Origin of the sequence: Achromobacter deleyi (genome assembly GCF_902859705.1) — a bacterium.
GTDB classification, from domain to species: Bacteria; Pseudomonadota; Gammaproteobacteria; order Burkholderiales; family Burkholderiaceae_B; genus Achromobacter; species Achromobacter deleyi.
Genome location: NZ_CADIJO010000030.1, coordinates 1 through 56,349 on the forward strand (window position 1 = coordinate 1; position 56,349 = coordinate 56,349).

Genomic DNA, 56,349 nt, shown 5'->3' on the forward strand with positions numbered 1-56,349 from the left:
CTGGCCCGTGCCGCCGGGGGCGCCACCGCCGCCGGTGCCGCCGGCTCCGCCCGCGCCGCCGCTGCCACCCACTCCCGTGGTCAGGCTGACGTCGCCGCCGCCGCCACCCGTGCCGCCGATGCTGTTGGCTTCATCGGCAAGGGTGCCGTCCGAGCCATTGGGGTTGGTGGCGGTGCCGCCTGTGCCGCCGACGCAGGTGCCGGTCGCCACCGAGCAGGCGCCATTGCCGCCTGCGGCGCGCGCGGGGCCTGCGGGCCACGCAAACAGCACCGACGCGCCAATGGCCATGGCCAGGGCGGTGTGCAAGAAGGGGGGAGGGGAAATGATCGCGGCGCTGCCTCGGTCAGGGGCGTCTGCCGGTTGCCGGGCCGGGGCCGACAAAGAAGAAAAGGGGGCGTGCGCGCTGCGGTTTCTATTCATTCTGCTACTTCTCCAGGATGGACTTGATCGCTATCTTTCGCTTGCGGGAAAAATCCTACCCGCAGGTAGCGTGTCTGTCCAACAGCTGGATGTCAGCAAAGGCGCGGTTGTGGTTACTTATTCGCGCGAGCCCCCAACATCAAGCCCGATGGCCCGCCCGAAAGCCGTGCGTGCGCGCCTGCCACGCGGCCAGCAGCGCCAGGGCGGCCACCGCGGCGACTGTCCAGGCGAACGACCCCGCACCCGCCGTATCCAGCAATATCCCGCCCAGCACGCCGCCGCAGGCAATCGCCAGGTTGAAGATGGTGACCAGCATCGACTGGGCCACATCCGAGTGCTCGCCAGCGGTATCGGCGATGGCGGTCTGCAGCAGGGTGGGCGCGCCGCCGAAGCTCAGGCCCCACAACGCCACGCCGATCAGCACCGCCACGGGCTGGTCGCCGGCCAATCCCAGCAGGCACGCGGTCAGGGCGAACAGCGCCAGGGACGCCAGCGTCATGGCGCGCAGCCGGCGATCCACCTGCAGGCCGATCAGCCACAGCCCCGCGACGGCGCTGGCGCCGAACACCAGCAGCACCGCATCCACCTGCACTGGCTGGCCGTGGTGGGCCAGGTAGGGCGCGATATACGTATAGAGCACGTTGTGTGCCAGGATCCAGGTGAACAGCACGAACAGAATGGGGCGAATGCCGGGCATGAGAAAGGTGCGCGCGATGGACTGGCGCCGGCGCGCGGCCTGGCCGGCGAAATCAGGCACGGCCGCGCGTACCCACACCACCAGCGCCAGCGACACGCCGGCCATGATCCAGAACACGCCGCGCCAGTCCATCAGGCTGCCCAGCCAGGCGCCCGCGGGCACGCCCAGGCAAAGCGCCAGGGGCTGACCGGCGCCCACCACGGCAAGCGCCCGGCCCTGTTGGCGGGGCGGCACCAGGCGGCGGGCATAGCCGGCCAACAGGCCCCACAGGAGGCCCGCGGCCATGCCGCCGATGAAGCGGGCGGCCAGCGTCAACACGTAGTGGCTGGACAGCGCAGTGACGACGTTGAAGAGGCACAGGCAGGCCAGCGCCAGCAGCAGCAAGGGCCGGCGGTTCCAGCTGCGGGTGGCGGCAATGATGGGAATGGCCGTCAGCACCGAGCCGGCGGCAAACAGGGTGACCAGTTGCCCGGCAAGGGATTCCGAGACACCCAGGCCCTGGCCGATCTGCGGCAGCAGGCCGGCGGGCACGGTCTCGGTCATGATGGTGATGAAGCCGGCCAGCGCCATGGCCAGCAGTTTGCCCAGCGGCAGGCTTTCAGGGGTGTCGGGCAGGCTGGCGCCGGCGGGCAGCGCGGAGGAGGAAGAGGGGGGTGTCATGGTTCGCGGGGATTGAAACACAGGGTTAAATTGGAACGATCATTCCAATATGGGGTAAAAAAATGCGGGCGCCACAGGGCGACCGCGGGGGTTGAGAACGGGCCCTACAGCGCGCCCAGCGCCACCGCCACGACGTCCGCCAGCCACTGGCGGCGTTCGCGGGCGTTGTTGCCCTTGCTGACCACGCGCAGGCCCTGGATGGTGGTGACGATGAAGCGGGCCAGCGCGCGCGGCGACTTGCCGGCATCGATCTCGCCGGTGGCTTGCGCGTCGGCCAGGATTTTCTCCAGCGCTTTTTCCAGGCGCTGGAAATTGCGCCGCACCAGTTCGGCCACGGCTTCGTCCTGGCCGGCCATTTCCAGCGAGGCGTTGGCTACCAGGCAGCCGCGCCGGGTGGCTTCGCGCAGTTCGTCGTCGGCAATGAAATCGAGCAGGCGGCCGATGCGTTCGCGCGCCGTGCCGGGCCGGGCCAGCAGTTCGAGGTTGGCGATCGTCAGGTCGTGATAGCGGCGCAGGGCGGCCTCGTACAGGCCTTGCTTGCTGCCGAAAGCGTTGTACAGGCTGCCGCGGCCCAGACCGGTGCCGTCGACCAGATCCTGCACCGACGTGGCGGCGTAGCCGCGTTGCCAGAACACCTGCATGGCGGCGTCGGCGACGTCGTCGGGTTCGAAATCCTTGGTGCGCATGGCGGCCTTTGTGGAATGTTCGTTCAAATAAGAATACGGGCAGCAAGACGCCGGGTCAAGCGAGACCCTGTGCCGGGCAGGGGCTTGCCGGTGCGGCCATGGCCTCGGTGTTTTCCCTGAATTTGCCGCTTTTCTGCGTATCAGTACTAACCACTAGGTGCGCCCGCCGCCCGTGGGGAGGCCCCGCAGGCAAGCGCCATCGTATAACCCTGGGGAATAGGATATGTAGATATAGGACTTTGACGCCATGGGCTTGCCGCTTCTAGTCTGCCAGCACGCTGTACCTCTGACTGCAGACCACGACAAGCCGCCACCGTGCGGCGCACAAGGGAAGTCATGAAACGTCCTGCCTCTTTCGTCTTCGCCGCCGCGATGTTCGCGGCCTGTAGCGCCGGCCTGACCGCGCCCGCCCATGCCCAGGATCGCCCGCTGCTGCGCATCAGTTCGGGCGCCGCCGACAACGCCTCGCTGGACCCGCACCGCGCCACGTCCACGGCCGACAAGGGCGTGGCCGCGCAGATGTTCGACGCGCTGGTGCGCTTTCCGGCCGGCAGCGCCGACCCCAAGGCGCTGGAACCTGACCTGGCCGAACGCTGGGAAGCCTCGCCGGACAGCAAGACCTGGACGTTCCACCTGCGCCACGGCGTGCAGTTTCACGCCGGCTATGGCGAACTGAAGGCCGACGACGTGGTGTATTCGATCCAGCGCGCCGCCGACCCCAACCGCTCCAGCTTCGCCGCCACGTTCGCGCTGATCGACAAAGTCGAGGCGCTGGACGACTACACCGTGCGCTTCACGTTGAAGTATCCGGACGCCGCGTTCCTGGGCCGCGTGTCGAACTATCACGGCGGCAATATCGTCAGCAAGAAAGCCGCCGAAAAGCTGGGCGACAAGTTCGGCGCCTCGCCCGTGGGCACCGGGCCGTTCGCCTTTGGCGAACACGTCACGCAGCAATACGTGAAGCTGGTCGCCAATGATGCGTACTTTCGCGGCAAGCCCAAACTGGGCGGCATCATGTACCGCATGATCCCGTCGGACAGCGCGCGCGAACTGGCCTTCACGTCCAACGAGATCGACATCATGCAGGGCAAGCGCGAACAGCGCTGGGTCGAACGCTCGGCCAAGCGCGGCATGCAGGTCGACATCTTCGAACCCGCGGAATTTCGCACGCTGCACATCAACCGCAACATCAAGCCGCTGGACAACCTGAAGGTGCGCCAGGCCATTGCCGCCGCCATCAACGTCGACGAGATCGTGCGCTACGCCGGCAAGGACGTGGCCGAGAAGGGCTGCTCGGTGGTGCCCAACGGCTACCTGGGCCAGGACTGCGGCGCGGGCGGCTATGCCTACGACCCGGACCGCGCCCGCAAGCTGCTGGCCGAGGCGGGCTTTCCGAACGGCATCGAGATCAAGTCGATCGTGTCGAACATCTCGGCGCAGCAGCCCATCATGGAAATCGTGCAGGCGCAGCTGGCCAAGGCCGGCATCAAGCTCAACATGGAAGTGGTGGATCACGCCACCTACCAGGCCAAGAGCCGCCAGGACCTGAGCGGCCTGGTGTTCTACGGCGCGGCGCGCTTTCCCAACGCCGACACCTACCTGACCGAGTTCTACGACTCGGCCGCCGCCATCGGCGCGCCGGCCGCGATGTCGAATTTCTCGCACTGCTCGGTGGCCGATGACGCCATCCGCCAGGCCCGTGTCGAACCCGACGCCGCGCGCCAGCTGGCGCTGTGGAAAGAGGCCCAGGCCAAGATTCACGACGACGTTTGTGCGGTGCCGCTGTTCGGGCTCAAGCAGGTCTGGGTGCACAGCGACCGGGTGAACTACGGCTATGCGCTGAAGGGCGCGCTGAACCTGCAGCCACCCATCACCGAGCTGACCACGGTGAAGGCGCCCTGATTGACGGCGCCCGGTGATGCGGCCCGGCCGCGCCACCGGGCGCAATCACGGCCCCGATCACTGGCCCTTCAACACTTCCCGGGAAACCTGCGCGGCCACGTCGCGGGCCGCCTGGACAAAGGTCTCGACCAACGCCGCGTTGCGCGATGCCTGCGCGCGGCACAGCTGGAAATGGAAATTCAATTCCGGATCGAACCGCCGCAGCACCAGGCGGCTTTGGAACCCTTCGGCGAACAGCGGATGAATCAACGACACTCCCAGGCCCGCGGCGACGAACTCGCACACCGTCGGCGCCGTGCTGGTATCGAGCACCACGTTCAGTCGGGCGTCCGACGCGGAAAAGGCCTGCAGGACCAGCGCCTGCGTCTGGCTGTCGGCGCCGAACGAGACGAACGGCAGGCCGTCCAGGTCGCGCGGCCGGATCACGCGCTTGCGCGTCAGCTCGTGGTTGACGGGCAGGGCGCACACCAGCGGAAAGCGGAACAGCGCCTCGCGTTCGATATACGGGTTGTCGACCCGGCTGCCCACCAGCGCCACGTCGATGTGGCGAGTCGCCAGCCAGTCGGCCAGGAACAGCGACCCGCGGATCTGGATCGACACCCGCACGTCGGGATGGCTTTCCAGGAACCGCATGGTGGCGCGGCGGATGAACGAGCCCGCCAGGGCCGGCAGCACGCCCACGGTCAACGTGCGCTGCTCGTCGCGGCGGATCGAATCCACCGCTTGCTCCACCTGCCGCAGGCCGCTGAAGACGCGGTCGATCTCCTGGTACAGGCGCATGCCTTGGGCGGTCAGCGCCAGCTTGCCGCGCACGCGATCGAACAGCGCCAGCCCGGTGTCGGCTTCCAGGTGCGACAGCAGCTTGCTCACCGCGGGCTGCGACACGCCCAGCACGACGGCGGCCTGGCTGACGGTGCCGTGTTCCACCACCGCCTTGAAGGCTTCGATCTGCCGCAGGTTCAGGGTCTCTTTCATGCCATAACCTTGCAGGGCTATCGCCCGGTTTCCAGCCGCGAAGGTTATAGCGTGGCTGGCGGCCGCGCAAGGATGGCCCGAGCAGACGCCACGCCCTTCACAAGGAACCCGCACCATGGCGCATGACTACGACGTGATCGTGGCTGGCGCCGGCATGGTCGGCGCGGCGGTGGCCTACGGCCTGGCCTGCGAGGGGCAGCGCGTGCTGCTGCTGGACGGCGCCGATACCGACTACCGCGCCGCCAAGGCCAACTTCGGCCTGGTCTGGCTGCAAGGCAAGGGCCACGGCTATCCCGCCTACCAGCGGCTGTCGCGCCAGGCCGTACACGCCTGGCCGGAATTCGCCCGCCAGCTGCAAGACGACAGCGGCATCGCGCTGGACTACGAGCAGCGCGGCGGCCTGCATTTCTGCATGAGCGACGATGACCTGGCCCATCGCGCCGCCCGCCTGGACGCCTGGCGCGGGCAGGCGCCGGAACTGCCGCCCTGTACCCGCATACTGGACCGCGCCGAGTTGCGGCGCCGCTTTCCCACGCTGCAACTGGGCGACGCGGTGGCCGGCGCCAGCCTGGGCGAGCAGGACGGCCACGTCAATCCGCTGCGCCTGCTGGCCGCGCTGCAAGCCGCGTTCCTGCGGCGCGGCGGCCAATTGCGCAACCGCCACGCGGTCACCGCCATCACCCATGCTGCCGGCGGCGGCGTGCAGGTCAGCGCCGCCGCCTTGCAGGCCCGCGCGCCGCGCCTGGTCATTGCTGCCGGCCTCGGTTCCGCCGCGCTGGGCGCGATGGTCGGGCTGGACGTGCCGCTGCGGCCGCAACGCGGCCAGATCCTGGTCACCGAACGCCTGGCGCCCTTGCTGCCGGTGCCCGCCAGCGGCATGCGCCAGACCGGCGAGGGCACTGTCATGGTGGGCCTGACGCAGGAAGAAGTCGGCTACGACCTGGGCACGACGTCGGCGGCCGCCGCGCGCATGAGCCGCAACGCCCTGCGCATCCTGCCGGGCCTGGCCGCCGCGCGGCTGGTGCGGCACTGGTCGTGCCTGCGGATCATGACGCCCGACGGCGGCCCGGTCTACGCGCAATCTCCCACCCACGATGGCGTGTCCATCGCGCTTTGCCATTCCGGCGTGACGCTGGCCTCGTTCCACGCCGGGCCGTACGCCCGTGCGCTGGCCGGCGGCGCGCCCCTTGAAACCCTGGATGCCTTTCACCATGAGCGCTTCAATGTTCAGAAAGTTGCCTGAGTCCGGCGCGCCCGCGCTGACGCTCACCATCGACGGCGAACCGGTCGCCGCTTCCCCTGGCGAGACCGTGGCCGCGGTGCTGCTGCGCCAGGAATCTCCCGCCAGCCGCACCACCCCCGTGCACGAAAGCCCGCGCGCCCCGTTCTGCATGATGGGCGTGTGCTTTGACTGCCTGGCCGTCGTCGACGGCGTGGCGTCCACCCAGACCTGCCTGGTCACCGTGCGTGAAGGCATGCAGGTGCAGCGCCAGTTCGGCAAGCGGAGCGTGCTGCCATGAAACGCGAATTCGATGTGGTGGTGATCGGCGCCGGCCCCGCGGGCATGAGCGCGGCCATCGGCCTGCGCGGCCAGGGCCTGTCGGTGCTGGTGGTGGACGAACAGCCCGCGCCGGGCGGCCAGATCTGGCGCGCCGTGGAAGCCGTGGCGGCCACGCCTACCGGCCGGCTGCTGGGCGATGAATACCGGGCCGGCGCAAGCCTGGCCGAGCGCTTTCGCCGCTGCGGCGCGTTCTACGAACCCGATACCCAGGTCTGGCAGATCGAGCCCGACTGGCACGTCTACATGACCTGCAAGGGCCGCGCCGAAGTGGTGCGGGCGACGCGCGTGGTGCTGGCGCTGGGCGCCCAGGAACGGCCTGCGCCGTTCCCCGGCTGGACCCTGCCCGGCGTGCTGACCGTGGGCGCCGCGCAGATCTTGCTCAAGACCTCGCGCCAGGTGCCGGCCGGCCCCGTCTGGGTGGCGGGCAGCGGCCCCTTGCCGCTCTTGTACATGGCGCAGCTGCTGCGTGCCGGCGGCCAGATCGCCGGCTGGCTGGACACCTCGCCGCCCGGCGGCTGGCGCCGCGCGCTGCCGTGGGCGGGCGACGCGCTGGCGGCGTGGGGCGACGTGCGCAAGGGCCTGGCCTGGCTGCGCGAGATCCGCGCGGCCGGCGTCAAGCGCGTGCGCGGGGTGACCACGCTGCGCGCGCTGGGCGAGAGGCAACTGCGCGAAATCGAATACGCCACGGCCGACGGCTGCACGGTGCGGGCGCCGGCCAGCGTGCTGCTGTCCCATGAAGGCGTGGTGCCGTCCATCCACATGACCCGCGCGCTCGAATGCACGCACAGCTGGAACTCTCAGCAGGCCTGCCTGGCACCGGACCTGGACGAATGGGGCCAGGCCAGCCGGCCCGGCATCTTTGTCGCGGGCGACGGCGCGGGCATCGGCGGCGCGCAGGCCGCCTGCGTGCGGGGCGAATTGGCGGCGCTGGGCATCGCGTTGCTCGCCGGCAAGCTGACGCCGCAGGCCGCGGCCGCTGCGGCGGCGCCCCTGCGCAGCAAGTTGGCCGGGCTGCTGCGGCTGCGTCCCATGCTGGACGCGCTGTATCCGCCCCGCGCCGGCATCTTCGCGCCGCCCGACGACACCATCGTCTGCCGCTGCGAGGAACTGACGGCGGGCGACATCCGCCGCGCCGCCGCCATCGGCCAGCCCGGTCCCAACCAGATCAAGTCCTACACCCGCGCCGGCATGGGCCCGTGCCAGGGCCGCCAGTGCGGCTACACCATCGCCCATATCGTGGCGGCCGAGCAGAAGCGGCCGGTGGCCGAGGTGGGCTTTTACCGCATACGCCCGCCGCTCAAGCCCCTGACGCTGGGCGAATTGGCGTCGCTGGACATCGAGGAAGAACAGGCATGAGCGCACGGCATTGCGATCTGATCGTGATCGGCGGCGGCCTGCATGGCCTGTCGGCGGCGCTGCACGTGGCGCGCGAAGGCAAACGCGTCATCGTCATCGAAAAACACTGGGTCGGCCGCCATGCGTCCGGCGCCACGGCCGCCGGGGTGCGCACGCTGAACCGCGACCTGGGCGAACTGGACCTGTCGCTGGAAGCTATGGACATGTGGCACGCCATGGCGTCGCTGGTGGGCGATGACTGCGGCTTTCACGCCAACGGCCAGATCTGCGTGGCCGAAACGCCCGCGGCGCTGGCCAAGCTGGAGGCGCGCGTGGCCGGCCTGCGCGCTGCCGGCTATACCCACGAAGAAATCATCGGCCCCGACGAGCTGCGGCGCCTGTTGCCCGAGCTGAGCCCGCACTGCCTGGGCGCGTCGATCGCGCGGCGCGACGGCGCGGCGGACCCGCACCGGGCGCTGCGGGCGTTCAGGCGCAGCGCCGAGGCGGCCGGGGTGACCATCATCGAACATTGCGGCGTGACCGGCCTGGAGCAGAAGGGCCAGGATTGGCAGGTGCAGACCGAGGCCGGCGTCTACACCGCGCCCTGCGTCATCAACGCCGCAGGCGCCTGGTCGGCGCGCGTCGCCGCAATGGCCGGCGACCAGATCCCGCTGTCAGCCAAGTCGTCGATGATGATGGTCAGCGAGCGGTTGCGGCCCTTCATCAAGCCGGTGGTGGCCATCATGGGCCGCTCGCTGTCGTTCAAGCAGTCCGACCAGGGCACCCTGGTCATCGGCGGCGGCCTGCAAGGCATTCCCGACCTGGACCGTGAGACGTCCACCGCGCGCATGCGCGTGCTGGCCAAGGGCGCGCACGCCGCCACCGACCTGTTCCCGGCGGTGCGCGACATCCGCATCGTGCGGGTCTGGGCGGGCCTGGAAGCCAAGACGGAAGACATGCTGCCCGTGGTGGGTGCGTCGCCCAACGCGCCCGGCGTGCTGCACGCCTTCGGCTTTTCGGGCCACGGTTTCGAACTGGTGCCGGTGGTGGGCGCCGCGCTGGCCGACCTGGCGCTGCGCGGGCAGACCGCCCGCGCCATCGGCAACCTGCAGGCGGCGCGCTTGATGCAGCCGCCCGCGAAGGAGCAAGCATCATGATGCGTTACGCCATCAAGCGGCTGCTGCTGGCCATCCCCACGCTGCTGGCGATGCTGACCGCGGTCTTCATCCTGGTGCGGCTGGTGCCGGGCGACCCGGCCGCCGTCATGCTGGGCGACCAGGCCAGCGCCGAGGCCCTGGCCGCGCTGCGCCTGCGGCTGGGCCTGGACCTGCCCACCTATGTGCAATACGGCCGCTTTCTGGGCGACATGCTGACGGGCAACTTCGGCGTGTCCATGGCCAGCGGCCGCACCGTGCTGCAAGAGGTGGCGCTGGTGCTGCCCTGGACTTTGCAGCTGACCGCCGCCGCCATCCTGATCGGCGTGGTCTTCGGCCTGCCGCTGGGCATCTGGGCCGCGCTGCGCCGCAACGCCTGGCCCGACTACCTGGGCCGCCTGCTGTCCCTGACGGGCCTGTCGTTTCCCGCTTTCGTCTCGGCCATCCTGATGCTGCTGGTGTTCGCCATCCAGCTGCGCTGGTTTCCGGTGATCGGCAGCGGCGGCTCGGGCGACTGGGTTTCGCAATTGCGCAACCTGGTGCTGCCGGCCTTCAACCTGGGGCTGATCATGATGGCGTACGTCATGCGCGTGACGCGCTCGTCGATGCTGGGCGTGATGGGCGAAGACTACGTCCGCACCGCTCGCGCCAAGGGCGTGCGGCCGGCGCGCCTGATCGTGCGCCACGGCCTGCGCAACGCGCTGATTCCCATCGTCACCGTGGTGGGCCTGTACTTCGGCACGCTGATCGGCAACTCGGTGCTGACCGAGATCGTGTTCAACCGCCCCGGCCTGGGCAAGCTGATCCTGGGCGCCCTGAACAGCCGCGACTACACGCTGCTGCAAGGGCTGATGGTGGTGTTCGCGTCCTGCGTGATTGTCGTCAACCTCTTGACCGACCTGGTGTACGGGCTGGTCGATCCCCGGGTGAAATACCAATGAGCGCCGTCGCCGCCGCATCCCCCGCCCGCCCCAACGCCTTGTGGCAGGCTCTGTCCCGCAACCGCCTGTCCTGGGTGGGCATCGGCCTGTTGCTGATCATCGTGCTGGCCGCCGTGCTGGCGCCCTGGCTGGCGCCGCACGACCCGTTGCAGCAGAACATCGCCTACCGCCTTGAACCGCCGTCGGCCGAATTCTGGCTGGGCACCGACAGCTATGGCCGCGACGTGCTGTCGCGCCTGATCTACGGTGCTCGCGTGTCGCTGCTGGTGGGCTTCGTGGCCATCCTGATCGCCATGTGCATCGGCTCGGCGCTGGGCATCCTGGCCGGCTACGTCGGCGGGCTGGTGGACCAGCTCATCATGGGTCTGGTCGACGTGCTGCTGTCTTTTCCCACGCTGCTGCTGGGCCTGATGGTGGCCGCGATGCTGGGCGCCAGCCTGGAAAACCTGATCATCGCCATCGCCATTACCGAGATCGCGCCCTTCGTGCGGGTGGCGCGGGCGCCCACCATCGCGCTCAAGCAGCGCGACTTCGTCGAGGCGGGCAGGGCGCTGGGCTACGGCCCGCTGCGCCTGATGGGCGTGCACATCCTGCCCAACATGGTGTCCGACGTGGTGGTGCTGGGCTCGCTGTGGATGGCATCGGCCATCCGTACCGAAGCCTCGCTCAGCTTCATCGGCCTGGGCGTGCCGCCACCGGCGGCCACCTGGGGCAGCATGATCCGCGAAGGCTTCGAGAACATCCTGGACGCCTGGTGGCTGACCGTGTTTCCCAGCGTCGCCATTCTCTTGACCGTGCTGGCGCTCAATCTGCTGGGCGACGCCCTGCGCGACGCCATTGACCCCAAGCTGCGTTCGGAGCGCTCATGACTGCAGAAGCCCCCGTTTTGGAACTGCGCGCGCTGCGCACGGAATTCCGTGCCGGCGGCGCCTGGCACGCGGCGGTGCGCGACGTGTCGCTGCAAGTGGGCCGCAACGAAACGCTGGCCGTGGTGGGCGAATCCGGCAGCGGCAAGAGCGTGACCGCGCTGTCGGTGCTGCGCCTCTTGCCCGGGGCCGGCGCCCGCCATGGCGGCGGCCAGGTGCTGCTGGACGGCCAGGACCTGACCGCCCTGTCCGAAAAGCAGATGAGCCGGCTGCGCGGCGAGGCCATCGCCATGATCTTCCAGGAACCGATGACGTCCCTGAACCCCACCATGACGGTGGGCGACCAGATCGCCGAGGCCATCCGGCTGCACCGCAAACTGTCGTGGAAAGAGGCGCGGCGGCTGGCGCTGGAGGTGCTGGAAGAGGTCAAGATTCCCGCCGCCGCGCGGCGCTTTGACGACTATCCGCACCAGTTCTCGGGCGGCATGCGCCAGCGCGTCATGATCGCGATGGCGCTGGCCTGCAAGCCGCGGGTGCTGCTGGCCGACGAACCCACTACGGCGCTGGACGTCACCATCCAGGCACAGATCCTGAACCTGCTGTCGGAACTGAAGGCGGCGCACGGCATGGCCGTGCTGTTCATCACCCACAACCTGGGCGTAGTGGCGCAGATCGCCGATCGCGTTGCGGTCATGTACGCGGGCGAAGTGGTCGAGACGGCCGACGTGCAGACGCTGTTTGCGCGGCCCACCCATCCCTACACCGAAGCGCTGTTGCGCGCCATGCCGCGCGTGGATGCCGACAGCCAGGTGCTGGAATCGATTCCGGGCGGCGTGCCGGCCATCACGGCGATGCCGGCCGGCTGCGCCTTCGCGCCGCGCTGCCGCCTCAAAGAGGCGCGCTGCGAGGCTCGAAGGCCGGATCTGACCGGCATCGGCCCGGGCCACCAGGTGCGCTGCGTGGTGCGCGCCGAACCGTACAAGGACAAGGCATGAGCGAGCTGTTGCAGGTGCGCAATCTGGTCAAGCGTTTCGAAAGCGGCGGCGGCTGGCTGGGCGGGCCGCGCCAGACCGTCCGGGCCGTCAACGACGTGTCGTTCAGCGTCGCGCGCGGCCAGTCGCTGGGGCTGGTGGGCGAATCGGGCTGCGGCAAGTCCACCGTGGCGCGCACGCTCTTGCGCCTGATCGAACCCGACGAAGGCAGCATCGTGTTCGACGGCCACGACATCCGCCAGGCCAGCGCATCGGCGCTGCGGGCGCTGCGCCAGCGCATCCAGATCGTGTTCCAGGACCCCTATGCGTCGCTCAACCCGCGCCGCACGGTGCGCCAGGCGCTGTCCGAACCCCTGCGCGTGCATCGCCGCGGCACGGCCGCGCAGATCGACGCCAAGGTCGAACAGACGATCCAGGAAGTGGGGCTGCCGCTGTCCGCGCTGGACCGCTATCCGCACGAATTTTCCGGCGGCCAGCGCCAGCGCATCGGCATCGCCCGCGCGCTGGTGCTGGACCCGGAACTGATCGTGGCCGATGAACCCGTGTCGGCGCTGGACGTGTCGGTGCAGGCGCAGATATTGCAATTGCTCGAGCGCCTGAAGCGCGACCGCGGCCTGTCGTTCGTGTTCGTCTCGCACGACCTGGGCGTGGTGCGGCATTTCTGCGATACGGTCTGCGTCATGTACCTGGGCCGCATCATCGAACGCGGTCCCACCGCGCAGGTGCTGGACCAGCCGCGGCATCCGTACAGCCGGGTGTTGCGCGATTCGTCGCCCGTGCCCGATCCGCAGGCGCGCATCCGGCTGGCCAAGATCGAAGGCGAGATTCCCGCGCCCACCCATCTGCCGCCGGGCTGCACCTTTCATCCGCGCTGCGCGCGGGCCCAGGCGGACTGCAAGCAGCGGGTGCCGGCGCTGGCGCAGGACGGCGATCGCGCCGCCGCCTGTTTCCATCCCTTGGCGCCGGGAGATACGGTGGTGTAGGGCAGGGCGCGTGCCGGCCCCCGCGTGGCGCAGCCCCGCGTCACGGGCGGCCGGCCAATGCAAGGGCAATCAGGCCGCGGCCGGCGCCAGCCGCGCTTCAAACGCCGCTGCGTCGTCCAGCAACCAGAACACGCGGCCCCGGTTGGTCTCGTAGGCAAAATCGCGCAGCGACTTGCTGGCGGCCAGGTGCGCCGAGATATCGCCCACCACCGCGCAATGCAGGCGGTAGTTGACGAACTTCTGGATCAGTTCGCCCGCGATGCGGGTTTCGAGGCGGAAGAAATCGGGATGCACGCGGGCGGCCGGCAGCTCCAGCCACTCGGCCTCGTGTTCCCACGCGGCGCTGATCAGGTCGTTGGTGTCCTGGCCCGTGGCCAGGATGGGGCCGGTGTCGCTGAAGACCAGGGTGCGCAGGCCGCCGATGTGGCGCACGGTGGGGGATGACGTAGGGGCGTTCATGTCCGCTAGAATAACGCCCGTCCACCGGAGTCTGCCAACATGATCCTCGCCGCCTGAACACATCGCCCGCTGCCGCGCCTGACTGCCGGCCGCTGCCCGCATCACGTTCATGGAGGCCTCATGCCTGCTCACACTTCGTTCGACCTCATCGCCCACAACCAGGCCGCCTGGGACCAGCTCGCCGCGCAAGACTGCGAATGGTCGCGGCCGGTCACCGCCGACCTCATTGCCGCCGCCCGCCAAGGTGACTGGTCCGTGCATCTCACGCCCGGCCCCTTGCCGGCCGGCTGGCTGGACCACGTCGCCGGCCTGTCCATCCTGTGCCTGGCGTCTGCCGGCGGCCAGCAGGCGCCGGTGCTGGCCGCGGCCGGGGCCCAGGTCACGGTGTTCGACCTGTCCGAACGCCAGCTGGAACAGGATCGTGCCGTGGCCCGGCGCGACGGCCTCTCGCTGACCGCCGTGCAAGGCGACATGCGCGACCTGTCGGCCTTTGCCGACCAGTCCTTCGATGTGGTGTTCCACCCGATTTCCAACCTGTACGTGCCCGACGTGCGGCCCGTGTGGCGCGAGTGCTTCCGCGTCTTGCGGCCGGGCGGCAGCCTCTTGTCCAGCTTCTACAACCCGGTGGTTTTCGTTGGCGACCGCGATCCGGCGCTGGCCGGGCAGGGCCTGATCCGGCCGTTGCACGCGCTGCCGTACGCCGATGTCGACGCCCTGGACCCGGCCGCGCTCACCGCCAAGCGCGCCCGCGGCGAAGCGCTGGTGTTCGGCCATACGCTGCAGGACCAGATCGGCGGCCAGCTCGATGCCGGCTTCGTCCTGGCCGGCTTTCACGAAGACCGCCAGCCGCGTCCGCGCTTTTTGATCGACCGCTACCTGCCGACGTTCCTGGCGACGCGCGCGGTGAAACTCACTGGCGCGTGATGTCGTCGATCATCCGTTGCGTCTTGCCGTTCGGAAATTGCAGCACATAGGCCTCGCGCGGGGACTGCTCGTTCATCCAGCTGCCTGCCAGGGTGCCCAGGCGATCCAGCACGGCATCGGACACGCCTGCCAGCAGCGCTTCCAGCCCTTGGGCGTGCGTGTCGGCGCGCGTGGGGAAATAGTCGTGCGGACCGGGGCCCCATTGAAAAGGCTGGTTGGTCATGCCGTCCGGGAACAACGCCTGGCCCGAAACCTGCCGGCTGAAGTAGGGGATGTCGTGCTGCTGGTAGGCGCCGTACATGGCTTGCCGAAGCGCGTTCAGCTTGGCGGCATCCTGGCTGCACAGGGTGATGTCGGCGAGTTTGTCGTCCAGCGATTGGGTAGGGGTGGTCCCGTCGTACAGGTCGTTCACCGCCTGCAGGGCGCTGGCGTTGAATGATTCAAAGCGCAGATCGCTCAGCACGGTGCGCTGGTCCCCCGTGCTGATGGGGTGATAGCGCAGGTGGAAATCCGGGATCGACGCATGAAACTGAGGCAACCCCTGGCCGGAGGCATCGCGTACGGCCTTCAGGCCCGCCGTCACGCCTTGGCCGAAAGGCTGGTGGTAGCGCGCGTAGAGGTTGTCGTCTTCCCCGTCGGGGGCGCGCCGGTTGTCAAGGTATTGCGTACCGTCCGGACCCACCGTGCGCAGGATGACCAGGCTTTCGATGACTTCACTGCTGGTGTCGGCCGGATGGAACCGGCCCTGGGCCACCGTGCACGGGCTGCATAGCGGATTGTTGTCGGTCGCTCGCTGGAACGTATCGTTCAATATCATGCTGCGCATGAGGTCGTCGTACTCGGCCCGCGCGGCCACCTGGTCGGAAGGCACGCCATCCGCATCGAGCGGGCCGGGCTGGCGCGACAGTAGTTGCGTCGCATAGCCGATGGCTTGCGGCGACAGCGCGAATTCCAGGTCCGTGAAATAGAAGCGGCCGCCGCTGACCATGATGTTCTCGTGGTGCAGGTCGCTGGCGCCGGCCAGCATCAGCGCGCCGATGGCCCGGCCCAGGTCGCCGAACACCCGCGGCGCGTCGGTCGCGTCGATCACATGGTCTTGCGCATCGCCGTGGGGCAGGAACTGCACGTAGCCATAATCCACGTTCGCTTGCTGCCGCGGCAGAAAGCGGTAGGTCATGGCGTCCGCGCCGGCCATTTCCAGCAGGCTCTGGCGGGGGCCTTGGGCGTCGGGCGCCAGGTGTGCGCCGGAAAGCGCCTCGTCGATGCGCACGTCGCGCGGCTTGTACACGACCTGCCGGTCTGCGCCGAAGCTCAGGATGGCGACGCGGTTGCCCTGCTTGTGGGGGTCGCTGTCGGTCAGCCTGATGCCTTGCAGCTTGCCCGGCGCGTTGTCGCCGAAGAAGCGCGTGCCGATGTCGGCCTTGTCCTGGTCGACCCGGTTCAACAGCGTGTTCAGGCAGGTCACGAAGCCCGCGACTTCGCGTTGCAGATGCACGTTCAGGGCCGGTACGTCCTGATGCAGGCGGGCCAGGCCGCCCAGGCTGTCCAGGGTGGCGATCACCTCACCTGCGGATTTGCCGTTCAGCCCCTTGACCGTGCTGGCGGGCTGCATCGATTGCGCAAACAGCGCACGCACGATGTATTCCTCGATCCGCGGCGCCAATTGCGAGGCCAGGCGGCCGGCCAGTTCCAGCCGGGCCGTGCCGTCGGCCTGCACCAGGGCAGGCAGCACCTGCCGCAGGGCATCACGCAATGTCGGCACGATGAGCGCGTTGTGGGCGCCTTCCGGCAGCTCGCATTCGCCCAGGACATAGTCCAGCGCGGTATCCATGTCCGAGGTCGAGGCGCCGGGCTGCGACGCCAGCTGCAAGGCGGCCATGCGCGTGGGTTCCCAGCCTTCGGCCTGCTGGATCAGCGTGGCAACGCGGCCGGCGGTCAGGGGCTGTATCGGTTCGCGGGCCAGCACGGCAGCGGCGGCTTGTGGGCTCAGGCCCTGGCTCAAGGCATCGTGGAAGGCCTGCAGCACTGCCTGCTGCTGCGCGAACAACGGGCCTTCGAGCAGGTTGTCGCCAAACTCGATGACCTGGTCGAGCAACCAGGCCAGCCCGGTGCTTTCGGGCCGCGCGGTCAATGTCGGCGCCTGCGGATTCTGCCTGTCGATGTCGATCTGGTCGCTCGCCGCGCGGTTGGCGGCGATGTTCCTGAATTGGCTGATGTCAAAGCCCATGGCGTGCTCCTCAGGCTGGCATCCAGGTGCCGGGGGCAGGCGCGGCGCCGGCGGTATCGTCGGCCGGCGCCTGCAGCGACGCCTGCCAGCGCAGGGCGTTCTGGGCGAATGCCGCAATGCCGTCCGCCAGGTCCGGCACGGCGGGCTCGGCCAGCGGCCGGCGCGCGCTGAGGATGGCGGTGTCGCCCTGGCGGGTCAGTCCCAGCGTGTAGGGCGAGGCGCCCGCGCCATTGGCTTGCAGCATGCGGACATGGACGGCGGCACGATGCTCGGCGGGCACGTGGCCCAGCGAGGCGAAGATCTGCACGTCGCGGCCCTGCGGATCCACCGCCAGGTTCACCGCCATCCGGCCGTCGATGATCAGCGTGCAGGTGCCGTCCTGCCCCACGGGCAGGGAGGGCTGGCCCAAAGCCTGGGCCAGCGCCGCCAGCAGTTCCTCGAAACGTACTTGGGGGTTCATGCGCCTCTCCTGGTGCGATGCGTCGGCCGCCACGGCCGGGATGCCAGGAAAGTGAGTAACGCCCCGTCGCGGATGGTTCCGTCAGCCGGGGCGGCAGCGTCAGCCCGGGATCGGCCGGTCGCTGCTGCCGCGCACCACCAGCGCGGGTGCCAGCCGCACGCTGTCCGGCTTGCCGCCCGCGATCTTCTGCAACAGCAGTTCCAGGCCCAGACGGCCCATCTGGTGCATGGGCGAATGAATGGTGGTCAGGCCGATGGGCAGGGCGCCCGCCAACGGCGTGTCGTTGTAGCCCACGATGGCCACGTCGCGGCCGGCTTCCAGGCCCTGTTCGCGAGCCGCGCCCATCACGCCCACCGCCAGGAAGTCGTTGACCGCGAAGATCGCGGTCGGGCGGTCGGGGCCGGCCAACAGGCGCGCACCGACGTGACGGCCCGCGTCGGTATCGAACGGGCTTTCGATGCGCCAGTGGCCGGGCACTTCCACCCCTTGCCGCGCACAGGCCGCGAAGAATCCCGCCGAGCGGTCGCGCCCGGTGCTGGCGAACGGCTCGCCCACCATCACCGCGATGCGGCGGTGGCCCATGGCCAGCAGGTGTTCGGCGGCCAGGCGGCCGCCTTCGATATCGTCGCAGGTGACGGCGCAATGGTCGTCGGCATGGCGGCTGACCAGCACGAACGGCACCTCGCGCTGCGCCAGCTCGGCCAGCAGGGGATTGACCTCGGCGCCATCGTGGCTGTGCGCATCGCCCAGGATCAGGCCGTCCACGCGGCGCGCCAAGGCCATCTCGATCAGCTTGCGCTGCTTGTCCGGCACGTCCTGGGTGTTCGATACGAAGGTCAGGTAGCCGTGTTCGGCTGCGGCCTCGTCCACGCCTTCGTAGATGGTGGCCAGCACCATGTCCGACAGCCGCGGCACCAGCACGCCAATGGTGCGGCTGCGGCGCGTCTTCAGGCTGGCCGCATGAGGGTTGGTCTGATATTGCAGTTCGGCGGCCAGCGTACGGATGCGTTTGACGGTGTCGGGCGCGGCGGCGGCGCGTGCGTCGTCCTCGGAACCGTTGAGGACGCGGGACACGGTCGAAACGTTCAAACCGAGCTGCCGCGCCAGGCTTTGCAGCGTGACAGGGCGCGATTTATTCATGGGGCTGGAGGATACACGCTCGAATACCGCTGTTGGGTATTCCCCGGCAACCTAGGGTTTACACGGTGTCGATTTTTCGCGTTCGACCCCTTAGTATTCCGCAACCCAAACGTTTGGGTAAAACGACTGGATCGATTCGCAATGACACCTGACACCCAGAATTCCCGGTTCCGCTACCGGATCTTCACCATGGTCGTGCTGCTGGCACTGATCAATTACATCGACCGCGGCGCCATGTCCTACGCCGCCGCCCACATCACCGGCGAATACGGCCTGGACCGCGGCGACTGGGGCTCGGTCCTGGGCTACTTCGGCTACGGCTACATGGTCGGCGCGCTGTTCGGCGGCATGCTGGCCGACCACTTCGGCCCGCGCAAGGTCTGGATCGTGGCCGGCGTCACCTGGTCCATCTTCGAGATCGCCACCGCCTGGGCGGGGGATTTCGGCCTGGCCTTCCTGGGCGGCTCGGCGCTGGCCGGCTTTGCCACCATCCGCATCCTGTTCGGCGCGGCCGAAGGCCCGGCGTACTCCATCATCAACAAGACCATCGCCAACTGGGCCACCACCCGCGAACGCGGCTTCGTGGTCGGCTTCGGCCTGCTCAGCACGCCGCTGGGCGCCTTGCTGACCGCCCCGGTGGCCGTGGGCCTGCTCAGCCTGACCGGCAGCTGGCGCGCCATGTTCTACATCCTGGGCGCGGCCGGCCTGATCGTGCTGGTGTTCTTCATGCGCATCTTCACCGACCGCCCGGAAACCAATCCGCGCGTGTCCCCGGCCGAGCTGCAGGAAATCCAGGCGTCCCGCGCCCAGGCCGCGGCCGGGCAGGGCGACGATGCCCCGCCGCTGCCGTGGTGGAGCTTCTTTCGCAGCAAGACCCTGGTGCTGAACACCCTGGGCTACTTCTCGTTCATGTACGTGAACTTCCTGCTGCTGACCTGGACCCCGAAGTACCTGCAGGACAACTTCGGCTACAGCCTGTCGTCGCTCTGGTACATGGGCATGATTCCCTGGACCGGCGCCTGCGTCACCGTGCTGCTGGGCGGCCGTATTTCCGACCTGCTGTTCAAGCGCACCGGCAGCCTGAAGATCGCCCGCAGCTGGTTCGCCGCCGGTTGCCTCTTGGCCACCACGCTGTGCTTCCTGCTCGTATCGCAGGCGCAATCGGTGTTCGCCGTGATCGCCCTGATGACGCTGGCCAACGCCCTGAACGCGCTGCCCAACTCGGTCTACTGGGCCGTCGTCATCGACACCGCGCCGGCCAACCGCGTCGGCACCTTCAGCGGCCTGATGCACTTTTTCGCCAACATCGCGTCCATTCTGGCGCCTACGCTGACCGGCTACCTGGCCGCGCGCCACGGCTATTCGGTCATGTTCGTGGCCGCTTCGGTCGCCACCGCGGTCGGCATGTGTGCGATGCTGCAGGTTCGCCCCGGGGTCGGCCCGCGCCTGCCGTCCGCCCCGCGCCAAGGAGCCGCACGATGAACCCGCAACACCCCCCACGCCCGACCCTGGCCGTCGAGCCCGGCTTTTTCGCCGGCCGCACGCTGGCCGACCTGCAGGACGCCATGCGCCAGGGCGCGCTCAGCGCCGAAGCCCTGGTGCGCCATGCCGGCGCTGCGATCGAGCGCCTGAACCCCCAGCTCAACGCCTTCGTGCACGTCGATATCGACGCCGCCCTGGCCACGGCGCGGGCCCTGGACGACGAGCGCGCGCAGGGCCGGGTGCGCGGACCGCTGCATGGCATTCCCGTCGCCATCAAAGACAACGTCGACACCGCCGACATGCCCACCACCATGGGCGCCGCGCACTTCCTGGGCCACCGCCCCGCGGCCGACGCCGACTGCGTGGCGTTGCTGCGCGCGGCCGGCGCCATCGTCATCGGCAAGACCTTGACCCACGAATTCGCCTACGGTCCCACCGGCGACCGCAGCGTGCAGGGCGCCTCGCGCAACCCGTGGCGCACCACCCAGATCACCGGCGGTTCCAGCGCCGGCAGCGCGGCGGCGGTCGCGTCCGGCATGGTGCCGGTGGCGCTGGGCACCGATACCGGCGGCTCGGTGCGCGTGCCGTCGGCGCTGTGCGGCCTGGTGGGCTTCAAGCCCACGCACGGCCGCGTGTCGGCGCAAGGCCTGTTCCCGCTGTCGCCCAGCATCGAAGATGCCGGCGTGCTGGCCAATACCGTGCAGGATGCCCAGGCCTTCATGCAGGCCTTGTCCGGCGGCGCCATCGGCGCCTTTGCCGACGCCGCCAATCCGGGCCTGGCCGCGCCGCGCATGATGTGGGTGCCCAACGCGCCATTCGCCATCGACGAGGCAGCGGTCACCGCCTGCGTGCGCGCTGCGGCGCTGCGTTTTCTGGGGGCATCGGACGACGCCGGCCTGCAGGACGGCGCCGAGGTCACCCGCCATGCCCGTGCGCTGCAAGGCGCGCTGGGGGCCATCCAGCGTTCGGAAGCCTACGCCGTGCATGCCGAACGGGTCGAGGACGAACCCGAAAAGTTCGACCCCGAAGTCCTGGAACGCCTGCGGGCCTCGCGCCCGGTGCAAGGCTGGGAATACGTGCGCGCCATCAACACCCGGACCCGGCTGCGCGCCGTGTTCGCGGAAATCTTCGAGCGGGTCGACGTACTGGCGCTGCCGACGGTGGCCATCACCGCGCCGGCCTTGCAGCAGCGCAGCGTGGCTGGCCCGGGCAGCGCGGGCGTGCGCGAAACCCTGCTGGGCCTGACCAATCCGTGGAACCTGCTGGGTTTGCCGGCCATCGCCTTGCCGGCGGGTTTCGTCGACGGCATGCCGGTGAGCCTGCAGCTGGTGGCGGCCGAAGGCTCTGACGCGCGCCTGCTGGCCTTGGCGGCGCAGCGCTGGCAACCGCCGGCCTGACCCGCGGGGGGCGACCGGCCTTAGCCGTTGTCGCCCACCACCGGGCCGATCGACGTGTCGGTCTTGATCACGTTGCGCTTGCCGGTCAGGTCGAACGTCTGTTCCTTGCCGTCCGGACCTGGGTCGCGGATCCAGAGCTGCGCGGCCAGGCCGTCCTTGTTGTAGCTGCCGAACCAGTCCACCACCCGGCCGATATGGCAGCGTTGGCCGACGTACACGGCCATGTCGCCCACGATTTCGTAGCTGTAGTGCCCGGCGCCGAAACTGTAGTAGCTGTCGCGGTCGTCCTGGGACACGCCGGGCGGCATCGGGCACAGCGGCTCTTCGCCGCTGTAGGCCTCGCGCACCTGGCTGGTGTCGATGCCCTTCAATGAGCGGGTCAACTCTGCGTGCAGGGTGTCGTCCAGCGTCCGGGTCGCGCCGTTGTCAAGCTTCTGCTGCTTGGGCACCGACATCCCGTAGCGGTAGCGCACCGTCAGCGTCGGCACATCGCCGATGCGGTGCAGCGGCCGCATCAGGTACACGCGGTCTTGTCCGTAGGCGCCCACGCGGTAGGCCACGTAGACCCGATCGCGCAGGCGGATCCAGGTGCCTTCCTGGTTGGCGCCGCGGCCATTGATGGTGTACAGCGACGAACCGGCATCGCCGTCGGCATTGCCGACGTCGGCCGGCACGAAGCGCGCGCCGTCGCGGCGCCAGGCGCTGACATCCGAAAACAGGCCCGTGCCGCCCACATAGGCATCGATGACCAGGTCGCGCCGGCCGTCGCCGTCCAGGTCCATCAGCGTGTAGCCGACGTTGCCGCCTTCGGCCTCGACCTCCAGGCCGGACGCCTGCAAGGCGCGCCATTCGTCGTCCGTCACGCCGTCCGGCCGCGCCGTGGGAAAGTGCGCCGCGTCATCGCTGTCTTTGTCGCGCACGTTGGCAAAGGTCGTCGTGCCGGCCTTGACCGACAGGGTCTCCAGTGTTTTCTCCAGCGGGAATTCCGGATCGTTCGCCCGCGCCGCGTCCACGGCCTGGCGCAGGTCGGCCAGCGCCAGGCGGTCGATGTCATCGGGCTGATACGCCTGCACGCGGGCCAGTTGCGCTTGCAGGTCGGCCACGCGCGCCTCATAGCGCGTGCGCAGGCAGGCGGCATCGGCGCGGCACAGGTCGCGCTGCTTCAGCCAGCCGCGCTGCGTCTGCCGCAACGCATCGGCCTGTTGCGGCTGGGCCGCGCGCAGCTTGCCGTAGGTGGTGCCCAGCTCGGCGTCCAGCGCATACAGGCCCGGGTCGGCGCAAATGGCGATTTCGGCAGGCGTGCGGGCGCGGCCACAGTCCATGCCGGCTGCTGCCGCGGGCGCGGCAAATGCGGCAAGTGCGGCAAGCGCCAGGGGCAGGGCGGCGAACAGGCAAGGCGAGAAACGGCGCATCAAGGGGCAAACTCCTGAAGGGCGAAAGGGGGCGCGGCGGCCGCATCGATCAACCCGATGCCATCCGCGCAAGCAGGCGGCATCGTATAGGAACCGGGACTAGGGTAAATACTAGAACTTGCCTTTGCTTACATTACACTAGAGGGCCTGGTGCAAATCGGTGCGGGCGAATCATTGCGCGCCTGCCTCGATCCGCCGCTCTTTCCCCCGCCGCGATGATTGATGATCTGGTTCAACTGGGCAAGCTGGTCAGCCTGGGCCTGGCGCTGATGCTGCCGCTGGCCAACCCGCTGACCTCGATGACCCTGCTGCTGTCCCTGGGACAGCACATTCCCTACAAAGAGCGCGAACGCCAGATCCGGCAGGCCGCCTGTTATGTGGTGGGCATCATGCTGGTGACCTACTACGCGGGCGCCTGGATCATGGCCACCTTCGGCATTTCTATTCCCGGCCTGCGCATCGCGGGCGGCCTGATCGTGGCCAGCATCGGCTTTTCCATGCTGTTTCCGTCCAGCACGGCCACCGACGAGCGCGAGGCCGACGTGGCCGCCGACGTCGCGGTGCACCGGCAGGTGCCCAACATCGCCTTCGTGCCGCTGGCCATGCCCGGCACCGCCGGCCCGGGCACCATCGCCATGATCATCAGCGCCGCCTCGACCGTGGGCGGCGAAACCGCCGGGCACTACCCCGCCTGGACCATCGCCGTCACGCCGATCATCGTATTCGTGCTGCTGGGCTTTCTGTTCTGGATCTGCCTGCGCTCGGCCGGCCGCATCGTCGCCCTGATCGGCAACAGCGGCGTCGAAGCCATCTCGCGCATCATGGGCTTCCTGCTCGTCTGCATGGCGGTGCAGTTCGTCATCAACGGCGTTCTTGAAATCGTGGCCCAACATGCCGCCGGCGCCTGACGCTTCCAGCCTCGCCCGGCGCTGCCTGCGTGTGCTGGGCCTGGCCGCGCTGAGCCTCGTGATCCTGTGTTCCATGGTGTGGGCCTGCCTGGCCCTGTGGTACCAGGGGCCGTCCGCGGCCTGGGCCAAGGGGCTGCTGATGCTGGCCTGGACGGCACTTGGCCTGTATGCGCTCTTGCGCCTGTGGCACGGCGTCGGTCGGCTGCGGCGCCGGCCCGCGCTGTGGGCCTACGTCGTCGCGCTGGTCGTCCTGGCGCTGTGGTGGCAGGCCATCGCCCCGTCCAATGACCGCGTCTGGGCCGACGATGTTGCCAAGACGCTGCGCGGCACGGTCGCCGGCAACCTCGTCACGCTGGACAACGTGCGCGACTTCAAGTGGCGCTCGGACACCGACTACACGCCGCGCTGGGAAACCCGCGTCTACGACCTGAACGACCTGCAATCGGTGGACATGGTGCTGTCGTACTGGGACGGCCCGGCCATTGCGCACACGCTGGTGTCGTTCGGCTTTGCCGACGGCCGCCACATCGTGTTCTCGGTCGAGATCCGCAAAGAACGCGGCGAACAGTTCTCGGAACTGGGCGGCTTTTTCAAGAAGTTCGAATTGAGCGTGGTGGCGGCTGACGAACGCGACGTGCTGTACGTGCGCGCCGGCCCGCGCGCCGAGAACGTCTATATCTACCCCGTCAAGATGCCGGTCGCGGACATGCGCGAACTGTTCCTGTCGTACATTCGCACCGCCAACGACCTGGCCGACACGCCGCGCTTCTATCACACCGTCACCGCCAACTGCACCACGCTGGTCTATCGCATGGTGCGCGCCATCGTGCCGGGGTTGCCGCTGGACTACCGCATCCTGCTGTCGGGCTATCTGCCCGAATACCTGTACGACCAGGGCGGGCTGGACACCAGCCTGCCGCTGCAGACGCTGCGCGAACGCGGCTTCGTCGGCATTCCGCCCATTCTGGGCGAAGACTCGATGGGCTTCTCGAAGTCCATCCGCCGCCACCTGCGCGCCGGCCAGGCCGAGGGGGCGCCATGATCTCGGGTCGCGCCGTGCTGTGGTGCCTGCTGTTGGGGGTGCTGGTGATGCTGCTGGTGCGCATGCCGGGCGTGCGGCTTTATGACTACCTTGCCACGCGTTGGCGGGGCGGGCAGACCGACGAGCCTGCCGTCGAGGCCCATGCCGCCGAGGCGTCGACGGCATCCGCCAATCCGGCGCCCGGGCGCCAGGTGCGTCAGCCGGGGTAGGCCGCTTGCACAGGGCGGCCGCGCGGGTGCTGCCTCATCAGCCGGGATAGCGCCGCGCCAGGCCCTGGCCCGCCAACGAAATCACGGGCGGCGCCACGAAGGCCCACAGGCCGATGCCCGCGTGCAGCAGCGCGGCCGCGCCGCAGCCCACCGCAAACGCCAGCACCGCCCGGCTCATCCGCGCCATGCGGCGCTTGCCGGCTTCGTCGCATTCGCCGCGCGCGGCATCGGCCAGGTCCAGCATGATCTGCGTGGTGGTGCCCGTCATCAGCGTCGACGGCGGCGCCGCGCTCAAATGCACCCGGTGCACCGCGTTCTGGATCGACATCGCCAGCACCATCGTCATGCCGGTGGCGAACAGCCCCCAGCTGTCGCCCACCGGAAACGGCCCCAGCGCCAACGCCACCGCTGCCGCCACGCACAACAGCAGCGTCTTCATCGACAGCAGCCACATGAACGCCGGCCGCCCCGCATCGCGCCGCGACTGGCCATACAGCCGCGCGAGGAACACGCCCAGGCAGAACACCGGCAACGCTGCCAGCTTGGTCCAGGCGCCGGATGCGCCGTTGCCCAGCGCATAGCCGATCGTCACGAAGTTGCCCGTCACGTGTGCCGAGAACAGGCCGTGCAAGGCAATGAACCCCAGGGTATCGACATAGCCGCCGTTCAGGCTCAGCAGTAACGGCAGGCGTTCATCGGCAGGCGCGGCGGGGGAGGGCATGGGCTTGTGGCTCCGGTGGCAAAGGGCGAAATAACGCATCGCTGATGGGGTTGTAGCGCAGTTCAGCCGGGCCGCCCAGGCGGTGCGGCAGCTGGGATAAGATAAGCGCCCGGACGCAAAGCACGCTATCCATCATGCCCATTTTCCCGGTCACCGCCGACCTTTGCCTGAACGTATCCGCTGCACGTGCGCACCCGCGCCCCACGTGGCGCGCCTGGGTGATCGGCGCGGCGCTGTCGCTATCCGCCGTCGCCACCCCGGCCCATGCCGAAGCCACCCTGGTGGTCGACCTGCTCGACATGGCGCGCGACGGCGACCAGGCGGCGGCCCTGCTGGGCGTGATCGCCATCGACCGCAACGAAGAACAGTTCGCTGAAAGCCCCGTCCAGTCCGGCGCGTGCAGCGGCCCCGTGCCCGAGGACATCAACGCCGACGGCGCCTGCTACGCGGTGCTGTTGCGCGACAGCCACCTGCAGATTTCCAACCTGCGTTCAGACGTGGTGGCGCAATTGGGCAACACCGACTACCTCCTGCTGCGCTGGCGCACGTCGCCGGTGGGCAACGCTTCCGCCGCCGACGCCGGTGGCCGCTTCTTTCAGGCCCAGGTCGGCTACAACGGCTTCTACAACGGTAACCAGGGCGAATTTTTCGACCTCAGCCGCTTGCCCGGCGAGCTGAACCCGAACCGTCCCTACGCCTTCCTGCAGCAGTATTACGACGACCGCCTGAACCAGATCTACCGCCACACCCTGGCCGCGCCGGCGTTGCGCCCCGAACACGCCGAAACGCTGCGCCAGGCGCAACGCGAATGGCTGAACAAGACGCAAGCCATCTGCGATGCCCCGGAAATGGCCGAACCCGAAACCCGCGCCAAGTGCATCGCCGAACGCAGTGCGCAGCGCGTCTGGGAAATCAAGGCCTTGCGGCTGGAATGGGGCGTGGCGAAAGACCTGACCTAGCCTCTAGCGATGGCCGGCCTGGCGAGGATTGCAGGGCAACGTTTTTTTGGGGCGGCCTATCCCGTCGCGCTTTCCCCATCCCGCTTTTTTCCGTGCGCCTTCCCGCTTCTCTTCCCGCTTTTCGTCCCATTTCCTGTTTCGTCGTGTTTCCAAGCACCACCAGCCGCTACCATAATTGCATGGCCGTTGGTAGACTTCGTCCATGGGTGTGGCGTCGAAGCTGCACGTCCACCCCCTTGCACGGAGAACGATCATGAGCACTTGGGAATTGGCCAGTACCGTCGCCGCCTTGGCCGCGGTCGCAGGCGGCGTGCTGATGCATTATCCCGGCGCGGTTCTGTACGACGTGGTGGCCACGCGCCTGCGGCGCCAGCCGTCCGCACGGCCTGGCGCGGCGCAACCCAAGCCGGCCGCTCGGGCAGGCATGGCCCAGCCGGTGCCGGCGGCCAGGCTGCATAATCTGGCGCAATAAGCCACTGCGGTGCCCTTGCGGCCATGACGGGCCGCGTGTTGCAGCCCTGGCAATCTGGATTTCCGAAAACAAAAAAGCCTTGGACGCGAGTCCAAGGCTTTTTTGTCTGGAATTTGGTGGAGCGGAGGAGGATCGAACTCCCGACCTTCGCATTGCGAACGCGACGCTCTCCCAGCTGAGCTACCGCCCCAATCAAGCAAGACCAAAACTATACAGGAACATTTACAGGCCGCGCAAGCAGGCGGCCCGTGAAACAGGCCTTAGTCAAACGTGAGCGTGGCCACCACCGGCGCGTGGTCGGACGGCTGCTCGTTGCGGCGCGGTTCCTTGTCGATCACGCAGGCGGTGCAGCGCTTGACCAGCGGGGCCGACAGCAGGATGTGGTCGATGCGCAGGCCGGCATTGCGGCGAAAGGCGAACTGGCGGTAATCCCACCACGAAAACGACTTTTCAGGCTGCTCGAACAGGCGGAAGGAATCGGTCAGGCCCAGGTCGATCAGGTGATTCAGCGCCTGGCGTTCCGGCACGGACACCAGCACCTGGCCTTCCCATTTCTCGGGGTTGTGCACGTCTTCGTCGGCCGGGGCGACGTTGTAGTCGCCCAGCACCGCCAGGCGCGGGTATTGCTTGATCTCGTCGGCCAGCCAGGCGCGCATGGCCTCGAACCATTCCAGCTTGTAGGCGTACTTGTCCGAGCCGACGGCCTGGCCGTTGGGGCAGTACGCGCAGACTACGCGCACATCGCCATCCGCGCTGGGGAAGGTCAACGCCAGCACGCGCTGCTGCGGGTCTTCGTAGCCGGGAATGTTGCGCACCATCGACGTGCCCGGCATGCGCGACACGATGGCCACGCCGTTGTACGTCTTCTGGCCGGCCCAGACGGCGTGGTAGCCCGCCTCTTTGAAAGCGGCTTCGGGGAACTTGTCGTCGGTGAGCTTCAACTCCTGGATGCACAGCACGTCGACCGGGTTGGCGGCCAGCCAGTCCAGCACCTGCGGCAGGCGTACGTTGAGGGAGTTGACGTTCCAGGTGGCGAGTTTCATGTTTCTTGTGGATCGCTTCGGTGTTGCGGGAGGGCGGGCAGCGGGGGCCGCGTCAGGAAAGCCTGGCCGCGTGCGCGCTGCGCGCCAGGCGATGCGCCGGGACAGGCCAGATGATACCGCGCGTGGGCGACAGGGCTGCCATGCGCGGCTTGCGCTTACGCCGTTGCCGACAGGCGGTCTTCAGACGTGGGCGGGTGGCAATGACGCACCGCCTGCGCATCGCTGACCCAGGCGACTAGAGCGAAAAATGGAAAAGTGTGTTCGGATAAATGGAACTTTGGCAGAATATGGGGGCCGGCCCCAATTTTTTTCCGATGAATCCCATGAGTCCTGGTCGTGTTGATTTTCGAGGCGCATGCCGCGCCGCACGCTCGCAATGGCGCCCCTTTCTACTGGGGGTGCTGATGGTCTTTCTGGTTGCGTTGACCTGTTATCTGTATCTGCACGGTTCTGAACGCGCTGAACGCGCCGCGCTGGCCATCGGCGGCACGTTCATCGGCATGCTGGGCGTGGCGTGGTGGGTCTGCCGGCGGTAAGACTATCCCTTCACCAAGCCCCCATCCACGATCAGGTTCTGTCCCGTCACCGCGCGCGACCACGGGCTGGCAAAGAACAGTACCGCGTCCGCGAACTGTTCTGGCGTGGTCACTTCGCGCAGCGGCGTGCCTTCGGCAATCAGGTCGAATACGGCTTCGGGAGTGGCGGCCGACGCGTCGGTGGTGCGCAGCAAACCGCCGGACACCATGTTGACGGTGATGCCATCGGCGCCCAGTTCCTGCGACAGGGTGCGGGTGAAGGCCAGCAGCGCGGCCTTGGCGGCCGTGTAGTCATGGTAGGGCACCACCGGGTTCTGGACCAGATTGGTGCCCACGTTGATGATGCGGCCGCCGCCGGCTGCGCGCATCAGCGGCAGCACGGCCTGGGTGGTGTTCAGGGCCGCGCGCACGCTGCCTTCCAGTTGCGCCTGCATCTGCGCCCAGTTCAGCGTGTCGGCGTGCGGACGCGCATCGCCGTTGAACTGGAAGGCGGGCAGGGCGTTGTTGACCACGGTGCTGACGGGCCGGCCGAAATGCTGGCTGGCGCGGGCGACCATCGCGGCCACGGCCTCGGCATCGCGCACATCGGCCTGCAGCGCCAGGGCGCGGTCGGGCGCGGTGGCGGCCAGCGCGCGGGCCTGGGCCTCGCTGTTCAGATAGTTGATGACCACCTGCGCGCCTTCGCGCAGGAAGGCGCGCGCGATGGCCGCGCCCAGGCCGCGGCTGGCGCCGGTGACGATGACGAGTTGCTGGTTCAGGTTCAAGACGGGACGTTGCATGGGAGATTCATGGCGCGTGCAGCGCCGCGGTTCGGATTCAGGAAAACGGTCGCTGGCCGGCGGCATGGCCGGACAAGCACCGAAGGCGCAGTGGCGCCGGTTCAGTGTTCCGAGCCGCTGTTGAGCATGCGGCTGCGGGCTTTCTCGATATGGGCCAGCATGATGTTGCGGGCGCCGTCGGCGTCCTGCTGCTGGATCAGGCGGTAGATCTGGCGGTGCTCGTCGATGGCGGCGCGGGTGCGCTTCCAGGGTTCGCTGTGAACCAGGTGGCGCATCATGTTGACGGCATGGCTGACGTCGTATTCCAGGGACTTGAGCACTTGCACGAAGCGCTGGTTGCCGGTGGCCGCGGCGATGGCGCGATGAAAACCGTAATCGTGGTGATGGGCGATGGCGCCCGCTGCGTCGGCCGCTTCGTAGCCGGTCAGCATGCGGTCCATTTCGTGCAGATCGTCGTCGGTGCGGCGCAGTGCGGCCAGATAGGCGCATTCGGGTTCGATCACGCGGCGCAGTTCCAGCCCTTCCAGGATGTGGCCCACGCGCCGGGCCGGGTCCACCGCGGGCATGCCGCCCATCAGGTCGGGTTTGGCGCGCACGTAGCTGCCGGACCCGCGTATCGACTCGACCAATTGGTCTTCGCGCAGCCGGTCCAGCGCCTGGCGCACGACGGGGCGCGACACTTCGAACAGCGCGGCCAGTTCCAGTTCGGTGGGTAGCTTGGCGCCCGGGCCGATCTTGCCGGTGGCGATGGCATAGAACAGGCTTTCGTAGACGCGCTCGGCGAACCGTTCGGCGCGCACATAGCCCAACCCGGAAGCGACTTCCGCCAGCACATCCAGTTCGGGCCGCGGCCGGCTGGCCGCGATCAGCAGCTTGTCCAGCTGCGGGTCGCGCACATTGCTCATTGCTAGGTTCCTCCGGTCGGGCCGGTCGGTTTTGTTATCTATCCTGACAAATCGGGTCGGTGGCAGGGGCTTTGCAAGGTCGCCATCCAACTAGGGATTTCCCCAGGTCGGCCCAAATTATCCTGAAGCTTGGGACGAAAGGTGTCAATTGAATTGACAAATCGAGGAGGGCTCTCGTACCTTGTTCCGATACCGACACCCCCGCCATACGGCCCACACTTTACTCCGCACACCGTGACTCAGAAGAACTTTATCGCCAATCAATGGGTGGCCGCCGCCACCGGTGAAACCATTCCCGTGCTGAACCCGTCCGATGGCAAGCTGTTCGAGGCCATCGCGCGTTCCGGCGAGGCGGACGTGGACCGCGCAGTCGTGGCCGCGCGCGAGGCCTTCGAGGGCGAGTGGGGCCAGATGGCGCCAGCCGTCCGCAGCCGCCTCTTGATGCGCATCGCTTTCGCGTTGCTGGACCGCCAGGAAGAACTGGCGCAGCTGGAATCCGCCGACACCGGCAAGCCGATCAAGCAGGCCCGCGCCGACGCGGCCGCCGTGGCCCGCTATTTCGAGTTCTATGCCGGCGCGGTGGACAAGCTGCATGGCGAGACCATTCCCTACACCCCCGGCTTCACGGTGCTGACCGTGCGCGAGGCGCATGGCGTGACCGGCCACATCGTGCCGTGGAACTATCCGCTGCAGATCTTCGGGCGCAGCGTGGGCGCGGCCCTGGCGGCGGGCAATGCCTGCGTCGTCAAGCCGGCCGAAGACGCCTGCCTGTCGCTGCTCAAGGTGGCCGAGATCGCGGCCGAAGCCGGCCTGCCGGCCGGCGCGCTGAACATCTGCACGGGCTACGGCCACGAAGCCGGCGCGGCGCTGTCGGCGCATCCGGGCATCGACCACATTTCGTTCACCGGTTCGCCGCAGACGGGCAAGATGGTGGCGCACGCCGCCGCCGACAACCACGTGCCGGTCACGCTGGAACTGGGCGGCAAGTCGCCGCAGATCGTGTTCGACGATGCCGACCTGGACGCCGCGATGCCGGTGCTGCTGGCCGCCATCATCCAGAACGCCGGCCAGACCTGCTCGGCCGGCAGCCGCGTGCTGATCCAGCGCGGCGTGTACGAAAAGGTGTTGACGCGCCTGGGCGAGGCGTTCTCGGCCACCGTCACCGGCCCGGCCGCCCAGGACCTGGACGTGGGCCCGCTGATCAGCGCTCGCCAGCATGACCGCGTGCGCGGCTTCCTGGCCGAGGCCGAAGCCGAAGGCCTGAAGGTCGCCGCGCGCGGCAAGCTCAAGGACGGTACGCCCGAATCCGGCTTCTACCAGCCGCCTGTACTGTTCCGCGACGTGCCGCCCAATAGCCGCCTGGCGCAGGAAGAAGTGTTCGGCCCGGTGCTGGCTGCCATGGTGTTCGACACCGAGGAAGAGGCCCTGGAAATCGCCAACGGCACGCTGTACGGCCTGGTGGCCGGCGTGTGGACGCGCGACGGCGGCCGCCAACTGCGCCTGGCGCGCAAGCTGCGCGCCGGCCAGGTGTTCGTCAATAACTACGGCGCCGGCGGCGGCGTGGAGCTGCCCTTCGGCGGGTCGCGCCAATCGGGCTACGGCCGCGAAAAGGGCTTCGAGGCACTCTACGGCTTCACCACCCTGAAGACCATCGCCATCCGCCACTGATCCGGCGGCAATCGGGCGCCGCGCCTCGCCCGGGGCGGGCGTCCGGTGGCAAAATATCGGTTAACTTTGATGTTTTGCCAGGGGCGCCACGCCCCGTATCCAGGATCAGCATGTTCACCGGTATTGTCCAAGGCACCGCGAAGATCGCGAACATCGCGGACCGCGAAGGCCTGCGCACGTTTACGCTGCAATTTCCCGAAGGCTTCTGCCAGGACCTGGCCATTGGCGCCAGCGTCTCGACCGACGGCGTCTGCCTGACCGTCACCGAAATCCTCGACGCCAACCAGGCCACCTTCGATGTCATGCTGCAAAGCCTGGCCATCACCACCCTGGGCAGCTACCAGGAAGGCGACCGCGCCAACGTCGAGCGCGCCGCCAAGGATGGCGCCGAGATCGGCGGCCACCCGCTGTCCGGCCACGTCGATTTCACCTCGGAAGTCGTGATGGTGAAATCGTCGGACACCAACCGGCTGATGCGTTTTTCCATCCCCGAGGCATTCCGTAAATACGTCTTCGCCAAGGGCTACATCGCCATCAACGGCGCCAGCCTGACCGTATCGGAAGTGAACCGCGCCGAAGGCTGGTTCGAAGTCTGGCTGATCCCCGAAACCCGCCGCATGACGGTGTTCGAAGACAAGCAGGTGGGCGATTCGGTCAATATCGAAATCGAACGCAGCACCCAGGTCGTGGTGGACACGGTGCGCGAAACCGTCCAGGAAAGCCTGGGCCGCCTGCAGCCCCTGCTGGAAGCCATCCTGAAGGAAAAAGGGCTGACGCTCGAAGATTTCGTCAGCCCCCAGGGCAAGCTCAAGTAACGCTGGCCCTGCGCGACGCGGCGGCCGTCGTGCCGCTTGCCGCGTCATTCGGGCCTGTTCGCGCCCATTCGTTCACTCGGTAAACGCGCGCCCCAGCGGCTTGACGCGGATGCCCGGCTGCAGCCGGGTCCAGGGCAGGTCGGCGGGGTCGGCCTGCATCGGGCCGGGGGCCTTGGCCACCAGCACCTCGTGCGCGATCGGCTGGAAGTCGGCGCGAAAGTGTACCGAGCTCTTGACCACCAGGATGGCCATTTCCTCGGGCTGCACGCCGCCCACGCGGAACAGGTTGCGGTCCAGCATCTGCGTCTTGGTGGCGCTGACCACCACGCGCACGCCGCCCAGCCGCAGGCCGGCCACGGCTTCCAGGTCTACGTCCATGCCGTGCATCATCGGGCCGTCATAGCGCAGCTTGCCGGGCGACAGCGTTTCCACCACGAATTCCCCTTCGAAGGGCGTATCGCCGGCCACGCCGGACTGCCCGCCCAGCCGCAGCCGCACCGTGTTGCCCACGCCCGCGGCCGTGGCCTGGCGCACGGCCTCGGGATCACAGAGCAGGCCCAGCGCCGCGTTCTGCGCGTCGGCCTCGACCAGCGCGCGCAGCATGCCGGTGGTGTTGGCGTCGCCGCCCGCGCCGGGGTTGTCCTGCGTGTCGGCGATGACCACGGGCCGCGAGGCGCCGGCCGCCAGGGCCTGCGCGCGCTTGACGGCGTCGGCCGGCGCCAGGAAGTCGGGCGACCATTGCGGCTCCAGTGCCAGCACGCGTTGGTACAGCGCTTCGGTCACGCGTTCGACCGCGGCGGCGTCGGTGCCATAGGCCCAGACCACCGGCCCGCATTCGGGAAAGTCCGCTGCCGGAAAGCCCGGCGCGAACGAGATGGACGCGACGCCCGGCGTCTTTTCCAGGCGTTCCAGTTCTTCGTACACGCCCTGCGACGGCTGCAGCAGCGTGCACATGCCGTTGATGGGAATCAGGAAGGGCAGGCGGCGCTCGGCCCGCACCCAGGCGTTGCCCGCCGCGAGGCGCGCGGCCAACAGGCGCGCGGTGTGCTCGCCGGTATCGGCCATGTCCACGTGCGGGTAGGTGCGAAACGCCGCCAGGCCATCGGCCTCTTGCAGCATCTGCGCGGTGACGTTGGCATGCAGGTCCAGGCTGGCCACGACCGGCAGATCGGGGCCGGCCACGGCGCGCACGCGCGCCAGCAGCTCGCCTTCGCCATCGTCCAGGTGCTCGGCCACCATGGCGCCGTGCAGGTCCAGGTAGATGGCGTCGTAGCCGCCGGCCCGGGCCGCGTCGACGATCTCGCCGGCAATGCGCTCATAGGCGTCGCGGGTGACGTGCGCCGACGGGCTGGCGCCCGCCCAGATCACGGTGCTGACCGTATGGCCATCGGCCAGCACGGCGTTGATGAAGCCGCCCGCGGGGATGTTGACCTCGCGCAGGGCCAGCATGTCTTGGCCGCGCACCATGGCGGGAAAGCCCTCGCCACGCACGAAGTTTTCGTAGGCGGCCTTGGACGGCGCAAAGGTATTGGTTTCGTGCTGGAAGCCAGCCACCAGGATATGCATGATCGATTCCTTGGTTCGTCAGGCGCGCGCGGGCGCGGATTTCGGAGGACGGTTCACCAGCAGCAGCAAGGCCCCGGCCACCAGCAACGCCGAGATCACATACAGGCCGCCGGCCAGCGTGCCGGTGGCCGCTTTGGACCAGCCGATGATGGAAGGGCTGAGAAAGCCGCCCAACAGGCCGATGCTGTTGATCAGCGCGATGCCGCCGGCCGCGGCCTCGCCTTGCAGGTACTGCGACGGGATCGCCCAGAATACCGTGTATGCCGCCCACATGAACCCCGTGGCCAGCGTGATGGCCGTCAGGGATAGCGCGAATTGCGTCGGCGCGGCGGTGGCCACGCACAGGGCGATGCCGGCCAGCAGCGCGGGCACCAGCGTGTGCCAGCGGCGCTCGCGGCGGCGGTCCGAACTGCGCGCGAACGCCAGCATGAAGATGGCCGCGGCGATGTACGGAATCGCCGAATACAGGCCGATCTCCATCGTGTCCTGCACGCCCGCCAGCTTGAGCAGGGTGGGCAGCCAGAAGCTCACGGCGTAGATGCCGCAGATTAGGCAGAAATACGTCAGCGCCATGCCGTAGATGGCCGGGTCGCGCAGCACCTGGGCAAAGGCGTGCTTCTTGTGCGCGCCGCGGCTTTCCAGGTCGGCGGCCAAGAGGGCCTTTTCGTCGGCGCTGAGCCAGCGGGCATCGGCCGGCTTGTCGTCCAGGAAGCGAAAGGCGATGACGCCCAGCAGCACGCAGGGCAGGCCTTCGAGCAGGAACATCCATTGCCAGCCGTCCAGCCCGTGCGCGCCGGAGAACGCCGTCATGATCCAGGCCGACACCGGGCCGCCGACGATGCCGCCGATGGGGCCGGCCAGCATCACCACGGCCATCACGCCGGCCATGCGCGACTGCGAATACCAGTAGGTCAGGTAGAAGATCATGCCGGGCGCGAAGCCGGCTTCGAACACGCCCAGCATGAAGCGCAGGACGTAGAAGCTCCATTCGCCCTGCACGAACAGCATCGAGGCCGACGTCAGGCCCCACAGCACCATGATGCGGCTGATGGTGCGGCGCGCGCCGATGCGCGTCAGCAGCAGGTTGCTGGGCACCTCGAACATGACGTAGCCCAGGAAGAAGATGCCGGCGCCCAGGCCGTAGACGGCATCCGAGATGCCGATGTCCTGCTGCATCTGCAGCTTGGCAAAGCCGATGTTGATGCGGTCCAGGTAGGCGAACACATAACAGAGCAGCAGGAACGGCAGCAGGCGCCAGGTGATCTTGCGGTAAAGGGGAGCCAGGCGCGGATCGGCGCCTGGCGTGGCCTGATGGGGCATTGTCGGGTCTCCTCGCGCGGGTCTGCGCCCGCGGCGGCTGAAATAGGGGTGGCGGTCCCGGGGCGGGTCCGCGCGGCGTCCATATTGCGAGAGCCGGGTGTTCGAAACAATGACCAGGGTGATAAATTATCGTTGCCTTCAAGGCAACACTTAAAACAAGACGCAGCACGGGACGGTTGCGCGGCAGGGATGGCACGCGTGAGGTCGCGCGCCGCGCCGGTCACGCCGCGTCAGACAGGGAAGCGCCATGCAGGAAATCAGCCAGCTGCGGTTGAAGTACTTCAACGAGGTCGTGGCCTGCGGGTCGATCCGCGGGGCGGCCGACAAGCTGGGCACCGCGCCGTCGGTCATCAGCCGCCAGATCCAGCTGCTGGAAAAAGAGCTGGGCGTGGCGTTGTTCGAGCGCCGTTCGCGTGGCCTGACGCCTACCGAAGCCGCCGACATGCTGCTGGAATACCACCGCGGCTGCCGCGCCCAGCAGGAACACCTGAACACCCGGCTGCAGGAACTGCGCGGCATGCGGCGCGGCAATGTCCACCTGATGATCAGCGAAGGCTTCATCGACAGCCTGATGGAGCACGTGGTGGGGCCGTTCTGCATCGAGCACCCGCAGATCAACATCAGCGTCAATGTCGGGTCGGTGAACGAGGTGGTTGAAGCGGTGGCGACCGATGCCGCGCATATCGGCCTGGCCTACAACCCGCCGGTGGACCCGCGGCTGCGCTGCCGGGTCAGCCGCAAGCACCCGGTGTGCCTGTTGGCGGCGCGGGGGCATGCGCTGGCGCGGCGCCGCGCGCCGCTGACCATCGCGGACATCCTGCCGTATCCGTTCGCGCTGATGTCGGCGCCCTATGGCCTGCGCCAGGCGGTGGACCTGCTGGAATTCACCGAGCGCATCCACCTGACGCCCAGCCTGACCACCAATTCGCTGCGTGTGCTCAAGCAGTACGCCATCAGTGGCGCCGGCGTGACGCTGATGCCCAACCTGGGCGTGCACCACGAGCTGGCCAGCGGCGAGTTGGTGGCGCTGCCGATTGCGCATCCGATCCTGAGCGCGCCGGAATGCCAGGTGCTGTTGCGGCTGGGGCGGCCGTTGTCGTCGGCCGCCCATGACGTGGTCAGGCGCATCGAGCAGCGCCTGCCCGCGTTTGCGGCGCCGTAGCGCGGCAAGTGCGGATGTCGTCGGCCAGCGGGCCGGCGGGCATCCGCAACCCGCCGGTCCGAGGTAGCGTGCATTCCGTTACTGTTGGCGGGGTATGAAAAATAGCAAAACCAGCATCCACGCGCTTTTTCGGGCATTTTGTTGCTGTAGGTCAATGAATACGCCACTTCTGTTGCAAGAAAACCGTGTGACGGGCATTTCAGGGCAGTGTCAGCTACAATGGAGCCACTTTCGGAGGTTTCTATGTCGGTCATATCCGATATCAAAATACGCCCCCTGGAGCGCGGCGACCTGCACTTCGTGCACAAGATCAACAACAACGACGTCATCATGCGTTATTGGTTCGAAGAGCCTTACGAGGCCTACGACGAACTGGTCGCCCTTTATGACCGCCACTTGCACGACCAGAACGAGCGGCGCTTCATCATCGAGCACGATACCGGCCAGCCCGCGGGCCTGGTCGAGCTGGTGGAAATCGACTACATCCACCGCCGCGCCGAATTCCAGATCATCATCGCGCCCAGCTACCAGGGCCGGGGCTACGCCAAGGCGGCGACCCGCATCGCGGTGGGCTACGCGTTCCGCGTGCTGAACCTGCACAAGGTCTACCTGGTCGTCGACAAGGACAACACCGCCGCCGTGCACGTGTACGAGCGCTGCGGCTTCCAGATCGAAGGGCTGCTGAAGGAAGAGTTCTTCTCCAACGGCATGTATCGCGACGCCTACCGCATGGCGCTGTTGCAGCACGACCACCTGCGCGACGTGGGGCCGGGCGCGCCCGATGCGCCGGTGCTGCGCGACTGGCCGCAGGAAGAGCAGACGGGCTGACGGGTTTGCCAGGCCGCCCGCCTGTTCGTCGATCAAGGCATCGACCAATCCGCCGGCCCCAAAGCAAAACGCCCTGGAGGTTTCCCTCCAGGGCGTTTTGCTTTGCACTGGCCTTGCTGCGCGGGATCAGGCCGCCTGCGGTGCCGCGCGCAGCAGGCGCAGGCCGTTGGCCACCACCAGCAGGCTGGCGCCCACGTCGGCGAACACCGCCATCCACAGGGTCGCGTTGCCGGTCATGGCCAACGCCAGGAACACCACCTTGATGCCCAGCGCCAGCACGATGTTCTGGATCAGCACGCGGTGGGTGGCGCGCGACAGCCGCAGGAAGGTGCCGATCTTGCGCAGGTCGTCGTCCATCAGGGCCACGTCGGCCGTTTCGATGGCGGTGCCGGTGCCGGCCGCGCCCATGGCAAAGCCGATGTCGGCGCGAGCGAGGGCGGGGGCGTCGTTGATGCCGTCGCCCACCATGCCGACCTTGCCTGCAGGCGCCAGCTTGCTTTCGATGGCGGCCAGCTTGTCTTCAGGCAGTTGGTCGCCGCGGGCTTCGTCGATGCCCACCTGGCGGGCAATCGCCTGCGCGGTCGGCGTGTTGTCGCCCGTCAGCATCAGCGTGCGCACGCCCAGGGCATGCAGGTCGGCAATGGCGGCGGCGCTGGTGGGCTTGACCGTGTCGGCCACGGCCGCTACCGCCAGCACGCGGGCGCCGTCGGTCAGGGCGATGGCGCTCTTGCCCTGGCGTTCCAGTTCGTCCAGCCGGGTTTCCAGCTGCGGGCTGGCCACGCCCAGTTCGCGCATCAGGCGGCGGTTGCCCAGTTGGAACGGCACGCCGTCCACCCGGCCGCTGACGCCGCGCCCGGGCAGGGCGGTGAAGTCGGCGACTTCCAGCAGGGGCTTGCCGGCTTCGCGCGCGGCGTTGGCCACGGCCAGCGACACCGGGTGGTCCGACCGGGCGGCCAGGCTGGCCGCGATCAGCGCGGCGGGCTGGCGGGTCTGGTCGGACACGTCCCAATCCAGCAGGTCGGTCTGCACGGGCTTGCCGTGGGTCAGCGTGCCGGTCTTGTCCAGCGCCAGCCACTTCAGGTTGCGGCCTTCTTCCAGATAGACGCCGCCCTTGACGAGGATGCCGCGGCGCGAGGCCGCCGTCAGGCCACTGACGATGCTGACCGGCGTGGAAATCACCAGCGCGCAGGGGCAGGCGATGATCAAGAGCGCCAGCGCGCGGTAGATCGCATCGAACCAGGGCTGGCCCCAGAACAGCGGCGGCAGCACCGCCACCAGCAGCGCCACGCCGACCACGGCCGGGGTGTAGATGCGCGAGAAGCGGTCGATGAAACGCTGGGTCGGGGCGCGGGCGCCCTGGGCCTGCTCGACGGCGTGGATGATGCGGGCCAGCGTGGTATTGCCCGCCGCCGCGGTGACGCGGTAGTCGAACGAGCCGGCCGCGTTGACGGTGGCGGCATAGACGGGATCGTTCTCGGCCTTTTCCACCGGCAGGCTTTCACCGGTGATGGGCGATTGGTCGACCGCCGAGCGGCCGCTGACGATGATGCCGTCCGCGGCGATGCGTTCGCCCGGGCGCACCCGCACCACGTCGTCCACCTGCAATTGCGCCGCCGGCACCTCGCGCCAGTTGCCGTCGGCCTGGCGCACGGTGGCGGTTTCGGGCGCCAGGTCGAGCAGGCCGCGGATGGCGTTGCGGGCCCGGTCCAGCGAGCGCGCTTCGATCAGTTCGGCCACGTTGAACAGGAACATCACCATGGCGGCTTCGGGCCATTGGCCGATCAGCACGGCGCCGGTGACGGCGATGCTCATCAGGGCGTTGATGTTCAGGTTGCCGTTGCGCACGGCGATCCAGCCCTTGCGGTAGGTGCTGATGCCGCAGGCCAGGATGGCGGCCAGGGCCAGCGCCGCCGTGGCGCCCCAATGCATGCCGGCAAAGTGCGAGGCTTCGGACAGGGCGGCCAGCACGCCAGCGCCGCCGATGGCCCACCAGTTCACCGGGGCGGCGGCGGGGGCCGGCGCGCGCGGGGCGTCGTCGGCCAGGGGTTCGGGCGTCATGCCCAGCGAGTGGATGGCGGCCACGACGCGGTCCAGCGCGCCTTCGGCGTGCACCACGGTCAGGATGCGCTGCATCAGGTTGAAGTCCAGCGCGTGCACTTCATTCATGCCGTCCAGCTTCTTGCGGATCAGCGTTTCCTCGGTCGGGCAGTCCATCTGGCCGATGCGCAGGCGCGCCAGCACCTGGCCCGGGCCGGCTTGCAGCACGGCTGCGCCGCCCGCGGACAGGCGCACGTCGGCCGCGCCATGGTCGTGGCCGCAGCAGGCCGCGGCGGCGGGGGCGTGATCGTGGGCGTGGGCGTGGCCGTCAGCGTGGTCGTGCTTGTGGCCGTGGTCGTGCCCGTGGTCATGGTCGTGCCCATGGTCATGGCCGTGATCGTGCCCGTGGTCATGCTTGGGGTCATGATCCTGCGCCCGGGCCGGGGTATCGCCGTGGCCGCCGCAGCAGGCATCGGCCTGCGCAGGAGGGGTGCCGCGAGAGATTTTGATGGGTGCCAGGGACATGCTCGTTGCCTTTTCGTAAGCGATTGGCCGCATTTCACACCTTGGAGTTACTATAGGGTCAACCCCCTGGGGCTTTTTCGTGTGAATCGGCCCCGACCCATCGGATGCATTCCGGGAGGCGTCATGCGTATCGGCGAATTGGCCACGGCGGCCGGCACCACGGTCGAAACCGTCAGGTATTACGAGAAAGAAGGGCTGCTGCCCGCCCCGGAACGGGGGCTGAACAACTACCGCAGCTACGGCCAGACCCACCTTGAGCGGCTGCGGCTGATCCGCAACTGCCGCGCGCTGGACATGACGCAGGACGAAATCCGCGCCATCCTGTCGCTGGCCGACAATCATCAGACGGGGTGCGGCCCCATTAACGAGCTGTTCGACGAGCATATCTCCCATGTGGATGAACGCATCGCCGAACTGACCCAGCTGAAGTCGCAGCTGACCGACCTGCGCCAGCGCTGCCTGTCGGCGCGGCCGGATACGGACGACTGCGGCATCCTGCACGGCCTGTCGGAAATGCAGGTCGAAGAACGCCAGGAACGTCATACCCACCTGGGATGATCCTGCCGGGCCGCCGGGCGTTTGCCGCGCCGGCTGCCCGAGTCGCCATGCCCGGGGCAGGGGGATAGCCCACCCGGCCGCGGTCGTGGCGTAATATGAGAACCTTTCCTATTTACGCTGTTGCGGTTCTTGCCGCTCCAGCCCCATTGCGCCAGATCCATGACCCAGACCACCACTGCCACTCCGCTGCACGCCATCACCTCGCGCCGTTCCGTCAAATTCCTGCGCGCCCCGGCGCCCAAGCCCGACGAACTTGAACAGATCCTGCAGGCCGCCATGTCGGCCCCCGACCACGGTGCGCTGCGTCCGTGGCGTTTCGTGGTGATCCAGGGCGAGGCCATCGGCAAGCTGGCCGACGTGGCGCTGGACGCGGTCAAGCGCAGCGGCGACCCGCGCATGACGCCCGAAAAGGAAAAGTCGGTGCGCGAATGGATGGCGGGCGTGCCGCTGTTCATCGCCGTGGCGCAGAAGATCGCGCACGACAACACCAAGATCCCCGAAGCCGAGCAACTGCTGGCCACCGGCTGCGCCACCATGAACATCCTGAACGCCGCCCACATGCTGGGCTACGGCGCATTCTGGAGCACCGGTATCGGCACCTACGTCGAAGACGTGCAGCATGCGCTGGGCCTGGATTCCCTGGACTACCGCTTCCTGGGTTTCCTGGCCATCGGCACGCCCGCGTGCGCGGTGCCGCCGGCCAACCGCCCGGCGTACAGCGAATTCGTCACCACCTGGACCGGTCCGGTCTGACGCGGGACGCATGTCCGCCATCAAGTGAAAAACCCGGCCACGAGCCGGGTTTTTCATTCTCCCGCCGGGCCATCGCAAGCCCTCGTGCCCTGTGCTAATCTGGCCCCCGGCCATGCATGATCATCCCTTTGCATGCGCCGACGATGGCAATGTTCGAGGTCACCCCCTTGAACAGTGTCTTTGGCAAGAAGAAGACGCATGACACGATCAAGCGTGGAGACAATACATGAGCCAATATGGGCCGCTGAAGTTGCACGTCCCCGAGCCTACCGGGCGTCCGGGTTGCAAGACAGACTTTTCCTACCTGCGCCTGTCGCCGCCAGGCGAGGTGCCCAAACCCCCCATTGATGTTGCCGCGATCGATACCGGCCCCCTGGCGTACAGCCTGGTGCGGGTGATCGACGACGATGGCCGCGCCGTCGGGCCCTGGGCCCCGGAGATCAGCAACGAGCTGCTGCGCGCAGGCATGCGCGCCATGCTCAAGACGCGCATCTTCGACGGCCGCATGCTGACCGCGCAGCGCAAGAAGAAGATCTCCTTCTACATGCAGAGCCTGGGCGAGGAAGCCATCGGCTCGGCCCATGCGCTGGCGCTGGAGCAGGGCGACATGTGTTTCCCGACCTACCGCCAGCAGAGCATCCTGCTGTCGCGCGACGTGTCGCTGGTGACCATGATGTGCCAGCTGATGTCCAACGAGCGCGACCCGCTCAAGGGCCGCCAGCTGCCGGTGATGTATTCCGACAAGCCCAACGGCTTTTTCACGATTTCGGGCAACCTGGCCACGCAGTTCATCCAGGCGGTGGGCTGGGCCATGGCCTCGGCCATCAAGGGCGACACGCGCATCGCGTCGGGCTGGATCGGCGACGGCGCCACCGCCGAAGCCGACTTCCACACCGCGCTGACCTTTGCGCACGTGTACCGCGCGCCGGTGATCCTGAACGTGGTCAACAACCAGTGGGCCATCTCGACCTTCCAGGCCATCGCCGGGGGCGAAGGCGCCACCTTCGCCGGCCGCGGCGTGGGCTGCGGCATTGCCTCGCTGCGGGTGGATGGCAACGATTTCCTGGCGGTGTACGCCGCCTCGCGCTGGGCCGCCGAACGCGCCCGCCGCAACCTGGGCCCGACCCTGATCGAATGGGTGACTTACCGCGCGGGCCCGCACTCTACCTCCGATGACCCCTCCAAGTACCGTCCGGGCGACGACTGGAGCCACTTCCCGCTGGGCGACCCGATCGAGCGCTTCAAGAAGCACCTGATCCTGCTGGGCATCTGGTCCGACGCCGAACACGACGCCGTGCGCGCCGAGCTCGATGCCGAGATCCAGGCGGCCCAGAAAGAAGCGGAAAGCTACGGCACCCTGGTGGACGGCCACGTCCCCAGCGCCGCCAGCATCTTTGAAGACGTCTACAAGGACATGCCGGAGCATCTGCGCCGGCAACGTCAGCAGCTCGGAGTGTGAGTGATGGCTATCGATAACAACGTGGGTCCGGCCTCTGCGCCGATGACCATGATCCAGGCTTTGCGCTCGGCCATGGATGTCATGCTGGAGCGCGACAACAACGTGGTGGTGTTCGGCCAGGACGTGGGCTATTTCGGCGGCGTGTTCCGCTGCACCGAAGGCCTGCAGGCCAAGTTCGGCAGTTCGCGCGTGTTCGACACTCCCATTTCCGAAGGCGGCATCGTCGGCGTGGCGGTGGGCATGGGCGCCTATGGCCTGCGGCCCGTCTGCGAAATCCAGTTCGCCGACTATTTCTACCCGGCTTCCGACCAGATCGTGTCCGAGGCCGCGCGGCTGCGCTACCGCTCGGTGGGCGAATTCATTGCCCCCATGACCATCCGCATGCCTTGCGGCGGCGGCATCTACGGCGGCCAGACGCATAGCCAGAGTCCCGAGGCGATGTTCACCCAGGTGTGCGGCCTGCGCACGGTGATGCCGTCCAACCCGTACGACGCCAAGGGCCTGCTCATCGCGTCCATCGAAAACGACGATCCGGTCATCTTCCTGGAACCCAAGCGCCTGTACAACGGCCCGTTCGACGGCCACCATGACCGCCCCGTCACGCCCTGGACCGGGCGCCCCGGCAGCGTGGTGCCCACCGGCTACTACACGGTGCCGCTGGACACGGCCGCCATCGTGCGGCCCGGCAACGCGCTGACGGTGCTGACCTACGGCACCACCGTGCACGTGTCGCTGACCGCGGCCGAGGAAACCGGCATCGACGCCGAGGTCATCGACCTGCGCAGCCTGTGGCCGCTGGACCTGGAAACCATCGTCAATTCGGTCAAGAAGACCGGCCGCTGCGTGGTGGTGCACGAAGCCACGCGCACCTGCGGCTATGGCGCCGAACTGATTTCGCTGGTGCAAGAGCACTGCTTCCATCACCTGGAGGCGCCCGTCGAGCGCGTGACCGGTTGGGATACTCCCTACCCGCATGCGCAGGAATGGGCGTACTTCCCCGGCCCGCGCCGGGTCGGCGAAGCGTTCAAACGCGCGATGGAGGTGTGAGATGGGGATTCATGTCATCAAGATGCCTGACATCGGCGAAGGCATTGCCGAGGTCGAACTGGTCGGTTGGCACGTCAAGGTCGGCGACACGGTCGCCGAAGACCAGCCGTTGGCCGACGTCATGACCGACAAGGCCACGGTCGAGATTCCGTCGCCCGTGGTGGGCCGCGTGGTCGCCTTGGGCGGCGACGTGGGCCAGGTGATGGCCGTGGGCGGCGAACTGATCCGCCTGGAAGTCGAAGGCGAGGGCAACCTCAAGGCCGACGCGGCGCAAAAGCCCCAGGCGGCAGCCGTGTCCACGGTGGCGCCGGCTGCGGCTTCCGCGGCGGCGCCCGCCAAGGCGGACAAGGCGCCCGCGGGCGGCGTGGCGGGGCAGATCGCCGCGTCGCTGCAATCGGCGGTGCCGGCGGCATCCACCGCAGCAACCCCGTCGCAAGCGTCCGCGCCGCAAGGCCAGGGCCGTTCGGGCGCCGCGCGCCAGGCGCCCGCCGCGGTGCGCCAGCCCGGTGAAAAGCCGCTGGCCTCGCCCGCCGTGCGCAAGCGCGCCTGGGACCTGGGCATCGAACTGCGCTTCGTGCCGGGCAGCGGCCCGGCCGGGCGCGTCATGCACGAAGACCTGGACGCCTACCTGCAAGGGCAGGGCGCCGCCAGCGCGCGCAGCGGTCCGGCCTACGCGGAACGCAACGACGAGGAACTCGTGCCGGTCATCGGCCTGCGCAGGAAGATCGCGCAGAAGATGGCCGAATCCAAGCGCCGCATTCCGCACTTCAGCTATGTGGAAGAGATCGACGTCACCGAGCTGGAAGACCTGCGCGCGCAGTTGAACCAGAAGTTCGGCGAGGCGCGCGGCAAGCTGACGCTGCTGCCGCTGCTGGCGCGCGCCATGGTGATCGCGCTGCGCGATTTTCCGCAGATCAACGCGCGCTATGACGACGAAGCGGGCCAGGTGACGCGCTACGGCGCCGTGCACATCGGCATCGCCACGCAAAGCGACGGCGGCCTGATGGTGCCGGTGATGCGCCACGCCGAAGCGCGCGACGTCTGGGCCATGGCGGCCGAGATCACGCGCCTGGCGCAGGCGGTGCGGTCCGGCAGCGCCGGCCGCGACGAGCTGTCCGGGTCCACCATCACCATCACCAGCCTGGGGCCGCTGGGCGGCATCGTCACCACGCCGGTCATCAACCATCCCGAGGTTGGCATCGTGGGCGTGAACCGCATCGTCGAGCGGCCCGCCTTCCGCCAAGGCGCCGTGGTGGCGCGCAAGCTGATGAACCTGTCGTCCTCGTTCGACCACCGCGTGGTCGACGGCATGGACGCCGCGCGGTTCATCCAGGCCGTGCGCGCGCTGCTGGAACAACCCGCGCTGCTTTTCGTGGAGTAAGCATGAGCCAGACTACCAAGACGACAACCTTGCTGGTGATCGGCGGCGGGCCCGGCGGCTATGTGGCCGCGATCCGGGCCGGCCAGTTGGGCGTGCCCACCATCCTGGTCGAAGGCGACCGCCTGGGCGGTACCTGCCTGAACATCGGCTGCATTCCGTCCAAGGCGCTGATCCACGCGGCCGAGGAATTCGACAAGGCGCGGCACTACGCCGGCCAGTCGGCGCTGGGCATTTCGGTGTCGGAGCCGGCCATCGACATCGGCCGCACCGTGGCCTGGAAAGACGGCATCGTCGGCAAGCTGACCGGCGGCGTGGGCGCGCTGCTCAAGAAGAACGGCGTGCAGGTGGTGCACGGCTGGGCCAGCCTCCTGGACGGCAAGACGGTCGAGGTCGATACCGCCGACCAGGGGCGCGTGCGCATCCAGTGCGAACACCTGCTGCTGGCGGCCGGGTCCGAGCCGACGCCGCTGCCGTCGGTGCCGTTCGGCGGCATCGTGGTGTCGTCCACCGAAGCGCTGTCGCCGGCCGACATCCCCAAGAAACTGGTGGTGGTGGGCGGCGGCTACATCGGCCTGGAACTGGGCACGGTGTACCGCAAGCTGGGAGCCGAGGTGGCCGTGGTCGAGGCGCAGGACCGCATCCTGCCGACCTACGACGCCGAACTGACCAAGCCCGTGGCGGCCGCGCTGGCCAAGCTGGGCGTCGAACTGCACCTGGGCCGCAAGGTGCTGGGGCTGAACGGCGCCGGCAACGCGGTGCGGGTGCAGGACGCCAGCGGCACCGAGGCCCAGCTGCCGGCCGATCGTGTGCTGATCGCCGTCGGCCGACGCCCGCGCACGCAGGGCTGGGGCCTGGAAAACCTGCAACTGGACCGCAAGGGCAACGCGCTGCGCATCGACGATCAATGCCGCACGTCCATGCGCGACGTCTGGGCCATCGGCGACATTGCCGGTGAACCCATGCTGGCGCACCGGGCCATGGCCCAGGGCGAGATGGTGGCGGAATTGGTGTCCGGCAAGCGCCGCCACTTCCAGCCGGCCGCCATCCCGGCCGTGTGCTTCACCGACCCCGAGGTGGTGGTGGCGGGCCTGTCGCCCGCCGACGCCGAAGCCGCGGGGCTGGACTGCCTGGCGGCCTCGTTCCCGTTCGCCGCCAATGGCCGCGCCATGACGCTGGAATCCACCGACGGCTTCGTGCGGGTGGTGGCGCGTCGCGACAACCACCTGATCGTGGGCTGGCAGGCGGTGGGGCGTGGCGTGTCCGAGCTGTCCACGGCCTTTGGCCAGTCGCTGGAAATGGGCGCCACGCTGGAAGATGTGGCGGGCACCATCCATGCGCATCCGACGCTGGGCGAAGCGGTGCAGGAAGCGGCGCTCAAGGCGCTGGGGCACGCGTTGCACATCTAGCGGGCCTGGCCTGAACGGACTGGCTCGGCGTGACCGGCCGCGGCGTGAGAACATCGCGCCGCGGCTTTTTCATGGGCAATGACGATGCTGCAGGCGTCACGTCTTGGGCGGCGCGTCGGCGCTGCTCAACGGCGGCCGTCGATGTAGGGTCGCGACTGCAGGATCACGATCTTGTCGCCCACCACGGCCCATTCGATGTCCTGGTCCACGCCGCCCAGCCGCTGCTTGATCTGCCTGCCTACGGCGGCCAGCCGCGCCACCAGCGCGTCGTTCAGCACCTGGCGGTTGTCCGTCAGCGCCACTTCGCGCACGCCGCCGGCGGCGTCCGCCACCAGTTGCGTGTCTTCGGCCGAGCGGGTCAGCACCTGCACCGCCTTGGACCAGCTGGAATACATCACCTGTTCGGCCTGGCGCTTGCCTTCGACCACCTTGATGCCCAGGCCGCGCTTGGCCGAGATGTAGGTCACGTAGCGCCGGCTGGCGTCGAACGGGTCGCGCGTGATCATCACGCCGGAGCTGTCGGACGGCGCGGCCAACTGCACCAGCACGGCCATCACCACCGCGTCCTGGCCGATGCCCGCGGCGCGGCGCGCCTCGTAGGCCTCGAAGTTGTAGACCGAGGCCCACACCGTCAGCACGGCCTGCACGAATGCATCGGCCTGCACCACGTTGGGCACGGTGGTGTACAGCCCGGCGCCGCTGAAGCCCGGCAGGTCTTCGGAATTGGACGAGCTGCGCACGAACACGCCGCGGCCTTTCAATTGCTGTTGCCAGCGCGCCTGCCAGGCGGCGGCCAGCGCCGGGTCGGGGCGGGCGGCCTGAATGTCCTGGCGCAGCTTGGCCAGTTCCTGCCGGCGCACCGTGGCGTCGGCCTTGAAATCGTCGCGCTGTTCCAGCGCCGCCACCCGCTGGGCGATGCCCAGCTGCTTCATGAATGCCGCGTACTGCGAGAACGGAATGCAGAAGCCGTCCGGCACGCTGGCGGCCGGGGGCAGGGCGGATTTCAGCGCACCCAGGTTCGCGGCCTTGACGCCGCAGTGGCGGCTGTCGCGCACCGCCAGGGCGTCCAGCGGCTTTTCGGCCTGCACCGTCAGGTCGGGCTTGGGCAGCACGGCCTGCGGCTTGCGCGGCTGGCTGCCGGGGCCGGCCGTGGCGGGGCGTTCGGCGGGCTGCACCTGGTAGTCGTTGCCGGTGACGGTCAGCGTCACCCATTGCCCGTCGTACTGGCGCAAGGCCGTGGCCGCATCGCGCACATAGGCGTTGGGCACGCCCCAACCCTTGGCCAGCAGGTTGACGTGCGACAGCAGCGTGGACGGCCGCTGCGTGATCAGCCCGGCCACGGGTGGCAACCAGATCGGCACCTCGTCCAGCACCACGATGTCGTCGCGCGCCAGGTCGGGGGTGTTGTCCACCGACGCGACGATGCGCAACCGGCCCTGGGCGCGGCCCGGGTTCAGCGGCAGGAAGGGCTGTTCGCGCAGCAGGGCTTCCTGCGTCACGAACGCCAGCCCCGTGGTCTTGGCGGCCTGTTCCTGCAAGGTGGAATTGCTTTTGAACTTCACCGGGGCATAGAAGCTTTTGCTGACCGCCTCGTCCGCCACTTTCAGCAGATCGGGCGTCAGGCGGTCGCCTTCCCAGAATTCATAGGTGTAGCCCGGCAGGTCGCGCTGCCAGCTGAGGGTGCCGAACAGCAGGCGCCGGTTCGGGTCTTTGTATTGCGCGGTCAGCGCGGCCTTGTCCTTGCCGGGCAAGAGGCTGCGTTCGCGCGCAAAGGTCTCATGCAGGCCGTAGCGCGGCGTGTCCAGGTAATAGATGCGGTTGCCGCGCTGGCGGTCGATCACGAACAGCAGGTGGGGAATCTCCAGCGGCGTGCCGGCGTTGTACACGCGGGCCAGTTGCTGGAATTCCGCCTGGCTTTGCACCTTGGCCAGAAACGCCGGCCCGCCGCGGCGAGCATCCTCGGCCTTGCGCGCCTCGATCTCATCGGGCCGCAAGGGCCGGGAATTCTCATACGGCGACGGCTTGCGGGCCGTCTGCGCCTGGGCCAGCGGGCCGGCGGCCAGCGCCATCAGGCAGGCACTGGCCAGCAGGGCCAGACGAAAACGGGGCAGGGCGAACGGCGTGACGGCAGGCGCGCGCAAGGAGGGCATAAGGCGGGAGTGGAGCCGGAAAGCGAACATGATAGCGAACCTGGCGGGGCTTGCGGCGAGCGTCGGGCAGGCGTGCTTTTCCTCGGTCATCTCGGTCATTTGTTAACCCGGCTTAGGCATTCATTGACCAAAGAAAAACGGCTCCGGAAAGAATCCGGAGCCGTTTTTGCGTGCAGAGCCGATTGGCGTGTCAGGCTGCCGTTTCTTGCAACACGCGGCGGGCTTCTTCGGCGACGCGGTCGGGGGCGGTGCCGCCGACGTGCTTGCGGGCCGCGACGGAGCCTTCCAGGGTCAGGACCTGGTGGACGTCGTCGCCGATCTGGGCGTGGTAGGCCTTGAGTTCGGCCAGCGACAGGTCGGCCAGGTCGCAGCCGCGTTGTTCGCAGTCGCGCACGGCGTGGGCCACGACTTCGTGGGCGTCGCGGAAGGGCACGCCGCGCTTGACCAGGTAGTCGGCCAGGTCGGTGGCAGTGGCGAAGCCTTGCAGGGCAGCGGCGCGCATGTTGTCGGCCTTGACCTTGATGCCGGCGGCCATGTCCGCGAAGATGGTCAGCGTGTCGCGCACGGTGTCGACCGTGTCGAACAGGCCTTCCTTGTCTTCCTGGTTGTCCTTGTTGTAGGCCAGCGGCTGGCCTTTCATCAGGGTCAAGAGGGCGACCAGATTGCCGTTGACGCGGCCGGTCTTGCCGCGGGCCAGTTCGGGCACGTCGGGGTTTTTCTTTTGCGGCATGATCGAGCTGCCGGTGCAGAAGCGGTCGGCCAGATCGATGAAGCCCACGCGCGGGCTCATCCAGAGCACCAGCTCTTCGGACAGGCGCGAGACGTGCGTCATGATCAGTGCGCCAGCGGCGCAGAATTCGATGGCGAAGTCGCGGTCGGAGACGGCGTCGAGCGAGTTGCGGCAGACGCCGTCAAAGCCCAGGGTCTTTGCGACGCGTTCGCGGTCGATCGGGAACGACGTGCCGGCCAGGGCGGCGGCGCCCAGCGGCAGGCGGTTGACGCGGCGGCGGCAGTCGGCCAGGCGTTCGGCGTCGCGGCCGAACATTTCGGCGTAGGCCAGCAGGTGGTGGCCGAACGTGACGGGCTGGGCCACTTGCAGGTGGGTGAAGCCGGGCATGATGGTGCTGGCGTTGTCCAGCGCGACCGAGGCCAGCGCGTGGCGCAACTGGCGCAGCAGGTCGATCAGGGTGTCGATTTCGCCGCGCAGCCACAGGCGGATGTCGGTGGCGACCTGGTCGTTGCGCGAACGGCCGGTGTGCAGGCGCTTGCCCGCGTCGCCGACCAGCTCGACCAGACGCTTTTCGATGTTGAGGTGGACGTCTTCCAGGTCGAGCAGCCACTGGAAGCTGCCGGCGTCGATTTCGGACAGGATCTGGGTCATGCCGCGCTGGATGTCAGCCAGATCCTGGGCGCCGATGATGCCCTGGGCGGCCAGCATGTCTGCGTGCGCGAGCGAACCTTGAATGTCGACGCGCGCCAGGCGCTTGTCGAAATCCACGGACGCCGTATAGCGTTTGACGAGTTCGGAAACCGGTTCCGAGAACCGGGCGGACCAGGCCTGCGCCTTGTTGGCGAACTGGTTTTGATCGGGGGAGGGAGTGTTTGCCATGATGGCCCGAATTATAGGGCCTGCCATGGGGGGCTGACGAATCCGGACTTACCGGGTCCGTAGTGACCGTAGGGCACGGGGGCGCCGCAGCCCGGCGTCCTGGTAGCGCCTGGAAACTTTGCCCCGCCGTGACTTGTCGGATAATTCAGGGTCGCATCCGCGGGCCGCCGGGGCGTATCCTGGCGGCAGCGATTTGGCCGGTTCGCACCGCGCCGCCTTGTCCGAATCCCTTGTCCGAATCATTAGAGAGCACTCGAGCTATGCCCATGGAATGGGAAGAACTGGCCACCGAACTTGATACCTACATGCCGCACCAGCCCTGGGCCCAGACGCTGGTCGGCATCGGCGTGCTGATCCTGACGGCGTTGTTCGTCCAGTGGGTGGTCGCGCGGGTGGTGCTGTTGCTGGCCCACCGGCTGCTGGTGGTGAGCGGCCACGAAGACTGGGACAAGGCGCTGCAGCGCCGCCGCGCCTACCAGAACCTGTGGTACGCCGTGCCCTTCGCGGTGGTGTCGATCGGCATCGAGCTGGTGCCGCACGTGGAAAAGGCGGCCGCGCTGGTGGGCCGGCTGGCGCATGCCGGGGCCTGGATCTGCGTGTTCGTGGCGTTTTCAGGGGTGCTGAGCGCCTGGCAGGACACCTATTCAGCCACCACGCGCGCGCAGACCCGCTCCATCAAGGGCTACATCCAGATCAGCAAGCTGATCCTGATGGCCGTATGCACCGTTTTGGTGCTTTCGATCTTGATCGACCGGTCGCCGCTGTGGATGATTTCGGGCCTGGGCGCGTTGTCGGCGGTGCTGCTGCTGGTGTTCAAGGACACGCTGCTGTCGCTGGTGGCCAGCACCCAGTTGACCAGCAACGACATGCTGCGCATCGGCGACTGGATCGAGATGCCGCAGTCCAACGCCGACGGCTTCGTCAAGGATATCGCCCTGCACACGGTCAAGGTGCAGAACTGGGACAACACCGTCACCACGGTGCCGACCTACAAGCTGTTTTCCGAAAGCTATCGAAATTACCGCCACATGTTCGAGTCGGGCGGCCGGCGCATCAAGCGCACGCTGCGCATCGACGCCAGCAGCGTGCGCTTTCTGACCGACGAAGAAGCCCAGCGGCTGATGCGCTTTCGCCTGCTGCACGACTACCTGCGGGTCAAGACGCACGACATCGCCCAGGCCAACCAGACCATGGGCGAACTGGCCAGCGTGCCGGCCAACCGCCGCCGCCTGACCAATATCGGCACGTTTCGCGCTTATGGCCTGGCGTTCCTGAAGCAGAACACCGAAGTGCGCCAGGACATGGCCATGATGGTGCGCATGATGGAACCCACCGCCGACGGCATCCCGGTCGAGGTCTATTGCTTCACGGCGGTCACGGCCTGGGTCGAGTACGAGCGCATCCAGGGCGACATTTTCGACCACCTCCTGGCGATCCTGCCGGAGCTGGGCCTGCGCCTGTACCAGCAGCCGTCCGGGGCCGACATCGGCGCCATGGGCAGCTACCTGCGCGACGGCGCCATCCAGGCCGCGCTGGCGGCGGAAGGGGGGCGCCAGGGGCCCGACCGTCTGGCGCCACCGGCCGCCTAGGCGGCCTGCGGGTGGCTGGCGCGTGGGGGGCGACCCGCCGGCACGCGCTTGCCGCACCCTGCCGCTCATAGGGGAATGCCCCGGTTCGCCGGATGACGCCGTGAGATAATCGGCGCTTGGATTCCTAGGCGATAGAAACCCGATGTCGAACCCGTTCTTCAACCTGTATTCCCACGGTTTCGCCCGCGTGGCGGTGGGCGTGCCCGAGTGCCGGGTCGCAGACCCGGCCTTCAATGCCGCGCAGACCATTGCGCTGGCGCAGCAGGCCGCCCAGGGCGGCGCCGTGCTGGCCGCGTTCCCCGAGCTGGGCCTGTCGGCCTACACCTGCGACGACCTGTTCCACCAGAAGGCCCTGCTAGACGCCTGCGAGGCGGCGCTGGACCAGGTGGTGCAGGCCACGGCCGAACTGGATATCGCCCTGATCGTCGGGGCGCCGCTGCGGGTGGCACACCAGCTGTTCAATTGCGCCGTGGTGGTGGCCGGCGGCCGCATCCTGGGCGTGGTGCCCAAGACCTATCTGCCGAACTACGGCGAATTCTACGAAGCGCGCCAGTTCAGCGCGGCCGATTGCGCCGCGCAGGCTGAAATCTCCCTGCTGGGCCAGACGGTGCCGTTCGGCGCCGAACTGCTGTTCCAGATGGAAAAGCTGCCGCTGTTCCAGTTCCACGTCGAGATCTGCGAAGACGTGTGGGTGCCGATCCCGCCGTCGTCGTTCGCGGCGCTGGCGGGTGCGACGGTGCTGGTGAACCTGTCGGCCTCGAACATCGTGGTGGGCAAGTCCGAATATCGCCACCAACTGGTGGCGCAGCAGTCGGCGCGTTGCCTGTCGGCCTATATGTACACGTCGGCCGGGCGCGGCGAATCGTCGACCGACCTGGCCTGGGACGGCCAGGCGTTGATCTACGAAAACGGCGAACTGCTGGGCGAGTCCGACCGTTTCCTGGCCGAATCGCATCTGCTGTTCTCGGACGTCGACCTGGAACGCCTGTCGCGCGAGCGCATGCGCCAGACGACGTTCGGCCAGTCGGTGCGGCGCCACCAGGACGAAGTGCGCAAGTTCCGCAGCGTGCTCGTGCCGGTGAATCCGCCGCTCGAAGATGCCGAGCTGCCGCTCGAGCGCCGCGTGGCGCGCTTTCCCTATGTGCCGGCCGATGCGCAGCGCCGCGACGCGCGCTGCAAAGAGGTCTACAGCATCCAGGTGCAGGCGCTGGCGCAGCGTCTGTCGGCCAGCGGCATGTCCAAGGTGGTGATCGGCATTTCGGGCGGACTGGATTCGACCCACGCGCTGCTGGTGTGCGCGCAGGCGATGGATACGCTGGGGCTGCCGCGCTCGAATATCCTGGCGATCACGATGCCGGGTTTCGCGACCAGCACGCGCACGCTGCAGCAGGCGCGCCAGCTGATGGCGGTGGTGGGTTGCACGGCGTCCGAGATCGATATCCGCCCCAGTTGCCTGCAAATGCTGAAAGACCTGGGGCATCCTTATGCCGACGGCCAGCCGGTGTACGACATCACGTTTGAGAATGTGCAGGCGGGCGAGCGCACCAACCACTTGTTCCGTATCGCCAATTTCAAGAACGCGATCGTGATCGGCACGGGCGACCTGAGCGAACTGGCGCTGGGCTGGTGCACGTATGGGGTGGGTGACCATATGTCGCACTACAGCGTGAACGCCAGCGTGCCCAAGACGCTGATCACGCACCTGGTGCGCTGGGTGGCCGAGTCGGGCCGCCTGGGGCCGGAAGGCGCGGCGGTGCTGCTGGACGTGCTGGGCACGGATGTGAGCCCCGAGCTGGTGCCGGGCGGGTCCGACGGCAAGCCGGGGCAAAAGAGCGAGGACACGATCGGGCCGTACGAGCTGCAGGATTTCAATCTGTACTACACGCTGCGCTACGGTTTCTCGCCGACGAAGGTGGCTTTCCTGGCCCTGGCGGCCTGGCGCGACCGGGATGCGGGGGCCTGGCCGGACGGCGGCCATGTGGCGCGCAACCAGTACGACCTGGCGGCGATCAAGCGCAACCTGAAGATTTTCCTGGATCGGTTCTTCCGGCTGAGCCAGTTCAAGCGGACGTGCGTGCCGAATGCGCCGAAGGTGGGTTCGGGCGGGTCGCTGTCGCCGCGTGGCGATTGGCGGGCGCCGAGCGATTCGGAATCGGTGGTGTGGATGCGGGACGCGGACCGGATTCCGGACGAGGCGCCGGGCAGCTAGGCGCCTGCGGGTTTTCCCGGCGGCACGGGGGGCGGCGCCAGGGTGGCGGCCGCTATGCCCGGTGGTATTCTCTTAATCATTGCGCCTTGCCGGCATGTGGCCGGGGCGGGGCGTTGCAACAGATCAAAAACCAGGACGACGAACGTGAAACAAGTCACCGCCATTATCAAACCCTTCAAGCTCGACGAAGTCCGCGAGGCGCTGGCCGAGGTGGGCGTCAGCGGGCTGACCGTGACGGAAGTGAAGGGGTTCGGGCGCCAGAAGGGGCATACCGAGCTTTATCGGGGGGCGGAATACGTGGTGGATTTCCTGCCGAAGATCCGGGTGGAAGTGGTGCTGCCGGATGATCAGGTCGAAGCCGCGATCGAAGCGGTGGTGAAGGCGGCGCGTACGGGCAAGATCGGGGACGGCAAGATTTTCGTCACCCCGGTTGAGCAAGCCATCCGGATTCGGACGGGTGAGAGCGACGAAGAAGCTTTGTGATGGTTGTTGGATAGGGCTTTTTTGTAGGTTGTTGTCTTCGTAGGTCGCCCGGCACGGGCCGCGCATCGCGTGTGCGCGCCAACGATTGCGGTCCGGAGCCTTCGCTCCGGACTTCCCCCTCGTCATCTTCGTACGGGCCTTCGGCCCTCCCTTCAGATTCCCTCGGGCGCATCGACGGCGCGCACACGCGATGCGCGGCCCGCGCCGGGCTACGGGTTGCCAGAAATGGTTCGCCGCTAGACCTGTGAGGGGGGCGAGGTTTGCGTCGCCCGCCGAAAACGGCCGCGCGGGCGGCCGTCCCCGGCTTACGCGTTGTGGGGCGTCGTGGCGGTGGTCGCTGCGCGCTGGCGTTGAGCGGGTTTTGGTTTTTGCATTCAGCGGATCAGCTGATTCATTTCCAGAATCGGCATCATCACCGCCAGCACGATCAACAGTACGAATCCCCCCATCAGCAGGATCAGCGCGGGCTCCAGCAGCGCCGTCATGGCCATGGCTCGGCGTTCCAGGTCGCGGGAGAGGTTTTGGGCGCCTCGGTCCAGCAGTTCGGGGAGCTGGCCGGTCTTTTCGCCGCTGGCGATCAGGTGTACGAGCAGGGAGGGGAAGACTTTTTGGGCGGCTAGCGAGCTGGACAGGGCGGCGCCTTCGCGGACGCGGGCGGAGGCTTCGTCTACCGCGGTGCGCAGCACGTCATTGCCGAGGGTGCGGCGGGCGGCTTCGAGGGCGGTGAGCAGGGCGACGCCGCTGCCGCACAGGATGGCGAGGGTCGAGGCGAAGCGGGCGGCGTTGACGCCCAGGACGAAGCGGCCGGCCAGGGGCAGGCGCAGGACGCGGGCGTGCCAGGCGTGGCGGGCGGCGGGCACGCGCAGGGAGTAGCGCCACAGGATGATGGCCAGGGCGATGGCGGCGCCGGTGGCCAGGCCCCAGTCGCGCACGTAGTCGGACAGCGACAGCATGATGCGGGTGAGCAGCGGCAGCTGCTGTTTGGCGTGGCTGAAGGCGGAGACGACCTGGGGCACGACGTAGCCGAGCAGGAAGATGACGATGATGACCGAGACGCAGCCGACGACGGCGGGGTAGATGAACGCGGTCATGACCTTGCTGCGCAGGGTGTTGCGTTCTTCGATGTAGTCGGCAAGTTTTTCCATGACCTGGGCGAGATCGCCGGATTCTTCGCCAGCGCCGATGAGGGCGCGGTAGATCTCGGGGAAGTCGCGGGGGCGCGAGGCGAGCGCGGTGGACAGGCGGTGGCCGGCGCGCACGTCGTCGCGCACGCCTTCGAGCGTGGCGGCGATGTGTTTCTTTTCGGCTTGTTCCAGGGTGGCGGACAGCGCGGCGTCCAGCGGCAGGCGGGCGGCGAGCAGGCTGGCGAGCTGGCGGGTGAGCCAGGCCAGGTCGGCATCGGACAGGCGCGTGCGCAAGGCCGCGCCCAGCCCTTCGGCGCGCGCGGCGGGGGACGTGGACAGGGGCAAGAGGCCGCGGCCGCGCAGTTGATTGCGGGCGCCGCGTTCACTGTCGGCATCGATCGTGCCGTGCACGA

At 68.2% G+C, this 56,349-nt stretch carries 49 protein-coding genes, 1 tRNA gene and 1 pseudogene (1 of these 51 only partly in view); 31 read left to right on the top strand and 20 right to left on the bottom strand.

Annotation, left to right across the window (positions count from 1 at the left end; all coding sequences use genetic code 11):
• The 3 genes and pseudogenes from HV798_RS27470 to HV798_RS27480 form a co-directional block, all read right to left on the bottom strand.
• Positions 1-306, bottom strand: a pseudogene (locus HV798_RS27470) (hypothetical protein); the annotation flags it as partial.
• 253 nt (positions 307-559) lie between these two features.
• Positions 560-1,777: an MFS transporter gene (locus tag HV798_RS27475; protein WP_175193892.1), complete on the bottom strand. Its 1,218-nt coding sequence runs from the start codon at positions 1,775-1,777 to the stop codon at positions 560-562.
• 104 nt (positions 1,778-1,881) lie between these two features.
• Positions 1,882-2,463: a TetR/AcrR family transcriptional regulator gene (locus HV798_RS27480; protein ID WP_175193891.1), complete on the bottom strand. Its 582-nt coding sequence runs from the start codon at positions 2,461-2,463 to the stop codon at positions 1,882-1,884.
• Between the two features lie 336 nt (positions 2,464-2,799).
• On the opposite strand from HV798_RS27480, the gene HV798_RS27485 reads away from it, so the two are divergent.
• Entirely contained in the window at positions 2,800-4,365 is a 1,566-nt protein-coding gene (locus HV798_RS27485; RefSeq protein WP_246289237.1) for an ABC transporter substrate-binding protein, read from the top strand.
• Positions 4,366-4,422: 57 nt separating this feature from the next.
• Here HV798_RS27485 and HV798_RS27490 read toward each other — a convergent pair whose 3' ends face one another.
• Positions 4,423-5,340 (bottom strand): LysR family transcriptional regulator, encoded by a 918-nt coding sequence (locus tag HV798_RS27490; protein WP_175193890.1) that lies wholly within the window; start codon positions 5,338-5,340, stop codon positions 4,423-4,425.
• Between the two features lie 115 nt (positions 5,341-5,455).
• On the opposite strand from HV798_RS27490, the gene HV798_RS27495 reads away from it, so the two are divergent.
• From HV798_RS27495 to HV798_RS27530, 8 genes are read left to right on the top strand one after another with little or no spacing between them, the layout of a single operon-like run.
• Positions 5,456-6,583 (top strand): NAD(P)/FAD-dependent oxidoreductase, encoded by a 1,128-nt coding sequence (locus HV798_RS27495; RefSeq protein WP_175193889.1) that lies wholly within the window; start codon positions 5,456-5,458, stop codon positions 6,581-6,583.
• Positions 6,564-6,860 carry a (2Fe-2S)-binding protein gene (locus tag HV798_RS27500; RefSeq protein WP_025139070.1) on the top strand — a complete coding sequence of 99 codons (297 nt, stop codon included), beginning with the start codon at positions 6,564-6,566 and terminating at the stop codon, positions 6,858-6,860. Before HV798_RS27495 ends, HV798_RS27500 begins: the two co-directional genes overlap by 20 nt.
• The gene (locus tag HV798_RS27505) at positions 6,857-8,257 is read left to right on the top strand and encodes an NAD(P)/FAD-dependent oxidoreductase (RefSeq protein WP_175193888.1); all 1,401 of its coding nucleotides are present in this window, start codon (positions 6,857-6,859) and stop codon (positions 8,255-8,257) included. Before HV798_RS27500 ends, HV798_RS27505 begins: the two co-directional genes overlap by 4 nt.
• Positions 8,254-9,393 (top strand): NAD(P)/FAD-dependent oxidoreductase, encoded by a 1,140-nt coding sequence (locus HV798_RS27510; RefSeq protein WP_175193887.1) that lies wholly within the window; start codon positions 8,254-8,256, stop codon positions 9,391-9,393. The genes HV798_RS27505 and HV798_RS27510 overlap by 4 nt, the downstream gene beginning before the upstream one ends.
• Complete coding sequence (locus tag HV798_RS27515; RefSeq protein WP_175193886.1) at positions 9,390-10,331, top strand: ABC transporter permease; 942 nt, start codon at positions 9,390-9,392, stop codon at positions 10,329-10,331. Before HV798_RS27510 ends, HV798_RS27515 begins: the two co-directional genes overlap by 4 nt.
• Positions 10,328-11,200, top strand: coding sequence for an ABC transporter permease (locus HV798_RS27520; RefSeq protein ID WP_025139066.1), 873 nt, complete (start codon positions 10,328-10,330; stop codon positions 11,198-11,200). Before HV798_RS27515 ends, HV798_RS27520 begins: the two co-directional genes overlap by 4 nt.
• Entirely contained in the window at positions 11,197-12,192 is a 996-nt protein-coding gene (locus tag HV798_RS27525; RefSeq protein WP_175193885.1) for an ABC transporter ATP-binding protein, read from the top strand. Before HV798_RS27520 ends, HV798_RS27525 begins: the two co-directional genes overlap by 4 nt.
• Positions 12,189-13,172, top strand: a complete 984-nt coding sequence (locus tag HV798_RS27530) for an ABC transporter ATP-binding protein (protein WP_175193884.1) — start codon at positions 12,189-12,191, stop codon at positions 13,170-13,172. The genes HV798_RS27525 and HV798_RS27530 overlap by 4 nt, the downstream gene beginning before the upstream one ends.
• 69 nt (positions 13,173-13,241) lie before the next feature.
• Here the strand turns inward: HV798_RS27530 and HV798_RS27535 are convergent, their stop codons facing one another.
• Positions 13,242-13,631 carry a DUF4180 domain-containing protein gene (locus tag HV798_RS27535; protein WP_175193883.1) on the bottom strand — a complete coding sequence of 130 codons (390 nt, stop codon included), beginning with the start codon at positions 13,629-13,631 and terminating at the stop codon, positions 13,242-13,244.
• Between the two features lie 120 nt (positions 13,632-13,751).
• On the opposite strand from HV798_RS27535, the gene HV798_RS27540 reads away from it, so the two are divergent.
• Positions 13,752-14,555 carry a class I SAM-dependent methyltransferase gene (locus HV798_RS27540; protein ID WP_175193882.1) on the top strand — a complete coding sequence of 268 codons (804 nt, stop codon included), beginning with the start codon at positions 13,752-13,754 and terminating at the stop codon, positions 14,553-14,555.
• Here the strand turns inward: HV798_RS27540 and HV798_RS27545 are convergent.
• The 3 genes from HV798_RS27545 to HV798_RS27555 form a co-directional block, all read right to left on the bottom strand.
• Positions 14,542-16,782 carry a DUF4135 domain-containing protein gene (locus tag HV798_RS27545; RefSeq protein ID WP_175193881.1) on the bottom strand — a complete coding sequence of 747 codons (2,241 nt, stop codon included), beginning with the start codon at positions 16,780-16,782 and terminating at the stop codon, positions 14,542-14,544. The two genes, HV798_RS27540 and HV798_RS27545, sit on opposite strands and share 14 nt — an antisense overlap.
• A gap of 10 nt (positions 16,783-16,792) precedes the next feature.
• The gene (locus tag HV798_RS27550) at positions 16,793-17,242 is read right to left on the bottom strand and encodes a type III secretion system chaperone (protein ID WP_175193880.1); all 450 of its coding nucleotides are present in this window, start codon (positions 17,240-17,242) and stop codon (positions 16,793-16,795) included.
• A gap of 99 nt (positions 17,243-17,341) precedes the next feature.
• A complete protein-coding gene (locus tag HV798_RS27555) occupies positions 17,342-18,382 on the bottom strand; it encodes a LacI family DNA-binding transcriptional regulator (RefSeq protein ID WP_175193879.1) in 1,041 nt (346 codons plus the stop codon).
• Positions 18,383-18,523: 141 nt separating this feature from the next.
• Between HV798_RS27555 and HV798_RS27560 the strand changes: the two genes are divergently transcribed.
• Positions 18,524-19,864, top strand: a complete 1,341-nt coding sequence (locus HV798_RS27560) for an MFS transporter (protein WP_025139060.1) — start codon at positions 18,524-18,526, stop codon at positions 19,862-19,864.
• Positions 19,861-21,261 carry an amidase gene (locus HV798_RS27565; protein ID WP_175193878.1) on the top strand — a complete coding sequence of 467 codons (1,401 nt, stop codon included), beginning with the start codon at positions 19,861-19,863 and terminating at the stop codon, positions 21,259-21,261. Before HV798_RS27560 ends, HV798_RS27565 begins: the two co-directional genes overlap by 4 nt.
• Before the next feature lie 20 nt (positions 21,262-21,281).
• Here HV798_RS27565 and HV798_RS27570 read toward each other — a convergent pair whose 3' ends face one another.
• On the bottom strand, positions 21,282-22,673 hold the full coding sequence (locus HV798_RS27570; RefSeq protein WP_175193899.1) for a lysozyme inhibitor LprI family protein: 1,392 nt from the start codon (positions 22,671-22,673) through the stop codon (positions 21,282-21,284).
• 215 nt (positions 22,674-22,888) lie between these two features.
• Here HV798_RS27570 and HV798_RS27575 point away from each other — a divergent pair, with 215 nt between their 5' ends.
• From HV798_RS27575 to HV798_RS27585, 3 genes are read left to right on the top strand one after another with little or no spacing between them, the layout of a single operon-like run.
• Positions 22,889-23,581, top strand: coding sequence for a MarC family NAAT transporter (locus HV798_RS27575; RefSeq protein ID WP_281360924.1), 693 nt, complete (start codon positions 22,889-22,891; stop codon positions 23,579-23,581).
• Positions 23,565-24,623, top strand: a complete 1,059-nt coding sequence (locus HV798_RS27580; protein ID WP_175193898.1) for an Lnb N-terminal periplasmic domain-containing protein — start codon at positions 23,565-23,567, stop codon at positions 24,621-24,623. Before HV798_RS27575 ends, HV798_RS27580 begins: the two co-directional genes overlap by 17 nt.
• The gene (locus HV798_RS27585) at positions 24,620-24,832 is read left to right on the top strand and encodes a hypothetical protein (protein ID WP_175193877.1); all 213 of its coding nucleotides are present in this window, start codon (positions 24,620-24,622) and stop codon (positions 24,830-24,832) included. Before HV798_RS27580 ends, HV798_RS27585 begins: the two co-directional genes overlap by 4 nt.
• Positions 24,833-24,869: 37 nt before the next feature.
• On the opposite strand, the gene HV798_RS27590 is transcribed toward HV798_RS27585, so the two are convergent.
• Entirely contained in the window at positions 24,870-25,553 is a 684-nt protein-coding gene (locus HV798_RS27590; RefSeq protein WP_175193876.1) for a YoaK family protein, read from the bottom strand.
• Positions 25,554-25,687: 134 nt separating this feature from the next.
• Here HV798_RS27590 and HV798_RS27595 point away from each other — a divergent pair, with 134 nt between their 5' ends.
• Complete coding sequence (locus tag HV798_RS27595; RefSeq protein ID WP_175193875.1) at positions 25,688-26,512, top strand: lysozyme inhibitor LprI family protein; 825 nt, start codon at positions 25,688-25,690, stop codon at positions 26,510-26,512.
• Positions 26,513-26,765: 253 nt separating this feature from the next.
• On the top strand, positions 26,766-26,984 hold the full coding sequence (locus HV798_RS27600; protein WP_175193874.1) for a hypothetical protein: 219 nt from the start codon (positions 26,766-26,768) through the stop codon (positions 26,982-26,984).
• Between the two features lie 114 nt (positions 26,985-27,098).
• Here HV798_RS27600 and HV798_RS27605 read toward each other — a convergent pair.
• Together HV798_RS27605 and xth are read right to left on the bottom strand one after the other, a co-directional pair.
• A tRNA-Ala gene (locus tag HV798_RS27605) sits at positions 27,099-27,174 on the bottom strand.
• A gap of 70 nt (positions 27,175-27,244) precedes the next feature.
• A complete protein-coding gene (gene xth / locus HV798_RS27610) occupies positions 27,245-28,027 on the bottom strand; it encodes an exodeoxyribonuclease III (RefSeq protein ID WP_175193873.1) in 783 nt (260 codons plus the stop codon).
• 404 nt (positions 28,028-28,431) lie between these two features.
• Here xth and HV798_RS31890 point away from each other — a divergent pair, with 404 nt between their 5' ends.
• Entirely contained in the window at positions 28,432-28,563 is a 132-nt protein-coding gene (locus HV798_RS31890; protein WP_281360925.1) for a hypothetical protein, read from the top strand.
• Positions 28,564-28,565: 2 nt separating this feature from the next.
• On the opposite strand, the gene HV798_RS27615 is transcribed toward HV798_RS31890, so the two are convergent.
• Positions 28,566-29,342: a 3-oxoacyl-ACP reductase gene (locus tag HV798_RS27615; protein ID WP_175193872.1), complete on the bottom strand. Its 777-nt coding sequence runs from the start codon at positions 29,340-29,342 to the stop codon at positions 28,566-28,568.
• Positions 29,343-29,443: 101 nt separating this feature from the next.
• On the bottom strand, positions 29,444-30,247 hold the full coding sequence (locus HV798_RS27620) for a FadR/GntR family transcriptional regulator (RefSeq protein ID WP_025138985.1): 804 nt from the start codon (positions 30,245-30,247) through the stop codon (positions 29,444-29,446).
• A 234-nt stretch (positions 30,248-30,481) separates the two neighbouring features.
• Between HV798_RS27620 and HV798_RS27625 the strand changes: the two genes are divergently transcribed.
• Both HV798_RS27625 and HV798_RS27630 read left to right on the top strand, forming a co-directional pair.
• A complete protein-coding gene (locus HV798_RS27625) occupies positions 30,482-31,915 on the top strand; it encodes an aldehyde dehydrogenase family protein (RefSeq protein ID WP_175193871.1) in 1,434 nt (477 codons plus the stop codon).
• A gap of 110 nt (positions 31,916-32,025) precedes the next feature.
• Positions 32,026-32,730 carry a riboflavin synthase gene (locus HV798_RS27630; RefSeq protein WP_025138983.1) on the top strand — a complete coding sequence of 235 codons (705 nt, stop codon included), beginning with the start codon at positions 32,026-32,028 and terminating at the stop codon, positions 32,728-32,730.
• A 72-nt stretch (positions 32,731-32,802) separates the two neighbouring features.
• Here the strand turns inward: HV798_RS27630 and HV798_RS27635 are convergent, their stop codons facing one another.
• Both HV798_RS27635 and HV798_RS27640 read right to left on the bottom strand, forming a co-directional pair.
• On the bottom strand, positions 32,803-34,296 hold the full coding sequence (locus tag HV798_RS27635) for a M81 family metallopeptidase (RefSeq protein WP_175193870.1): 1,494 nt from the start codon (positions 34,294-34,296) through the stop codon (positions 32,803-32,805).
• Between the two features lie 18 nt (positions 34,297-34,314).
• Positions 34,315-35,616 (bottom strand): MFS transporter, encoded by a 1,302-nt coding sequence (locus HV798_RS27640; RefSeq protein ID WP_175193869.1) that lies wholly within the window; start codon positions 35,614-35,616, stop codon positions 34,315-34,317.
• Between the two features lie 247 nt (positions 35,617-35,863).
• Between HV798_RS27640 and HV798_RS27645 the strand changes: the two genes are divergently transcribed.
• Together HV798_RS27645 and speG are read left to right on the top strand one after the other, a co-directional pair.
• Positions 35,864-36,778 carry a LysR family transcriptional regulator gene (locus HV798_RS27645; RefSeq protein ID WP_175193868.1) on the top strand — a complete coding sequence of 305 codons (915 nt, stop codon included), beginning with the start codon at positions 35,864-35,866 and terminating at the stop codon, positions 36,776-36,778.
• 243 nt (positions 36,779-37,021) lie between these two features.
• Positions 37,022-37,606, top strand: a complete 585-nt coding sequence (gene speG / locus HV798_RS27650) for a spermidine N1-acetyltransferase (protein WP_175193867.1) — start codon at positions 37,022-37,024, stop codon at positions 37,604-37,606.
• 126 nt (positions 37,607-37,732) lie between these two features.
• Here the strand turns inward: speG and HV798_RS27655 are convergent, their stop codons facing one another.
• Complete coding sequence (locus HV798_RS27655) at positions 37,733-40,168, bottom strand: heavy metal translocating P-type ATPase (protein ID WP_246289240.1); 2,436 nt, start codon at positions 40,166-40,168, stop codon at positions 37,733-37,735.
• A gap of 123 nt (positions 40,169-40,291) precedes the next feature.
• Between HV798_RS27655 and cadR the strand changes: the two genes are divergently transcribed.
• The 6 genes from cadR to lpdA all read left to right on the top strand — a co-directional run bounded on the left by cadR (position 40,292) and on the right by lpdA (position 46,772).
• Complete coding sequence (gene cadR / locus HV798_RS27660; protein ID WP_025138976.1) at positions 40,292-40,726, top strand: Cd(II)/Pb(II)-responsive transcriptional regulator; 435 nt, start codon at positions 40,292-40,294, stop codon at positions 40,724-40,726.
• Positions 40,727-40,885: 159 nt separating this feature from the next.
• Complete coding sequence (locus HV798_RS27665; RefSeq protein ID WP_175193866.1) at positions 40,886-41,479, top strand: nitroreductase family protein; 594 nt, start codon at positions 40,886-40,888, stop codon at positions 41,477-41,479.
• A 226-nt stretch (positions 41,480-41,705) separates the two neighbouring features.
• On the top strand, positions 41,706-42,938 hold the full coding sequence (locus HV798_RS27670; RefSeq protein ID WP_175193865.1) for a 3-methyl-2-oxobutanoate dehydrogenase (2-methylpropanoyl-transferring) subunit alpha: 1,233 nt from the start codon (positions 41,706-41,708) through the stop codon (positions 42,936-42,938).
• Between the two features lie 3 nt (positions 42,939-42,941).
• Entirely contained in the window at positions 42,942-43,985 is a 1,044-nt protein-coding gene (locus HV798_RS27675; protein WP_025138973.1) for an alpha-ketoacid dehydrogenase subunit beta, read from the top strand.
• Position 43,986: 1 nt separating this feature from the next.
• Positions 43,987-45,366: a dihydrolipoamide acetyltransferase family protein gene (locus tag HV798_RS27680; RefSeq protein WP_175193864.1), complete on the top strand. Its 1,380-nt coding sequence runs from the start codon at positions 43,987-43,989 to the stop codon at positions 45,364-45,366.
• 2 nt (positions 45,367-45,368) lie between these two features.
• On the top strand, positions 45,369-46,772 hold the full coding sequence (gene lpdA / locus HV798_RS27685; protein ID WP_175193863.1) for a dihydrolipoyl dehydrogenase: 1,404 nt from the start codon (positions 45,369-45,371) through the stop codon (positions 46,770-46,772).
• A gap of 125 nt (positions 46,773-46,897) precedes the next feature.
• Here lpdA and HV798_RS27690 read toward each other — a convergent pair whose 3' ends face one another.
• Positions 46,898-48,922 carry a PEP/pyruvate-binding domain-containing protein gene (locus tag HV798_RS27690; protein ID WP_175193862.1) on the bottom strand — a complete coding sequence of 675 codons (2,025 nt, stop codon included), beginning with the start codon at positions 48,920-48,922 and terminating at the stop codon, positions 46,898-46,900.
• A 190-nt stretch (positions 48,923-49,112) separates the two neighbouring features.
• Positions 49,113-50,531, bottom strand: a complete 1,419-nt coding sequence (argH, locus tag HV798_RS27695; protein ID WP_025138968.1) for an argininosuccinate lyase — start codon at positions 50,529-50,531, stop codon at positions 49,113-49,115.
• 260 nt (positions 50,532-50,791) lie between these two features.
• On the opposite strand from argH, the gene HV798_RS27700 reads away from it, so the two are divergent.
• The 3 genes from HV798_RS27700 (at position 50,792) to HV798_RS27710 (ending at position 54,812) form a co-directional block, all read left to right on the top strand.
• The gene (locus HV798_RS27700) at positions 50,792-52,120 is read left to right on the top strand and encodes a mechanosensitive ion channel family protein (protein WP_025138967.1); all 1,329 of its coding nucleotides are present in this window, start codon (positions 50,792-50,794) and stop codon (positions 52,118-52,120) included.
• 142 nt (positions 52,121-52,262) lie between these two features.
• A complete protein-coding gene (locus HV798_RS27705; RefSeq protein ID WP_175193861.1) occupies positions 52,263-54,329 on the top strand; it encodes an NAD(+) synthase in 2,067 nt (688 codons plus the stop codon).
• A 144-nt stretch (positions 54,330-54,473) separates the two neighbouring features.
• Positions 54,474-54,812: a P-II family nitrogen regulator gene (locus HV798_RS27710; protein WP_006386376.1), complete on the top strand. Its 339-nt coding sequence runs from the start codon at positions 54,474-54,476 to the stop codon at positions 54,810-54,812.
• A 374-nt stretch (positions 54,813-55,186) separates the two neighbouring features.
• Here HV798_RS27710 and gspF read toward each other — a convergent pair whose 3' ends face one another.
• A protein-coding gene (gspF, locus tag HV798_RS27715; RefSeq protein WP_025138965.1) for a type II secretion system inner membrane protein GspF crosses the window boundary here: on the bottom strand, positions 55,187-56,349 show its 3' portion. The gene runs 43 nt beyond the window's last position; the window shows 1,163 of its 1,206 coding nt (coding positions 44-1,206); the start codon falls outside the window, past its right edge — the gene reads right to left on this strand; the stop codon is at positions 55,187-55,189.

Bases quoted from the DNA above. Each gene is read 5' to 3' on its own strand.
- HV798_RS27635 (WP_175193870.1), bottom strand. From the start codon at position 34,296: ATGCATATCCTGGTGGCTGGCTTCCAGCACGAAACCAATACCTTTGCG.
- HV798_RS27530 (WP_175193884.1), top strand. From the start codon at position 12,189: ATGAGCGAGCTGTTGCAGGTGCGCAATCTGGTCAAGCGTTTCGAAAGC.
- HV798_RS27590 (WP_175193876.1), bottom strand. From the start codon at position 25,553: ATGCCCTCCCCCGCCGCGCCTGCCGATGAACGCCTGCCGTTACTGCTG.
- HV798_RS27680 (WP_175193864.1), top strand. From the start codon at position 43,987: ATGGGGATTCATGTCATCAAGATGCCTGACATCGGCGAAGGCATTGCC.
- HV798_RS27485 (WP_246289237.1), top strand. From the start codon at position 2,800: ATGAAACGTCCTGCCTCTTTCGTCTTCGCCGCCGCGATGTTCGCGGCC.
- HV798_RS31890 (WP_281360925.1), top strand. From the start codon at position 28,432: ATGGTCTTTCTGGTTGCGTTGACCTGTTATCTGTATCTGCACGGTTCT.
- HV798_RS27665 (WP_175193866.1), top strand. From the start codon at position 40,886: ATGACCCAGACCACCACTGCCACTCCGCTGCACGCCATCACCTCGCGC.
- speG (WP_175193867.1), top strand. From the start codon at position 37,022: ATGTCGGTCATATCCGATATCAAAATACGCCCCCTGGAGCGCGGCGAC.
- HV798_RS27620 (WP_025138985.1), bottom strand. From the start codon at position 30,247: ATGAGCAATGTGCGCGACCCGCAGCTGGACAAGCTGCTGATCGCGGCC.
- HV798_RS27670 (WP_175193865.1), top strand. From the start codon at position 41,706: ATGAGCCAATATGGGCCGCTGAAGTTGCACGTCCCCGAGCCTACCGGG.
- HV798_RS27495 (WP_175193889.1), top strand. From the start codon at position 5,456: ATGGCGCATGACTACGACGTGATCGTGGCTGGCGCCGGCATGGTCGGC.
- HV798_RS27520 (WP_025139066.1), top strand. From the start codon at position 10,328: ATGAGCGCCGTCGCCGCCGCATCCCCCGCCCGCCCCAACGCCTTGTGG.
- HV798_RS27585 (WP_175193877.1), top strand. From the start codon at position 24,620: ATGATCTCGGGTCGCGCCGTGCTGTGGTGCCTGCTGTTGGGGGTGCTG.
- HV798_RS27640 (WP_175193869.1), bottom strand. From the start codon at position 35,616: ATGCCCCATCAGGCCACGCCAGGCGCCGATCCGCGCCTGGCTCCCCTT.
- HV798_RS27535 (WP_175193883.1), bottom strand. From the start codon at position 13,631: ATGAACGCCCCTACGTCATCCCCCACCGTGCGCCACATCGGCGGCCTG.
- HV798_RS27615 (WP_175193872.1), bottom strand. From the start codon at position 29,342: ATGCAACGTCCCGTCTTGAACCTGAACCAGCAACTCGTCATCGTCACC.
- HV798_RS27705 (WP_175193861.1), top strand. From the start codon at position 52,263: ATGTCGAACCCGTTCTTCAACCTGTATTCCCACGGTTTCGCCCGCGTG.
- HV798_RS27675 (WP_025138973.1), top strand. From the start codon at position 42,942: ATGGCTATCGATAACAACGTGGGTCCGGCCTCTGCGCCGATGACCATG.
- lpdA (WP_175193863.1), top strand. From the start codon at position 45,369: ATGAGCCAGACTACCAAGACGACAACCTTGCTGGTGATCGGCGGCGGG.
- HV798_RS27490 (WP_175193890.1), bottom strand. From the start codon at position 5,340: ATGAAAGAGACCCTGAACCTGCGGCAGATCGAAGCCTTCAAGGCGGTG.
- HV798_RS27570 (WP_175193899.1), bottom strand. From the start codon at position 22,673: ATGCGCCGTTTCTCGCCTTGCCTGTTCGCCGCCCTGCCCCTGGCGCTT.
- HV798_RS27700 (WP_025138967.1), top strand. From the start codon at position 50,792: ATGCCCATGGAATGGGAAGAACTGGCCACCGAACTTGATACCTACATG.
- HV798_RS27475 (WP_175193892.1), bottom strand. From the start codon at position 1,777: ATGACACCCCCCTCTTCCTCCTCCGCGCTGCCCGCCGGCGCCAGCCTG.
- HV798_RS27655 (WP_246289240.1), bottom strand. From the start codon at position 40,168: ATGTCCCTGGCACCCATCAAAATCTCTCGCGGCACCCCTCCTGCGCAG.
- HV798_RS27545 (WP_175193881.1), bottom strand. From the start codon at position 16,782: ATGGGCTTTGACATCAGCCAATTCAGGAACATCGCCGCCAACCGCGCG.
- HV798_RS27645 (WP_175193868.1), top strand. From the start codon at position 35,864: ATGCAGGAAATCAGCCAGCTGCGGTTGAAGTACTTCAACGAGGTCGTG.
- HV798_RS27560 (WP_025139060.1), top strand. From the start codon at position 18,524: ATGACACCTGACACCCAGAATTCCCGGTTCCGCTACCGGATCTTCACC.
- xth (WP_175193873.1), bottom strand. From the start codon at position 28,027: ATGAAACTCGCCACCTGGAACGTCAACTCCCTCAACGTACGCCTGCCG.
- HV798_RS27510 (WP_175193887.1), top strand. From the start codon at position 8,254: ATGAGCGCACGGCATTGCGATCTGATCGTGATCGGCGGCGGCCTGCAT.
- HV798_RS27525 (WP_175193885.1), top strand. From the start codon at position 11,197: ATGACTGCAGAAGCCCCCGTTTTGGAACTGCGCGCGCTGCGCACGGAA.
- HV798_RS27515 (WP_175193886.1), top strand. From the start codon at position 9,390: ATGATGCGTTACGCCATCAAGCGGCTGCTGCTGGCCATCCCCACGCTG.
- HV798_RS27600 (WP_175193874.1), top strand. From the start codon at position 26,766: ATGAGCACTTGGGAATTGGCCAGTACCGTCGCCGCCTTGGCCGCGGTC.
- HV798_RS27505 (WP_175193888.1), top strand. From the start codon at position 6,857: ATGAAACGCGAATTCGATGTGGTGGTGATCGGCGCCGGCCCCGCGGGC.
- HV798_RS27565 (WP_175193878.1), top strand. From the start codon at position 19,861: ATGAACCCGCAACACCCCCCACGCCCGACCCTGGCCGTCGAGCCCGGC.
- HV798_RS27540 (WP_175193882.1), top strand. From the start codon at position 13,752: ATGCCTGCTCACACTTCGTTCGACCTCATCGCCCACAACCAGGCCGCC.
- cadR (WP_025138976.1), top strand. From the start codon at position 40,292: ATGCGTATCGGCGAATTGGCCACGGCGGCCGGCACCACGGTCGAAACC.
- HV798_RS27550 (WP_175193880.1), bottom strand. From the start codon at position 17,242: ATGAACCCCCAAGTACGTTTCGAGGAACTGCTGGCGGCGCTGGCCCAG.
- HV798_RS27690 (WP_175193862.1), bottom strand. From the start codon at position 48,922: ATGCCCTCCTTGCGCGCGCCTGCCGTCACGCCGTTCGCCCTGCCCCGT.
- HV798_RS27500 (WP_025139070.1), top strand. From the start codon at position 6,564: ATGTTCAGAAAGTTGCCTGAGTCCGGCGCGCCCGCGCTGACGCTCACC.
- HV798_RS27555 (WP_175193879.1), bottom strand. From the start codon at position 18,382: ATGAATAAATCGCGCCCTGTCACGCTGCAAAGCCTGGCGCGGCAGCTC.
- HV798_RS27630 (WP_025138983.1), top strand. From the start codon at position 32,026: ATGTTCACCGGTATTGTCCAAGGCACCGCGAAGATCGCGAACATCGCG.
- argH (WP_025138968.1), bottom strand. From the start codon at position 50,531: ATGGCAAACACTCCCTCCCCCGATCAAAACCAGTTCGCCAACAAGGCG.
- HV798_RS27595 (WP_175193875.1), top strand. From the start codon at position 25,688: ATGCCCATTTTCCCGGTCACCGCCGACCTTTGCCTGAACGTATCCGCT.
- HV798_RS27575 (WP_281360924.1), top strand. From the start codon at position 22,889: ATGATTGATGATCTGGTTCAACTGGGCAAGCTGGTCAGCCTGGGCCTG.
- HV798_RS27580 (WP_175193898.1), top strand. From the start codon at position 23,565: ATGCCGCCGGCGCCTGACGCTTCCAGCCTCGCCCGGCGCTGCCTGCGT.
- HV798_RS27480 (WP_175193891.1), bottom strand. From the start codon at position 2,463: ATGCGCACCAAGGATTTCGAACCCGACGACGTCGCCGACGCCGCCATG.